The 56,421-nt window shown below is 64.1% G+C and carries 54 protein-coding genes (1 of these 54 only partly in view); 36 read left to right on the forward strand and 18 right to left on the reverse strand.

Features of this window, described 5'->3' with window-relative positions; all coding sequences use genetic code 11:
• Positions 1–403 (forward strand): transposase (locus J2X53_RS17860; RefSeq protein ID WP_349038859.1); only part of this gene is annotated, 403 nt, incomplete at its 5' end.
• Positions 404–456: 53 nt separating this feature from the next.
• On the opposite strand, the gene J2X53_RS17865 is transcribed toward J2X53_RS17860, so the two are convergent.
• From J2X53_RS17865 to J2X53_RS17905, 9 genes are all read right to left on the reverse strand, one after another.
• Positions 457–657 carry a DUF2783 domain-containing protein gene (locus J2X53_RS17865; protein ID WP_349038860.1) on the reverse strand — a complete coding sequence of 67 codons (201 nt, stop codon included), beginning with the start codon at positions 655–657 and terminating at the stop codon, positions 457–459.
• Positions 658–660: 3 nt separating this feature from the next.
• A complete protein-coding gene (locus J2X53_RS17870) occupies positions 661–2,277 on the reverse strand; it encodes an FAD-dependent oxidoreductase (protein ID WP_349038861.1) in 1,617 nt (538 codons plus the stop codon).
• 21 nt (positions 2,278–2,298) lie between these two features.
• The gene (locus J2X53_RS17875; RefSeq protein WP_349038862.1) at positions 2,299–3,249 is read right to left on the reverse strand and encodes an MBL fold metallo-hydrolase; all 951 of its coding nucleotides are present in this window, start codon (positions 3,247–3,249) and stop codon (positions 2,299–2,301) included.
• A 12-nt stretch (positions 3,250–3,261) separates the two neighbouring features.
• Positions 3,262–4,515: a fumarylacetoacetase gene (fahA, locus tag J2X53_RS17880; protein WP_349038863.1), complete on the reverse strand. Its 1,254-nt coding sequence runs from the start codon at positions 4,513–4,515 to the stop codon at positions 3,262–3,264.
• Entirely contained in the window at positions 4,515–5,876 is a 1,362-nt protein-coding gene (gene hmgA / locus J2X53_RS17885) for a homogentisate 1,2-dioxygenase (RefSeq protein ID WP_349038864.1), read from the reverse strand. The genes fahA and hmgA overlap by 1 nt, the downstream gene beginning before the upstream one ends.
• A 220-nt stretch (positions 5,877–6,096) precedes the next feature.
• Positions 6,097–7,449, reverse strand: a complete 1,353-nt coding sequence (locus tag J2X53_RS17890) for an aminotransferase class III-fold pyridoxal phosphate-dependent enzyme (protein ID WP_349038865.1) — start codon at positions 7,447–7,449, stop codon at positions 6,097–6,099.
• A gap of 4 nt (positions 7,450–7,453) precedes the next feature.
• Entirely contained in the window at positions 7,454–8,104 is a 651-nt protein-coding gene (locus J2X53_RS17895; protein ID WP_349038866.1) for an HAD-IA family hydrolase, read from the reverse strand.
• Positions 8,101–9,582, reverse strand: a complete 1,482-nt coding sequence (locus tag J2X53_RS17900) for an aldehyde dehydrogenase family protein (RefSeq protein ID WP_349038867.1) — start codon at positions 9,580–9,582, stop codon at positions 8,101–8,103. Before J2X53_RS17900 ends, J2X53_RS17895 begins: the two co-directional genes overlap by 4 nt.
• Before the next feature lie 127 nt (positions 9,583–9,709).
• Complete coding sequence (locus tag J2X53_RS17905; protein ID WP_349038868.1) at positions 9,710–10,501, reverse strand: IclR family transcriptional regulator; 792 nt, start codon at positions 10,499–10,501, stop codon at positions 9,710–9,712.
• Positions 10,502–10,620: 119 nt separating this feature from the next.
• On the opposite strand from J2X53_RS17905, the gene J2X53_RS17910 reads away from it, so the two are divergent.
• From J2X53_RS17910 to J2X53_RS17935, 6 genes are all read left to right on the forward strand, one after another.
• Positions 10,621–11,556 (forward strand): tripartite tricarboxylate transporter substrate-binding protein, encoded by a 936-nt coding sequence (locus J2X53_RS17910; protein WP_349038869.1) that lies wholly within the window; start codon positions 10,621–10,623, stop codon positions 11,554–11,556.
• Positions 11,557–11,647: 91 nt separating this feature from the next.
• Positions 11,648–12,187, forward strand: coding sequence for a tripartite tricarboxylate transporter TctB family protein (locus J2X53_RS17915; protein ID WP_349038870.1), 540 nt, complete (start codon positions 11,648–11,650; stop codon positions 12,185–12,187).
• Between the two features lie 7 nt (positions 12,188–12,194).
• A complete protein-coding gene (locus J2X53_RS17920; RefSeq protein ID WP_349038871.1) occupies positions 12,195–13,694 on the forward strand; it encodes a tripartite tricarboxylate transporter permease in 1,500 nt (499 codons plus the stop codon).
• The gene (locus J2X53_RS17925) at positions 13,687–14,964 is read left to right on the forward strand and encodes an aminotransferase class III-fold pyridoxal phosphate-dependent enzyme (protein ID WP_349038872.1); all 1,278 of its coding nucleotides are present in this window, start codon (positions 13,687–13,689) and stop codon (positions 14,962–14,964) included. Before J2X53_RS17920 ends, J2X53_RS17925 begins: the two co-directional genes overlap by 8 nt.
• Entirely contained in the window at positions 14,961–15,971 is a 1,011-nt protein-coding gene (locus tag J2X53_RS17930) for a phosphotransferase (RefSeq protein WP_349038873.1), read from the forward strand. Before J2X53_RS17925 ends, J2X53_RS17930 begins: the two co-directional genes overlap by 4 nt.
• A complete protein-coding gene (locus J2X53_RS17935) occupies positions 15,922–17,166 on the forward strand; it encodes a Tm-1-like ATP-binding domain-containing protein (RefSeq protein WP_349038874.1) in 1,245 nt (414 codons plus the stop codon). The genes J2X53_RS17930 and J2X53_RS17935 overlap by 50 nt, the downstream gene beginning before the upstream one ends.
• 78 nt (positions 17,167–17,244) lie before the next feature.
• Here the strand turns inward: J2X53_RS17935 and J2X53_RS17940 are convergent, their stop codons facing one another.
• The gene (locus J2X53_RS17940) at positions 17,245–18,681 is read right to left on the reverse strand and encodes a YfcC family protein (protein WP_349038875.1); all 1,437 of its coding nucleotides are present in this window, start codon (positions 18,679–18,681) and stop codon (positions 17,245–17,247) included.
• A 174-nt stretch (positions 18,682–18,855) separates the two neighbouring features.
• Here J2X53_RS17940 and J2X53_RS17945 point away from each other — a divergent pair, with 174 nt between their 5' ends.
• A complete protein-coding gene (locus tag J2X53_RS17945) occupies positions 18,856–19,512 on the forward strand; it encodes an FCD domain-containing protein (RefSeq protein WP_349038876.1) in 657 nt (218 codons plus the stop codon).
• A gap of 189 nt (positions 19,513–19,701) precedes the next feature.
• Here the strand turns inward: J2X53_RS17945 and J2X53_RS17950 are convergent, their stop codons facing one another.
• On the reverse strand, positions 19,702–20,058 hold the full coding sequence (locus J2X53_RS17950) for a PhnD/SsuA/transferrin family substrate-binding protein (protein WP_349038877.1): 357 nt from the start codon (positions 20,056–20,058) through the stop codon (positions 19,702–19,704).
• Between the two features lie 56 nt (positions 20,059–20,114).
• On the opposite strand from J2X53_RS17950, the gene J2X53_RS17955 reads away from it, so the two are divergent.
• The 10 genes from J2X53_RS17955 to J2X53_RS18000 all read left to right on the forward strand — a co-directional run bounded on the left by J2X53_RS17955 (position 20,115) and on the right by J2X53_RS18000 (position 27,044).
• The gene (locus tag J2X53_RS17955) at positions 20,115–20,435 is read left to right on the forward strand and encodes a metalloregulator ArsR/SmtB family transcription factor (RefSeq protein ID WP_349038878.1); all 321 of its coding nucleotides are present in this window, start codon (positions 20,115–20,117) and stop codon (positions 20,433–20,435) included.
• Positions 20,432–21,451, forward strand: coding sequence for an ACR3 family arsenite efflux transporter (arsB, locus tag J2X53_RS17960; RefSeq protein WP_349038879.1), 1,020 nt, complete (start codon positions 20,432–20,434; stop codon positions 21,449–21,451). The genes J2X53_RS17955 and arsB overlap by 4 nt, the downstream gene beginning before the upstream one ends.
• Positions 21,448–21,876, forward strand: a complete 429-nt coding sequence (gene arsC, locus J2X53_RS17965; protein ID WP_349038880.1) for an arsenate reductase (glutaredoxin) — start codon at positions 21,448–21,450, stop codon at positions 21,874–21,876. Before arsB ends, arsC begins: the two co-directional genes overlap by 4 nt.
• A 10-nt stretch (positions 21,877–21,886) precedes the next feature.
• Complete coding sequence (gene arsH, locus J2X53_RS17970) at positions 21,887–22,585, forward strand: arsenical resistance protein ArsH (protein ID WP_349038968.1); 699 nt, start codon at positions 21,887–21,889, stop codon at positions 22,583–22,585.
• Positions 22,586–22,829: 244 nt separating this feature from the next.
• Positions 22,830–23,777 (forward strand): phosphate/phosphite/phosphonate ABC transporter substrate-binding protein, encoded by a 948-nt coding sequence (phnD, locus tag J2X53_RS17975; RefSeq protein ID WP_349038881.1) that lies wholly within the window; start codon positions 22,830–22,832, stop codon positions 23,775–23,777.
• A gap of 68 nt (positions 23,778–23,845) precedes the next feature.
• Positions 23,846–24,667 carry a phosphonate ABC transporter ATP-binding protein gene (gene phnC / locus J2X53_RS17980; protein ID WP_349038969.1) on the forward strand — a complete coding sequence of 274 codons (822 nt, stop codon included), beginning with the start codon at positions 23,846–23,848 and terminating at the stop codon, positions 24,665–24,667.
• On the forward strand, positions 24,664–25,464 hold the full coding sequence (gene phnE, locus J2X53_RS17985; RefSeq protein ID WP_349038882.1) for a phosphonate ABC transporter, permease protein PhnE: 801 nt from the start codon (positions 24,664–24,666) through the stop codon (positions 25,462–25,464). The genes phnC and phnE (J2X53_RS17985) overlap by 4 nt, the downstream gene beginning before the upstream one ends.
• Positions 25,461–26,264 (forward strand): phosphonate ABC transporter, permease protein PhnE, encoded by an 804-nt coding sequence (gene phnE, locus J2X53_RS17990; RefSeq protein WP_349038883.1) that lies wholly within the window; start codon positions 25,461–25,463, stop codon positions 26,262–26,264. The genes phnE (J2X53_RS17985) and phnE (J2X53_RS17990) overlap by 4 nt, the downstream gene beginning before the upstream one ends.
• A 22-nt stretch (positions 26,265–26,286) precedes the next feature.
• Positions 26,287–26,811, forward strand: a complete 525-nt coding sequence (locus J2X53_RS17995; protein WP_349038970.1) for an extracellular solute-binding protein — start codon at positions 26,287–26,289, stop codon at positions 26,809–26,811.
• A gap of 14 nt (positions 26,812–26,825) precedes the next feature.
• On the forward strand, positions 26,826–27,044 hold the full coding sequence (locus tag J2X53_RS18000; RefSeq protein WP_349038884.1) for a hypothetical protein: 219 nt from the start codon (positions 26,826–26,828) through the stop codon (positions 27,042–27,044).
• On the opposite strand, the gene J2X53_RS18005 is transcribed toward J2X53_RS18000, so the two are convergent.
• The 5 genes from J2X53_RS18005 to J2X53_RS18025 are packed head-to-tail and all read right to left on the reverse strand — an operon-like array spanning position 27,011 to position 34,279.
• Entirely contained in the window at positions 27,011–29,443 is a 2,433-nt protein-coding gene (locus J2X53_RS18005) for an FAD-dependent oxidoreductase (RefSeq protein ID WP_349038885.1), read from the reverse strand. The two genes, J2X53_RS18000 and J2X53_RS18005, sit on opposite strands and share 34 nt — an antisense overlap.
• Position 29,444: 1 nt before the next feature.
• Entirely contained in the window at positions 29,445–30,326 is an 882-nt protein-coding gene (locus J2X53_RS18010; protein WP_349038886.1) for a choline kinase family protein, read from the reverse strand.
• Positions 30,323–32,320: an ABC transporter permease subunit gene (locus J2X53_RS18015; RefSeq protein WP_349038887.1), complete on the reverse strand. Its 1,998-nt coding sequence runs from the start codon at positions 32,318–32,320 to the stop codon at positions 30,323–30,325. The genes J2X53_RS18010 and J2X53_RS18015 overlap by 4 nt, the downstream gene beginning before the upstream one ends.
• Positions 32,317–33,333, reverse strand: coding sequence for a glycine betaine/L-proline ABC transporter ATP-binding protein (locus J2X53_RS18020; RefSeq protein WP_349038888.1), 1,017 nt, complete (start codon positions 33,331–33,333; stop codon positions 32,317–32,319). Before J2X53_RS18020 ends, J2X53_RS18015 begins: the two co-directional genes overlap by 4 nt.
• Positions 33,334–33,343: 10 nt before the next feature.
• Positions 33,344–34,279: an ABC transporter substrate-binding protein gene (locus J2X53_RS18025; protein WP_349038889.1), complete on the reverse strand. Its 936-nt coding sequence runs from the start codon at positions 34,277–34,279 to the stop codon at positions 33,344–33,346.
• A 243-nt stretch (positions 34,280–34,522) separates the two neighbouring features.
• Here J2X53_RS18025 and J2X53_RS18030 point away from each other — a divergent pair, with 243 nt between their 5' ends.
• On the forward strand, positions 34,523–35,296 hold the full coding sequence (locus J2X53_RS18030; RefSeq protein WP_349038890.1) for a DeoR/GlpR family DNA-binding transcription regulator: 774 nt from the start codon (positions 34,523–34,525) through the stop codon (positions 35,294–35,296).
• On the opposite strand, the gene J2X53_RS18035 is transcribed toward J2X53_RS18030, so the two are convergent.
• Positions 35,267–35,890, reverse strand: coding sequence for a class I SAM-dependent methyltransferase (locus J2X53_RS18035; RefSeq protein ID WP_349038891.1), 624 nt, complete (start codon positions 35,888–35,890; stop codon positions 35,267–35,269). The genes J2X53_RS18030 and J2X53_RS18035 overlap by 30 nt on opposite strands.
• 68 nt (positions 35,891–35,958) lie before the next feature.
• On the opposite strand from J2X53_RS18035, the gene J2X53_RS18040 reads away from it, so the two are divergent.
• The 11 genes from J2X53_RS18040 to J2X53_RS18090 all read left to right on the forward strand — a co-directional run bounded on the left by J2X53_RS18040 (position 35,959) and on the right by J2X53_RS18090 (position 48,945).
• Entirely contained in the window at positions 35,959–36,858 is a 900-nt protein-coding gene (locus tag J2X53_RS18040; protein ID WP_349038892.1) for a phosphotransferase family protein, read from the forward strand.
• A gap of 120 nt (positions 36,859–36,978) precedes the next feature.
• The gene (locus J2X53_RS18045) at positions 36,979–38,250 is read left to right on the forward strand and encodes an imelysin family protein (RefSeq protein ID WP_349038893.1); all 1,272 of its coding nucleotides are present in this window, start codon (positions 36,979–36,981) and stop codon (positions 38,248–38,250) included.
• Positions 38,251–38,327: 77 nt separating this feature from the next.
• Positions 38,328–39,836 carry a di-heme oxidoredictase family protein gene (locus J2X53_RS18050; protein WP_349038894.1) on the forward strand — a complete coding sequence of 503 codons (1,509 nt, stop codon included), beginning with the start codon at positions 38,328–38,330 and terminating at the stop codon, positions 39,834–39,836.
• Positions 39,836–40,807, forward strand: coding sequence for an imelysin family protein (locus tag J2X53_RS18055; RefSeq protein WP_349038895.1), 972 nt, complete (start codon positions 39,836–39,838; stop codon positions 40,805–40,807). Before J2X53_RS18050 ends, J2X53_RS18055 begins: the two co-directional genes overlap by 1 nt.
• On the forward strand, positions 40,807–41,865 hold the full coding sequence (locus J2X53_RS18060; RefSeq protein WP_349038896.1) for a DUF1513 domain-containing protein: 1,059 nt from the start codon (positions 40,807–40,809) through the stop codon (positions 41,863–41,865). Before J2X53_RS18055 ends, J2X53_RS18060 begins: the two co-directional genes overlap by 1 nt.
• 114 nt (positions 41,866–41,979) lie before the next feature.
• Positions 41,980–43,035, forward strand: coding sequence for an ABC transporter ATP-binding protein (locus tag J2X53_RS18065; protein WP_349038897.1), 1,056 nt, complete (start codon positions 41,980–41,982; stop codon positions 43,033–43,035).
• 4 nt (positions 43,036–43,039) lie between these two features.
• Positions 43,040–43,951 (forward strand): ABC transporter permease, encoded by a 912-nt coding sequence (locus tag J2X53_RS18070; protein WP_349038898.1) that lies wholly within the window; start codon positions 43,040–43,042, stop codon positions 43,949–43,951.
• The gene (locus J2X53_RS18075) at positions 43,944–44,747 is read left to right on the forward strand and encodes an ABC transporter permease (RefSeq protein ID WP_349038899.1); all 804 of its coding nucleotides are present in this window, start codon (positions 43,944–43,946) and stop codon (positions 44,745–44,747) included. The genes J2X53_RS18070 and J2X53_RS18075 overlap by 8 nt, the downstream gene beginning before the upstream one ends.
• Before the next feature lie 18 nt (positions 44,748–44,765).
• Positions 44,766–45,791 carry an extracellular solute-binding protein gene (locus J2X53_RS18080; RefSeq protein WP_349038900.1) on the forward strand — a complete coding sequence of 342 codons (1,026 nt, stop codon included), beginning with the start codon at positions 44,766–44,768 and terminating at the stop codon, positions 45,789–45,791.
• 78 nt (positions 45,792–45,869) lie between these two features.
• Positions 45,870–47,288, forward strand: a complete 1,419-nt coding sequence (locus tag J2X53_RS18085; protein ID WP_349038901.1) for an amidase — start codon at positions 45,870–45,872, stop codon at positions 47,286–47,288.
• Position 47,289: 1 nt separating this feature from the next.
• Positions 47,290–48,945, forward strand: a complete 1,656-nt coding sequence (locus J2X53_RS18090; RefSeq protein WP_349038902.1) for an amidohydrolase — start codon at positions 47,290–47,292, stop codon at positions 48,943–48,945.
• Here the strand turns inward: J2X53_RS18090 and J2X53_RS18095 are convergent.
• Positions 48,933–49,745, reverse strand: a complete 813-nt coding sequence (locus J2X53_RS18095) for a helix-turn-helix transcriptional regulator (RefSeq protein ID WP_349038903.1) — start codon at positions 49,743–49,745, stop codon at positions 48,933–48,935. The genes J2X53_RS18090 and J2X53_RS18095 overlap by 13 nt on opposite strands.
• Positions 49,746–49,834: 89 nt before the next feature.
• Here J2X53_RS18095 and J2X53_RS18100 point away from each other — a divergent pair, with 89 nt between their 5' ends.
• The 6 genes from J2X53_RS18100 to J2X53_RS18125 all read left to right on the forward strand — a co-directional run.
• Complete coding sequence (locus J2X53_RS18100) at positions 49,835–50,893, forward strand: ABC transporter ATP-binding protein (RefSeq protein ID WP_349038904.1); 1,059 nt, start codon at positions 49,835–49,837, stop codon at positions 50,891–50,893.
• On the forward strand, positions 50,893–51,828 hold the full coding sequence (locus tag J2X53_RS18105; RefSeq protein ID WP_349038905.1) for an ABC transporter permease: 936 nt from the start codon (positions 50,893–50,895) through the stop codon (positions 51,826–51,828). The genes J2X53_RS18100 and J2X53_RS18105 overlap by 1 nt, the downstream gene beginning before the upstream one ends.
• Positions 51,828–52,634, forward strand: coding sequence for an ABC transporter permease (locus J2X53_RS18110; RefSeq protein WP_349038906.1), 807 nt, complete (start codon positions 51,828–51,830; stop codon positions 52,632–52,634). The genes J2X53_RS18105 and J2X53_RS18110 overlap by 1 nt, the downstream gene beginning before the upstream one ends.
• Positions 52,635–52,675: 41 nt before the next feature.
• Positions 52,676–53,704 carry an extracellular solute-binding protein gene (locus J2X53_RS18115; protein ID WP_349038907.1) on the forward strand — a complete coding sequence of 343 codons (1,029 nt, stop codon included), beginning with the start codon at positions 52,676–52,678 and terminating at the stop codon, positions 53,702–53,704.
• A gap of 94 nt (positions 53,705–53,798) precedes the next feature.
• Positions 53,799–54,548 (forward strand): nitrilase-related carbon-nitrogen hydrolase, encoded by a 750-nt coding sequence (locus J2X53_RS18120; RefSeq protein ID WP_349038908.1) that lies wholly within the window; start codon positions 53,799–53,801, stop codon positions 54,546–54,548.
• A 2-nt stretch (positions 54,549–54,550) separates the two neighbouring features.
• On the forward strand, positions 54,551–56,421 hold the 5' portion of the coding sequence (locus J2X53_RS18125; protein WP_349038909.1) for an FAD-dependent oxidoreductase. Its footprint extends 232 nt past the window's final position; only the first 1,871 of its 2,103 coding nucleotides appear in the window; the start codon lies at positions 54,551–54,553; its stop codon lies beyond the right edge, outside the window.

The following is a 56,421-nucleotide window of genomic DNA, read 5'->3' on the forward strand; positions in this document are numbered from 1 at the left end:
CCGCATTATGAAGGCCTCACAGAAGTTCGCACTCGATTACACGCCAATACGGTCGAAAACTCCTTGCACTACGGGCGGCAACCACAGAAGCGACTGCACCGGCTCTGCAGCTCTGCTGGGCAGTCTGCCCTCTGCCGAATGGAGGCTTGCTGACAGAGGCTATGACGCCGACTGGTTCCGGGATGCGTTGAAAGACAAAGGAATACGCCTCTGCATCCCCGGGTGGCAGGGGCGCGGAAGGGCCGTCCGTTACGACAAACGACGTTACCGGCGCCGCAACGGGATCGAGATCATGTTCGGCCGATTGAAAGGCTGGCGCAGGGTTGCAACCCGCTACGACCGATGCGCCAAGCCCGTCCTCTCAGCAGTCGCACTCGCTGCTATCGTCATGTTCTGGCTTTGACGATCAATGAGTCTGGACCCTAAACACAGTTGCCAGGCTGAAGGCCGCAGGGATCAGTCTGGCACGTGGGACGAATCGCGGGCCAGTCTGACGGCCCGGTCCAGCACCTGATGATCGCCGATATGGTTCATCAGGATCAGCACCAACCGCGCGTTCAGGGCGTGACTTTCATCCTCGGTCAGCCCGTCATGGATGGCGATCAGGCGCGCATAGGTTTCATCGGGTCGGGTCAGGTTCGGGTGGGTGATCAGCATGGGTCAGACCTTTCCGATGGCACGGGCAAGCGCGGCGGCAACGGCACTTTCGTCGAATTCCGCCCAACGTGCGGCGACGTGCTGGTCGGGGCGGATCAGGTAGACCGCGCCTCCGGCAGCGCCCAGATACCGGGCCATGACTTCTGGCGTTGCTTCGAGGGCAAGGCGCGGCACGGTCAGGCCATGGGCGGACAGGCTGTCGGGGGCAGTCCGATTGATCGTCAGCAGCGTGAAGCCCCGCCCAAGATGGTTCAGCAACCATCCCTCGGCCAGCGGCGCATCCGGGCAGGGGCTGCCGGGGCGGGTGCGCGCGGGCATGTCCGGTTGGTCAGGGCCATTCAAGGCCGAACCGTCATAGGTGCAGGGCAATGACAACCGACCCGAGTTGACCATCGTGCGCGCGAATGGCAGCGTTTCGGCCAGTTCCAGCACCGCGTTGCGGAACAGCCTGGATACCGGGGTCTTGGGCGTGATGAAATCTGTGGCGCGGGTAGAGTTCAGAATATTCTCGTCGGCACCGTGAACCCGTTCCGCATCATAGCTGTCGAGCAGGCTCTCCGGTGCCGTCCCGTCCACGACCAGCGCCAGTTTCCAGGCGAGGTTGTCCACGTCCTGAACGCCCGAGTTCGCCCCCCGTGCGCCGAACGGGCTGACCTGATGGGCCGAGTCACCGGCGAACAGCACGCGGCCATGGCGGAACTTGTCCATCCGGCGGCACTGGAAGGTGTAGATCGAGCACCAGTCCAGCTCGTATTCGACCTTCGGCCCAAGCATCGCATCGACGCGGGCGCGGATACTGGCCGGCTCCAGCTCTTTCGTGCGGTCGATGTTCCAGCCCAGTTGAAAGTCGATGCGCCAGATATCGTCGGGCTGCTTGTGCAACAGCGCAGAATCCCCTGATTTGAAATGCGGCTCAAACCAGAACCAGCGTTCGGTCGGGAAATCGGCCTTCATCTTGACGTCGGCGATCAGGAAGTTGTCCTCAAACACCCGCCCGTTGAAGGACAAGCCCAGCATGCCGCGCAAGGGGCTGCGGGCACCGTCGCAAGCGATCAGCCACTCGGCCTCCAGCTTGTAAGGGCCATCCGGTGTCATGATTCCCAGGGTCACATGGTTCGCAGAAGGGATGATGGTATCGACGCGATTCCTGCCCCGCACCTCGATCGGCGCACCTTCCGCCTGCGCAGCGACGATGGCGTCATGCAGGAACTTTTCGAACCAGGGTTGTTGCAGGTTGATGAAGGCCGGGAAGGCGTGGCCGCTTTCGGGCGACAGGTTGAATTCGTAAAGCAGCCGGTCATCGTGGAAGACCTTGCCGACGTTCCATTGCACGCCCTTGGCCAGCATCGGCCCGGCCGCGCCCAGACGGTCGCAGATTTCCAGTGTGCGCTTGGCAAAGCACAGCGCACGACTGCCAAGGCCCGCACCCTCGTGATCGTCCAGAAGCACGACCGGCACCCCGCGGCGACCGAGGTCAAGCGCCGTAGCCAGGCCGATGGGTCCGCCGCCCGCAACGATGACCTTGTGCCGGACGGGGGCAGGCGCTTCCTGATCCGTTGACCGGGCATAGGGATAAAGGCGGAACGCCAGCGGGTAGCGTTCGGCAACAAGGTCAGTCATGTGCTTCTCCCTAAGCTTCGGTCAGCTCTGCAGTGCCGCCCACATCTCCAGATCGCGCGCGGCGGTCCAGATCCGGGGGTGGCTGATCCCGCGGGCCTCGTCATAGGCGCGGGCGACGTTGAAGGGCAGGCAATGCTCGTAGATCGCATAGTCCTTGAACTTGGGGTCACACTCGGCGCGGGCAGCGTCCCAGGCTTCCTTGAGGCTGCCGTTGCGCGCGGCGATCCGGGCGACCGGGCGGTAGGTGCTGTCCACAAAGTCCTTGGTGCGGTCAAGCGCTGCATTGACCGCTGTGCGTCCCACCACGGCATCCCCGCGACCGGGGGCGATGGCGTCCAGATCATAAGCGCGGATCGCCTCGAGCGTGGCGCCCCAGTCGGCAAAGTGGCCGTCGCCGCAATAGCATGCGGAATGGGCCTCGACGATGTCGCCGGTGAACATCACGTTCGCGTCGGGAACGTGGATCACCGCGTCCCCCGCGGTGTGGGCACGGCCCAGTTGCAGAATATCAACCCGCCGCTTTCCCAGCCAGACGGACATGCGACCGTTGAAGGTTGTGGTGGGCCAGGTCAGGCCGGAGATCGATTCATGCCCCTGAAACAGGCGCGGAAAGCGCTGAAACTCGCTGTCCCAATCTTCCTGCCCGCGCTCGGCCACCATGTTGCGGGCGGCTTCCGACATGATGACCTGCGGTGCGCTGAAGGCGCTGGCCCCCAGCACACGGACCGCGTGGTAGTGTGTCAGCACGACATGGCTGATCGGTTTGTCGGTGACGCCCCGGATGCAGTCAATCACCTTTTGCGCCAGGCGCGGGGTGGCCTGAGCCTCGACCACCATCACCGAGTCATCGCCGATGATGACGCCCGAGTTCGGGTCACCCTCGGCGGTGAAAGCATAAAGCCCCTCGCCGATTTCGGTAAAGCTGATGTTCTTTTCCGCGAGGTCGCTTTGCGACGCGAATGCCTTGGCCATGGTTCTTGTTCCTTACCGTGCGTAGGGGGCGGCGAGTGCGGGGATTACCTTGCCCACGCAGTCGCCGAAGCCGATCGTGTAGCCATCGCCCTTGCACTGGCCGCGCAGGGTGAGGGTGTCGTGGTCCTGAATGAAGCTGCGGCTGCCGCCGTTGATCGGGAAGGGTTCCTTGCCGCCCCAGCTGAGTTCCAGCAGGCTGCCACGGCTGCCTTTTTCCGGCCCGGAAATCGTGCCAGACCCCAGAAGATCACCCACATTCATCGGGCAGCCGCTGGTGGTGTGATGCGCAAGTTGCTGGGCGGCCGAGTAATACATCTCGGCATAATTGGTGCGCGCGATGATGGTTTCTCGGCCACCCTCCGGGGTCAGTCCGACCTCGAGCGCGATGTCGTAGAGCATCGGCCCCGGCTCCTGAAGGTGCGGAAGCAGCGGCACCTCGCGTGGCGGGGTCGGGGTGCGGAACGGCTCCAGCGCGGCACGGGTCACGATCCAGGGGCTGATCGTCGTCGCCGTCGCCTTGGCCTGAAACGGCCCCAGCGGCTGGTATTCCCAGGCCTGGATGTCGCGCGCCGACCAGTCGTTGAGGAGCACATAGCCGAAGATCATCGCATCGGCCTCGGCCACGGTCACCGGCCCCTCGGACGGGGTGCCGACGATGGCCCCCATCTCCAGCTCGATGTCAAACCGGGCCGAGGGCGCAAAGCGCGGCGCGTCATCGTTCGGCCCCTTCACCTGCCCCCAAGGACGACGGACATCAGTGCCGCTGACGATGACCGAGGAGGCCCGGCCATTGTAGCCTATGGGGATATGCAGCCAGTTCGGCGGCAGGGCGTTTTCCGGCCCTCGGAACATGGTGCCGACGTTGAAGGCATGGTGCCGCCCTGCGTAGAAATCGGTGTATTCGCTGACCAGAAAGGGCATGTGCAGCGTCACATCGGCAGCCGGGACAAGGAACGGGTCAACCGCTTTCCGCTCGGCCGAGCCTTCCGCCAGAAGCGCCGTCAATCGGTCGCGCAGGTACGTCCAGACCGCAGGCCCGGCCTCCATCACATCGTTCCAGAAGGGCACGTCCAGCAGAGGGCCGTCCGGCAGGGTAAGCAGCCCCGCCGCTTCCAGCGCTGCCACATCCAGAACGAAATCGCCGATGGCCACACCGCAGCGCGGTGCGTCGGCACCGGTGGAAAACACCCCGCAAGGCAGGTTGTTCAGCGGAAACGGGCAATCCGGCACGTTGGCCCTGTCGACCCAGGATCTGTGCAATCCCATCACTTCACACCCGGCGTGCCGTCGAACTTCTTCTCGAGCGACCCCCAGCAATCAATGTAGTCTTCCTGAAGGTGACCCGCCTGCGCGGCAAAGGGCGTCAGGTGCTGCGGAAAGCGGGTTTCGAACATGAACGACATGGTATCGTCCAGCTTTTCGGCCCCGAGGGCCGCGTTCGAAGCGCCTTCGAATGCATTCTTGTCCGGTCCGTGCGGCAGCATGCAGTTGTGCAGCGACAAGCCGCCGGGAACAAAGCCCTTTGGCTTGGCGTCATAGATGCCGTAGATGTTGCCCATCATTTCAGACATGACGTTCTTGTGGTACCACGGCGGGCGGAAGGTGTTCTCAGCGACCATCCAGCGTTCGCGGAACAGTACAAAGTCGATGTTCGCAGTTCCCTCGATCCCACTCGGGGCGGTCAGGACAGTAAAGATCGACGGGTCGGGGTGGTCGAACAGAATCGCGCCAATGGGGCAATAGGTGCGCAGATCGTATTTTACCGGGGCGTAGTTGCCATGCCATGCCACCACGTCCAGCGGGCTGTGGCCGATCCGGGTCTCATGGAACTGACCGCACCATTTTACGGTGACGGTCGAGGGCACCTCGCGGTCCTCGAACGCTGCCACCGGCGTCTTGAAATCGCGCCGGTTCGCCATGCAGTTTGCCCCGATCGGGCCCCGACCGGGCAATTCGAACTTCTGGCCGTAGTTTTCGCAGACAAAACCGCGCGCCGGGCCTTCCAGAACCTCTACCCGGTAGACGAGGCCACGCGGCAGGATGGCGATTTCCTTTGGCTCCAGATCAATGACGCCCAGCTCGGTGCAGAACCGCAGACGGCCTTCCTGGGGGACGACCAGCAATTCGCCATCGGCCGAGAAGAAATAGGACTCCTTCATCGACTCTGTCACCAGATAGACATGCGTTGCCATGCCGGTCTGCGTGTTCACATCGCCTGCCGTGGTCATTGTGCGCATGCCGGTGATCCACGTCAGCGGTTCTTGCGGAACCGGCAGCGGATCCCAGCGGTACTGGCCAAGGCTGATCACATCAGGATCAATGCAGGGCGCCGATTTCCACTGCGGGACATCAATCTTGCGAAAGCGGTGCGTATGCTTGACCGAAGGACGGATGCGATAGCACCACGTCCGTTCGTTCTGATGGCTCGGTGCCGTAAAGGCGGTGCCGGACAGCTGTTCGCCATACAGCCCGTAATTGCATTTCTGCGGACTGTTCATTCCCTGCGGCAGTGCACCCGGCAAGGCTTCGGTTTCAAAATCATTGCCGAAGCCGGGCATGTAGCCCTGATGCGGACCGGCAACCGATGCGGCACGGATCATGCCCTGAGGCAGAGAATGGCTGGTCATGGGCGTCTCCAGAATGGTGAAGCAGGTCAGGCCCGCAGCGGACTGGGCTGGCTTGATCCGATTTATAGTTGCGAATGCTACCAAGTCAAGATAAAGTTGCAAACGTTACGATCTGGAGGGCGGGATGCCCGAGACCGTCCTTTACGACTACTGGCGGTCCTCGGCGGCCTGCCGGGTGCGGATCAAGCTGCCCGAACTCTGCCCTCTGGCCGGTGCTGGATCAGAGTGACGAGAAGCCGGCCTCCAATGCGGACAGGATCTTCGCCACGTCCGTCTCGCTGACGACCAGCGGCGGCGACAGGATGATGTTGTTGCCCGATACCCGGATCATCACCCCCGCCTCATAGGTCGCGCGATGCACCTTGCCGATGGCTTTCTTGTCGATCGGGGTCTTGCTGGCACGGTCCGACACCAGTTCCAGCGCGCACATCAGCCCGTGCCCGCCACGCACATCGCCGATCACCTGATGCCGCGCCATCAGCGCCTGAAGCCCGGCGAAAAGCTGGCTGCCGCGTGCGGCTGCGTTGAGGTGGACCTGCTGGCGTTCTGTTTCCTTGAGGCAGGCGATGGCGGCGGCGGCGCCGACCGGGTGACCGGAATAGGTATACCCAGACCCGATAGCCCCCTTGCCGGTGGTGTCCTTTTCGAACACCTCGGCCACGGCATCGGCGACCATGACCACGCCGAAGGGGAAATAGCCGTTGGTGATCGCCTTGGCCGACACCAGCAGGTCCGGCTGCACCCCCCAATGACGCGACCCCGACCAGCTGCCGGTGCGTCCGAAGGCGGTGATGACCTCATCCGCTATCAGCAGTATCCCGTATTTCGAACACAGGGCCCGCACCCCAGGCATGAAACATGCATGCGGCGGAATCACCCCGCCCGCACCCAGCACCGGCTCCATGATGAAGGCCGCGATGGTCGAGGCATCCTGAAACCTGATCTCATCCTCGATGGCGGCAAGGCAGAGCTGCGCCAGCCGCTCGGGGTCGGTCTCGTTGAAGGGGTTGCGATAGGTATAGGGTGCTGGCGTATGAAAACAGCCCGGCATCAGCGGTTCATACTGGGTGCGGAAATTGGCGTTGCCGTTGACAGACGCGCCCAGCGTGTGTGTGCCGTGATAGCCCTTCTTCAGGCTGAGGAACTTGACCCGTCCGCCCTCACCCCGGATCTTGTGATACTGCCGCGCCAGCCGCAGCGCGACCTCCACCCCGTCCGATCCGCCCGAGGTAAAGAAAGCGCGGCTCAGCCCGTCGGGGGCGAAGAAGGCGGCCAGCATCTCGGCAAGTTCGATCACGTTGTCATTGGTCGTGCCACGGAAGATCGAATAGTAGGGCAATCGGTCAAGCTGTGCTGCGATGGCATCCTTCACCGGCTGGCAGGAATAGCCCAGGTTCACGTTCCAAAGGCCCCCCACCGCATCGACGCTGCGATGGCCGTCGATGTCGATGATCTCGACCCCTTCGGCCTCGACGATGATGTCGGGCGGGTTTGCCAGGCTTTCGGCGGGGTGGGACATCGGATGCCACAAGCGCCGTGCATTGTTTTCCTTGAGGAAATTGGAGTCTTTCATGGGATCAATCTCCTTGGCAAAGCAGTCCAAGCGCGCGGGCATAGCTTTCGCCGGGCTGCGTGACGTCAAAGTGGACAAAGGGCATGCCGGTTTCAGCGGCCCCGCGCAGGTTTTTCGCCTGATCATCGACAAAGACGCAGGCATCGGCGGGCAGCCCCAGACCTTCGGTTACCAGATGGAAGGCGCGCGGGTCCGGTTTCAGAATGCCGGTATAGGTGGCGTCCACGATCAGGTCGACATCGGCCAGGAAGGGCAGCTTGCTGCGGAAATCCTTGCCGTAGAACAGGTCCAGCTCGTTCGACAGGATCGCCAGCCTGCAACCCGCCGATTTGGTGATGACCATCGCCGCCAGCGCCTCGGGCCGGATCACTGCCGCCGGATCGGCGCCGCGCAAGCGCCCGACGAACTGGGGAAACTCAGTCCAGACCTCGCCAACCAGGGCGCCGGTTTCCTGCATCCGCAGCGCCCAGTAGTCGCGTTCGGTCATCTCGCCCGCCTGCATCGCGCGCCAGGGGGCATCCTGGTCGGGATCAAAAGGCCCGCGCCAGGTCAGGGTGCCCGTGGCAAGGCCAAGCGCGGCTTCGGACAGGGCGTGCGTTTCGAACAGGGTTTTCGAGATTACCCCCCCGAAATCCAGCACCAGCGCCCGGGTCACAGCTTCACCCAGGCGGTCTTGAGGTCAAGAAACTTATCAAAGGCGTGCAGCGACTTGTCATGCCCGTTGCCCGATTGCTTGACCCCGCCCAGGGGGACAGTCAGGTCGGACCCGCCATAGGTGTTTACATGCACAATCCCCGCGCGGATTTTGCGCACCATCCGATGCGCCCGCGACAGGTTCGTGGTCCAGACCGCTGCGGCAAGGCCGTAGCTGGTATCATTGGCCAAGGCCACCGCCTCGGCCTCGGTGTCGAAGGCGGTGACGGCGACGACTGGGCCAAAGACCTCCTCGCGGAAAAGGCGGTCTTCGGGCTTGGCATCGGCCACGATGGCGGGAGACATATAGAAGCCACCGGTTTCCTGCAGGATGCGGGTCCCGCCGATGACATTGCGACCCAGCGCCCGCGCCTCGTCAACGAAGGCGAGGTTCTGCAGCAACTGGCGTTCGGAATTCACCGCACCCGCTTGCGTCGCCGTGTCCAGCGGATCGCCGACCTTGATGGCGGCGGCATGGGCGGCCAATTTTTCCACAAATGCCGCGTGGATGCTGCGTTCGACCAGGATCCGCGACCCGGCAATGCAGACCTGTCCCGAGTTGCGGAAGATGCCGTGGGCCGCTACCTTCGCTGCCTCATCCAGATCGGGCGCATCGGCAAAGACGATGTTCGGCGACTTGCCCCCAAGCTCCAGATAGACGCGCTTGAGGTTCGACCGCGCCGCCGCCTCCAGAAGCCGCCGTCCGGTGCCGCCTGATCCGGTAAAGACCAGCACATCGACATCCATGGAGTCCGCAATCCGCGCGCCAACGACGGCGCCTTCGCCGGTGACAACATTGAACACGCCGGGGGGCAGGCCCGCCTCCAGCGCAAGCTCCGCCACCCGCAACAGCGTCAGAGACGCGGTCTCGGCCGGCTTCAACACCATGGTACAACCCGCGGCCAGAGCCGGGCCGAATTTCCAGGCACCGATCATCAGCGGAAAGTTCCACGGCACGATGGCACCGACGACGCCTACAGGCTCGCGGTGGACGAGGCCAAGAAAAGCCGGATCGGTGGCCGCGATTTCGCCGTGCAGCTTGTCGATCGCCTCGGCATAATAGCGGATGGTCGCTGCGGCAGACAGCGGCTCGGCCTTCAGCGCCATGCCGATCTCGGTGCCGTTCTCGCGCACTCCAAGAACGGCGATTTCCAGCGCGTTGGCCTCGATCAGTTCGGCCCATTTCAACAAGGTCTTCTTGCGTGCGGCAGGGGGCAGGTCGGACCAGCGGCCATCGTCAAACGCCCGGCGTGCCGCGGTGATCGCAGCATCGGTATCGGCCACAGTGCCGCGTGCGCAGGTGGTCAACACACTGCCGTCGATTGGCGACACGACCGCCATGGTTCCCCCGTCCGAGGCCGAGACCTGACGGCCATCCACGATGTGCTGGAACGCGGGCAACGGCGCTGCGCGCAGGGATTCGATCTGGTTCTGGCTCATGTCGGTTCTATATTTACACCATTGGTGGTTATCATGCACCGATAGCGGTGACGGGTCAACCGGACAATCGCCGCACCGGGACCGACCAAAGCGGCAAGGCCCTGACGCAAGACCACGCGCGCAAGGATCAGGTTTGCGAAAACCTGGCGGCGGCAGCTCGGAATTCGGCGGGCGGACGGCCCCCGGTGCCGAAGTTCAGCTTGTCGGCCTCGGGGAAAAGCGCGGCAATCGTCTGGCGGCGCAAGTCATTTGTCATCCGGTGTGCGGGCATCGCCACAGCGATGGCGCCGGCCGGCGTGCCATCGGTGTCGAAGACGGGCATGGCTATGCCATAGACGTCATCTTCATTGGTCTGGTCCGCTTCGGCATATCCGGTGAGCCGGACTTCCTGCAAGCGCGCCCTGATAATATTGGGGTCAGTGATCGTTCGCGAGGTCTTCGCAAAAAGGGGCTCGCTGAGCACACGGTCGACAAAGTCCGGGCGCGAGAACGCCAGGACCACTAGCCCGGACGCGGTGCTGTGCATCGGAAGGATCTCGCCCGCGACCAATGAGACCCTGCTGCCCCGGTTGCTTTCACTGACGCCGATGGTTGCAAGCGCGCGACCCGATATCAACGAGGCATGGGCGGTTTCCCCGATTGCCGCAGAAAGGGTTTCCAGCGAGTGCTGAAAGATGGAAGATACCGGAAAGGCGGTCTCACGCACCCGGGCAAGGCGCAGAACGCCCGCGCCCAGCCGGTATAGCCGCGCATCGCCGCGCTTTTCCAGAAGCCCGTGATCGCACATCACAACCAGCATCCGATGCACCGTCGCCTTGTCCACTCCGGACCGGCGGGCCAAGTCCGACAGACCGATCTCTGGTTCGGATTCCGAGAAATAGTCAAGTAATAACAAGGCTTTGGCAACGGTGCTGGACATATCCGACTTTTTTCTTTCCTGGCCGGTCCGGCCACTCATGTCAAAATCATTGACGGAACCAGACGCGGCGACTAACATTGAACCACTGGTGATAATAATAAACCACAGAGAGGTCGTCAATGCTTAACTCGAAACTCGCCGTATTGGCTGTGGCTGCCGCCGGCCTTGCTGCACCGGTTGCCGCAGAATACCCTGACCGCCCCGTCAGCTTCGTCGTCCCCTTCCCGCCGGGTGATCTTGAAGACGTCCTGACGCGCATGATCGCCGAGGATTTCCAGGCCAAGTACGGCGTTGCGGCGGCCGTGGTGAACAAGCCCTCTGAAGGTGGTCCGTTTCCGGGTGCCGCCGAAGTCGCCGCTGCCGCGCCGGATGGGTACACCATCGGATCATTTGTCGTCGATATTCCAGTCGTCGGCCCCGAGGTCGGCGTTCCCGGCCTGAACCCCGACCCGTTCGAGCCGCTGGGAATCTTCCTGACCTATCCCTTCGTCATCGCGACCGCCACCGACAAGCCGTACGCGTCCATGGCCGAGCTTGCGGCGTATTCGCAATCTGAGCCGCAGCTTCTGGGTCATTTCGGTGCATTCTTGCTGCCCACGCAGGCAAGTTTTGCCGCCGCCAAGGAGCTGGGTTTCGAATGGGGCGGTGAGGCCTCGTCGGGGTCGCTGGATTGCAATTCGCTGGCCTCGGGCGATTTTGACGTGATCAACACCACGATCCAGCAGCTTCTGCCCTGCCTGGACAGCGTGAAGATCCTTGCCACCGTCACCGAAGGGCCGATTTCCGTGGTGCCGGACGCGCCAACCCTGGCTTCGGTCACCCCCGATCTGAACATCTCGCTGTGGAACGGGCTGTTCGTCCACAAAGACACGCCGGCCGAGGTGCGCGAAAAGATCATTGCCTCTGCCAAGGAAACCATGGCGTCAGACCGCGCGCAGGGGCTTGCCGCGCAGACCGGGGCGATCGTCTACTGGATGGACGCCGAAGCTGCCGCCGCCCGTATCGCCTCGGATATCGAGGTGTCGGGTCGCATTGCAACGATGATTGCCGAGTAAGCCTGCAATCCGCACGGGCCGCTGTTTGCCTAGCGCGCCAAGGGCCTGCGACGCATTCCCCAAAAGCAAGCCAGATAGGGAGGTTGGCCCGATGAGCCGACAAGAGGACGATCATCCGCATGTCTTCCCCGAAGGCCGAAAGCCGGGCGAGATCCTGTTCGTGACCATCACCATGATGATCGCGCTGGCGCTGCTTGCGGCGATCCCATGGCAGACGACCTGGCTTCCGGGCAAGGGATTTGCGGCACAGCCGCGTTTCTGGCCCGCCCTCTCGCTTGGCGGGGTTGTCCTGTTCGGGCTGATCAACGCCCTGTCGCGGGTGCGGGTCGCCCGCACACCCGGCCGCTGGCAAGAGGCGGCGCTCTGGCTGCGGTCATTGGAGTTCATCGGCTGGTACATGCTTTATGTGCTGGCGATCCCGGTGATCGGCTACCTTGCCGCAACGATGGTCTTCTGCACCGGTCTGGCGCTGCGGATGGGCTATCGCGGCAGGACCGTCTGGATCGCGGCGGCCTTTGGCCTGTTCGTCGTCCTGTTTTTCAAGACGGCGATGAACGTGAAGATCCCTTCGGGTGCGGCCTACGACCTCGCGCCGGAGCCGCTTCGCTACATCCTGATGCGTTATTTCTGAGGGCCACATGGATTCGTTTTTTTCCGGCATCGAACTGCTTGCACGTTGGGATGTGATTGCTGCCCTGCTGATCGGGTCGATTGGCGGCGTTCTGGTGGGCGCGATGCCCGGTGTGGGTGCGGCCGTGGCCATTGCCATCGCGTTGCCGGTGACCTTTTCGCTTGAGCCGATTGTCGGTCTGACCCTGCTTCTGGGCATTTATGGCTCGTCCATGTTCGGCGGCGCGATCCCGGCAATTCTAGTCAACACCCCCGGCACCCCTGTCAACGCGCTGACCACCTATGATGGCTATCCGATGACAAAGCGGGGGGAATCGCGGCGGGCGCTGAGCCTTGCCTATTCCTCGTCGTTTTATGGCGCGGTTCTTTCCATCGCGGCGCTGATGCTGCTAGCGCCGATACTGGCCAAGGTGGCGCCGATGTTCGGCGCGCGCGAGATCTTTCTGGCGGCCCTTCTGGGGATAGTGCTGGTCGTGGTCACCCATCGCGGGCAAGTTCTGACCGCTGCCATTCTGGCCTGTCTGGGGATTTTCCTGTCGACCATCGGGATCGAGCCAAGCGCCTACACGCAACGGTTCACCTTCGGCCAGCCTTGGTTGCAATCGGGGATTGACCTGATCGTCGTGGTACTGGGCCTCTTTGCCGTCAGTCAGGCGCTGGTGCTGCTGATGAGCAAGGACAAACCCATTATCCTGCCTAAGGTCGACAAGATCGGCTTCTTCACCCAGATGCGTGAATTGTGGGTCTACCGGCGGATTGCCACGGTCGCATCCTCTTTCGGCGTGATCTGCGGGATGATCCCCGGTGTGGGCGAGTTCATGTCGCAATTCATGTCCTACAGCTACGCTCAGAAGACATCCAAGACGCCCGAGCTGTTCGGCAAGGGTAACCCGGAGGGAATCGTCGCATCAGAGGCCGCGAACAATTCGGTGCCGGCCGCAGCGATGATCCCGCTGCTGGCGCTTGGCATCCCGGGCGAAGAACTGACAGCCATGATGCTGGCGGTGTTCTACGTCCACAATGTTGTCCCCGGACCCCGCCTCTTTGCCGAGCAGATGGATTTCATCTACGCGCTCTACATCAGCCTGTTCCTGCTCAATGTGATCGTCGTCGCGTTTCTGTTCTTTGCGACCCGGACGATGATGAAGGTGATGCTGATCCCCAATCGCTTTCTGGGGATCATGATCCTGACCTTCAGCCTGATCGGGGTCTACACGCTGCGCAACTCGCTGACCGATGTCGCCATCGCTTCAGCTTTCGGGTTCTTCGGGTTCATCCTCAAGCGGCTGGAACTGCCGACCTCGCCCATCATCCTTGGCATCGTGCTCGGCAAGCTGATGGAAGACCGGCTACGCACCGCGATGGCACGGGTGCGTGAGCCTTTGGATTTCATCGACCGCCCGATCGCCTTTGTCCTGTTCCTGATGATCCTTGTCGCCATACTCGGGCAGGGCTGGACGGCGATAAAGGCGCGGCGCGCAACAAAAAAGGGTGTCAGAAATGGCTGATCTGATGGAGAGGCGCAGGACGCTGCTGGGGCCGAAAGTCTCAACCTTCTACGACGATCCTGTTCACATCGTGCGCGGCGAAGGCGTCTGGCTGTGGGACGCCAAGGGCCGCAAGTACCTGGATTGCTACAACAACGTGCCACATGTCGGCCACTGCAACGCGCGGGTGGTCGAGGCGATCTGCAAGCAGGCGGCCACGCTGAACACCCATACGCGCTACCTGCACGAAGGCATCCTCGACTATGTCGAACGCCTGACCGCAACCTTTGGCGATCCGCTGAAGACCGCTATCCTGACGTGCACCGGGTCTGAGGCGAATGACATCGCGCTCCGCATGGCCGAGGGCATGACCGGCAAGCGCGGGATCATCGCAACCGATGCCACCTATCACGGCAATACGACGCTGGTCAGCCATCTGTCACGGTCGAACGTGCCCGAGGTGGGCTTTGGCCTTGGCCAATATCTGCGCCATGTCGAGGCGCCGGACAGCTATCGCATCCCCGACCCGGACGGTCAGCGCTTTGCGGGCAAGGTGCAGGCGGCGATCGACGATCTGGAACGCGCGGGCACCGGCTTTGCCGCGCTGATCGTCTGCCCTCTGTTCCTGAACGAGGGCTTTCCGACCCAGGCGGAAGGATGGCTGCGTCCCGCGGCAGATGCCGTGCGCCGCGCCGGTGGCCTGTTGATCTGCGACGAGGTGCAGTCGGGGTTCGGCCGCTCGGGCAGCCATTTCTGGGGCCATCAGAAGCAGGGCATCGTCCCCGATGTGGTGACGATGGGCAAGCCGATGGGCAATGGCCACCCGGTTGCGGGGCTGGTGACGCGGCCCGACATCATGGCACGGTTTCGCGGGTCGTTCCGGTACTTCAACACCTTCGGCGGCAACCCGGTGTCCTGCGCGGCGGCCATGGCGGTGCTGGAGGAATTGCAGGTCAGGGACCTGCAAGCCAATGCCGCGCGGATTGGCAGGCTGGCGCACCAGCGGCTGACCGACCTGGCCCGGAAATACCCGGTGATCGGCGATGTCCGGCAGTCTGGCATGGTGTTTGGTGCCGAATTCGTCCTGGACCGCGAAACGAAAGCTCCCGCCGCCGCCTATGCCGATCTGGTGGTCAACCGGATGCGCGAGCGTGGGATCATCCTGTCCAGGCTTGGTCGGGACAAGAACACGCTGAAGATCCGCCCGCCGATGCCGTTCGGCGAGGAGCATCTCGACCTTCTGATGACGACGCTGGACGTGGTTCTGGCGGAAACTCCGGTAGCGGCATGAGCGATCCGGTCAGGCAGGCACTGGCACTTTGGGGCCTTGAGGCGGCTGAGTGCAGCTTTGTCGCGGGTCGCGAGAACCGGGTTTACCGGGTCAGGGCATCAACCGGCGACCTCGCACTGCGGATCAAGCGGCCCGGCTACCGGCAAGAGGATGAGCTGTTGTCCGAGCTTGCCTGGCTTGAAGCAATGGACAGGGCCGGGCTGCATGTGCCACGACCGCTGCCGTCGCGGGGGGGCAAGCTGCTTGAACGCCTTGAGACGGGCTTTGCTGATGTGGTCGAGTGGCTGCCGGGCAAGCCCATGGGCAAAAGCCGCGCTCCCTTGGCGCTGGAGAACCGGGAAGCGGTGTTTTACGCGCTTGGCCGGGAAATGGCGCGGTTGCATGCCGCCTGCGATGCGTGGCAACGGCCCGCCGGGTTTCGGCGCTGTCACTGGGACATTGATGGGCTTCTGGGAGAGGCTCCGGTCTGGGGCCGGTTCTGGGACAACCCGACGCTGGCGCCTCTGACGAAAGAGCTTTTCCTCCGATTTCGCGACGCGGCCCGCGACCGCCTTGTCAGGGCCGGGACCGCATTGGATACGGGTCTGATCCATGCCGACCTGGTGCGCGAAAACGTGCTTCTGGATGGGCCGGTCATCCAGATGATCGACTTTGACGATGGTGGCTTCGGCTTCCGGCAATTCGACATGGCGACCGTCCTGCTGAAAACCATCGTAGAGCCGGATTACCGGTCGTTGAAGGGCGCCCTGATCAAGGGCTATCACAGCCAGAGACCGCTGGACCTGTCGCATCTGGACCTGTTCATCGCCATCCGGGCGCTGACCTATGTCGGCTGGATCGTGCCGCGCATTCAGGAAGAGGGCGGGGCCGACAGGAACGCGCGCTTTGTCGCCCAGGCAAAAGACCTGTGCGCGGCCTGCTTTCAGGACAACATGGCGTTTCAAGGGGACAGGACAGATGACGAAAACGATTCTGGTCATCGGCACATTCGACACCAAGGCGGATGAGCTGGCCTATCTGATCGGTCGGATCGAGGCACAGGGTGGGGCCGTGTTGGCGATGGACGTCAGCGTTCTGGGCGAGGCAAAGATCCCGGTCGAGGTCAGCAAGCACCACGTCGCGGCAGCCGTCGGCGAAACCATAGACGGACTGATCGCACTGGGCGAGGAAGGCGAGGCCTTTGCCAAGATGAGCGCGGGCGCCGCCCTGCTGACCCGCCGCCTGCACGAGGCGGGCCGGGTCCACGGCATGATCGCACTGGGGGGCACCATGGGGACTGACCTTGCGTTGGATTGCGCCCAGGCCCTGCCGCTGGGTGTGCCGAAATACATTGTCTCGACCGTTGCCGGATCGCCCCTGATCGCCGCGGAACGGATGGCGGCGGATGTGCAGTTCATCCTCTGGGCCGGGGGGCTTTACGGGCTGAACCCGCTGTGCAAATCCTCGCTCAGTCAGGCCGCGGGCGCGGTGCTGGGGGCGGCACAGGCGGTCGAGCCACCACGTTTCGACCGACCGATGATCGGGATGACCTCGCTTGGATCATCCTGCCTGAAATACATGAAACGCCTGCACCCCGAATTGACGCGGCGCGGCTATGACATCGCGGTGTTCCACACCACCGGCATGGGCGGCATGGCCTTCGAGCGGCTGGCGGTCGAGGGGGTGTTCGCCTGTGTGATGGATTTCTCGCTGCAGGAATTCGTCAATGTCCAGCACGGTTCGCTGGTCAGCGCCGGGGCAGACCGGTTGACCGGAGCGGGCCGGAGCGGCACGCCGCAGCTGGTGGCGCCGGGTGCGGCGGATATCCTTGATCTCGCCGGCTGGCAGGAAATCCCGCCGCGGTTTCATGATCGCCCGTTCCACCAGCACAACCGGCTGATCAAGAATGTGGCCTTTAACGCCGAGGAACGCCGCGCCTTGGCCCGTGCCATGGCCGAGAGGCTGGCCGGGGCAAAGGGCCCGACGCATTTCTTTCTGCCGAAAGGCGGGATCGAGGAATGGGACCGCCCCGGTGAGGCAGCGCATGATCCCGAAGGGCTTGCCGCCTTTGCCGACGAGGCCGAACGCGCCCTGACCGGACGGGTTGGGCTGACGACGCTTGAGTGTCATATCAACGATGCCCAGTTCTGCCAGGCAGTGCTGGCAAAGCTGGACGAATGGGTTGCGGAGGGCATCGTCGCTGCGGGGAGGGTGTCGGCATGAGCGGTCGGTTCAGCGGAAAGGTCGCGCCGATCTCGGGCGGCGGCACCGGGATCGGCGCGGCGATTGCGCGCTGGCCCCTCAGCCGATCCAGTCCACCATCTGCGCGTAGATCAGGAACGCAGAGGCAATGGCGATCCAGATCCCGAACAATGGCAGGAAAAACCGCACCCACTTGTCCCAGCTGACCCCGGCCAGCGCCAGCGTCGCCATGAAATAACCCGAGGTCGGGTAGAGGATATTCGACAGCCCGTCGCCCAGCTGATAGGCCAGAACCGCATTCTGCCGGGTCACGCCGATCAGATCCGACAGCGGCGCCATGATCGGCATTGTCACCAGCGCCTGACCACTGCCCGACGGCACAACAAAGTTGAAGCACAGTTGCGCCGCAAACATGCCAAGCGCAGAGAAGGTTGCAGGCATGCTGCCCACCAGGTTGCCCAGGGCATGCACCAGCGTATCCATCACCTGGCCCTGTTCCAGCATGATGGCGACAGCGCGTGCAAGGCCCACGATGATGGCGCCCACCAGCACATCCTGAAAGCCCTTGTTGAACGCAGCACAGATCCGGCCGGTGTTCAGCCCGGCAATCAGCCCGACGCTGATGCCCATGATCACGAACAGCCCCGCCATCTCGGTCATGAACCAGCCCCGGGTCAGAACGCCCCAGACCATCAGCGCAAAGAACCCGATGGTCGCAAATCCGCCCCACATCTGCCGCTGGGTGAATCGCTTGGCCGGGGTGTCAAGGTCATGCACAAACGCCTGACGCTTTTCGGCTTCGACCGCATCATCCGCCATCAGGCTGGCGGCGGGATTGGCGCGGACTTTCAGCGCATAGCGCATCAGATAGGCGATGGCGGCCCCAAGCAGGCACAAAAGCAGCAGCGACCGCAGCCCGAAACCGGAATACAGCGGCAGCTCGGCGATGGTCTGCCCCAGCCCGGTGTTGATAGGGTTCAGCACACCTGCGGTAAACCCGGCGGTCGTCGCCAGCAGCGCCGTAGCCACGGCGGTCACGGAATCAAAGCGCAGGGCAATCATCAGCGGCAGAATGACCGGCACATAAACCAGCGCCAGTTCCTGCGTGCCGATCAGTGTGGCAATGACCGCGAACGCGGCCATCAACACCGGAATCATCAGCACGCTGCGACCGGCAAAACGGCGGGTCAGTTTGTCTACCGCCACGTCAATAATGCCGGTGTGCCGGATCACCATGAACATGCCGCCAATGATCAGCGTGAAGAACACCACCTGAGCCGCCCCCATCAGCCCCAGCGGCACGGCCATCATGAAGCCTTCCAGACCCACCGGGGTGGAGTCGACATAGCGGAACGTCGCGGCATCGACCGCCACCCGCCCGTTGGGCAGCGTGATCCGGTCATACAGCCCTGCCGGAATGATATGCGTCAGCAGCGCCGCGATTGCCGTAAAGACAAACAGGATGACATAGATATGCGGCATGCGGGACCGCTGCGCGGCATCGTCCCCGGTTTGATCGGTGGATGTGTCAGACATTGTATTCTCCCGGTTGGGCGCCGTGCGCCAGCTTTGCAATGTGCCCTTCACAGACATCTTAGTTGCCATCTCTTGTAAAATGTTACATGATGAATCAGAGTGTAACTATTTGTAAATTCCGAAAGGTCTGTTGCGGAATTTTTGAAAAAGGCCCGCGCGCCATGAGAACATGCCATGCAGACATCCTGTGACCTCCAGTCAGATCAGGCATTTGCCGCCCTGCTGGTGGCCCTGAAAACCGGAAGATTGCGCAGCGGTGAGTTTCACACCATGCCCGCGCTTGCCGGAGTTCTGGGTTTTCCGGTTGCCGCGACGCGTGAGGCAATCAAGCGCGCGGAAGTTCAGGCGCTGGTCACGGTTCTTCCGAAACGCGGCTTCGTTGTCATGGAAACCGGCCCCGATACCACCCGCGCCTGCATGGACATGCGCGCCACGCTGGAAGCTGATGGCGTGCGCCGGATGCTGGCTGCCGGAAGGCCCGCACTGGCCCATCTGCGCGCCACACACACAGCCCTGCTGAACGAGGCGCGGAACCACCCCGGTGCCGATCTGTCGCGCAGGGCCCTTGCGACCGACCTGTCGCTGCACGATTTCATGGCTGGCGGTCTCGACAATATCTTCCTCCGGCAGGCGTATGAGGCGAACCGCAACCGGATCACCGTTATCCAGAATGCCCGGGTCTTCCTGCCCGACCGGGTGATCCCGGCAATGGAAGAGCATCTGGCGATCATGGACGCCATCGACAGCGGCAGCGCCGGGGCGGCGGTGGCCGAGATTGAGCGTCACCTGATCCAGACCCTGCGCTGGTGGGGGATTTCAGCCACCAGCTGAGAGGGGCAGGGCAGCCCATGCCGACCCGCCCACAAAACTTTTCCCGTCCTTCGTGTCATGAAAGCGCCGGTCCCGGGGCGGGGCAAAGCGCTTTGCCCTGGCCACTCACAATACAACCGACATCGTCAGCGCAATCATCGTCCCGGACACCGCATCAACCGGGGGCAGCCATCCTTCGTCCGATCATGCTCACATTAAGATTTCACCGGCCCTCGCGACGCAGCCGTGAACAGCCGGATCATCTGCCGCGGCAATCAGGTAAGACTGATACAGCGGCTTGCCGTGCCACACCGGCACGCCGATCAGCGACAGGTGTGCCCTGTGTTGCAAAAACGGATAGCCGCAGGTCCAGGCCGCATCGACCGAGCCGTCCAGCCATGCCCCGGTGATTTCCTGATAAGTGCGCCGCTGCACCAGTTCGATATCCTGCCCCATCGCCGCCATCAGCGCATCCCGCAGCGAAGAGATTACGGCGGTGTCATTGTCCAGAAAGACCGGGTCAGCGCAAAGCGGAAGGGGGCAATTGGCTCTTGCAGATGCTGCCATAATATCGTAAATCGACGATAGTCGAACAAATGTTCTTTTTGCGACCCGGGGCCACGATGTCTGACGATAAAACGCTTGCTGCCCTCGCCAAGGCTTTGGCCCATCCGGCGCGGATCCGCATTCTGCGTCTGCTGCTGGCCACGCCCGGCTGTATCGGCGGAACGATTGTCGAGGCAGTGGGCCTTGCGCAATCCACTGTGTCCGAGCACTTGCGCATCCTCAAGGCGGCGGGTGTGATCACCGGCGAAATCGACGGCCCGCGCGTGTGCTATGCCCTGAACCCAAAGGCGTTGTCGCTGCTCGCCGACTTTGCAGCGTCGCTGCAATCCCCTGCCTCAGATGCCTGCTGCATCCCCGAGCCGAAAGCCGCGCCATGAGCTTGTTTGAACGCTATCTGACCCTTTGGGTCGCGCTGTGCATCCTTGCCGGGCTGGCGCTGGGCTCCCTGATGCCCGGTGTCTTTGCCACGCTGGCCAGTCTGGAATATGCCTCGGTCAACCTGATCGTTGCGGTACTGATCTGGGCGATGGTCTATCCGATGATGGTCGCGGTCGATCTTGGGTCGCTCAAATCGGTCGGGCAGCGGCCAAAGGGGCTGATCATCACACTGGTGATCAACTGGTTGATCAAGCCGTTTACCATGGCGGCGCTGGGCGTGCTGTTCTTTCAGCACCTGTTTGCCGGGCTGATCGACGGCAGCAAGGCCCCGGAATACATCGCCGGGCTGATCCTGCTGGGCGCTGCCCCCTGCACCGCGATGGTGTTTGTCTGGTCGCAGATGACAAAGGGCGATCCGAATTACACGCTGGTTCAGGTATCGCTGAACGATCTGATCATGGTGGTGGCCTTTGCCCCGATTGTCGCCTTTTTGCTTGGTGTCACCGATATTGCGGTGCCGTGGGAAACGCTGATCCTGTCCACCGTGCTTTATGTCGTGATCCCGCTGCTGGCGGGGCTCATCACCCGCACCGCTCTGCTGCGTCAGGGGGGCGAGGTCGCCGTCAACGCCTTTACCGCCCTTATCAAACCCGGCTCAATGCTCGGTCTGCTGCTGACGGTGGTGTTGCTGTTTGGCTTTCAGGGTCCGGTCATTCTGGCGCAGCCGGGCCTGATCGCCCTGCTTGCCGTGCCGATCATCATCCAGTCGTACGGCATTTTCGCGCTGGGCTACGGTTGGGCTTACCTTTGGCGGCTGCCACACAAGATTGCCGCCCCCTGCGCGCTGATCGGCACCTCAAACTTCTTCGAACTGGCGGTCGCAGTGGCCATCGGCCTGTTCGGATTGAACTCTGGCGCAGCCTTGGTGACCGTCGTGGGTGTGCTGGTCGAAGTGCCGGTGATGCTGTCATTGGTGGCATTTGCCAACCGCACGCGGGAAAGGTTTCCGGGATGAGCTTTCCGATTTTCATCCATCACAACCCAGACTGCGGCACCTCGCGCAATGTGCTGAGGATCATCCAGGCGGCGGGCTACCAGCCGACGGTGATCGACTATCTGGCCGAAGGCTGGACGCGGCCGCAGCTTCTGGCGCTCTTTGCTGCCGCCGGTATCACCCCGAGGCAGGCATTGCGCATTGCGAGATCTCCGGCCGCGGCGATGGGGCTAACGGCACCGGCCGTCGGCGATGACCAACTGCTGGAAGCGATGATCACCCATCCCATCCTTGTGAACCGCCCCATCGTCTGCACCCCGAAGGGCGTGCGCCTGTGCCGCCCGTCCGAGGTGGTGCTGGACCTGCTTGGCCAAATGCCGGCCGGCCCTTTGGCCAAAGATGACGGCCAGCTGATCATCGACGCGGAAGGAAATCGTCTTGTCTGACACGCCCAATATTGACGACGCCCTGTTCCCCGCACTGGACGAGGCTGCCCTGCTGATCCCGCCGCACAAAACCCATGCCCCGCGGATCCTGATCCTTTACGGCTCACTCCGCCCGCGCAGTTTTAGCCGTCTTTCGGGCGAAGAGGCCGGGCGCATCCTGACCAGGCTGGGAGCCGAGGTGCGGTTCTTCAACCCATCCGGCCTGCCGCTGGTCGATGATGGCGTGGATGCGACGCACCCCAAGGTGCGCGAATTGCGCGATCTGGTGGCGTGGTGCGAGGGGATGGTCTGGTCCTCGCCCGAACGGCACGGCGCGATGACCGGCCTGATGAAAACCCAGATCGACTGGATTCCGCTGTCCGAGGGTGCCGTTCGGCCAACCCAAGGCAAGACGCTGGCCGTGATGCAGGTGTCGGGCGGGTCACAGAGCTTCAACGCCGTGAACCAGATGCGGCTGCTGGGGCGCTGGATGCGGCTGATCACCATTCCCAACCAATCCTCGATCCCGAAGGCGTTTCAGGAATTTGACGCCGAGGGCCGGATGCGCCCATCGCCGCTTTACGACCGGATCGTGGATGTGATGGAGGAGTTGATGAAATTCACCCTGCTGACCCGCGACCGCGCCGAATATCTTGTGGACCGATATTCTGAACGCAAGGAAACGGCCCAGGCGTTGATGAAGCGGGTGAACCTGTCGGCGGCGACCTGATGCGGGCAGGGTCAGGCGCGCTGCATTAGCCTCACCTGCACGTCCGGGCCTTGCTCACCAGTTGCCCGGCACTGACGGTGTAGCTGGTCCGCGACGGGGCCGGTGCTTTTGTAGTCCAGGCGCGTGCATGTCCCCGCATGACCCAGTGTCAGGGGCTTTGGTGCGACGGATGGTCGTGTGCTTGTCGCGCACCTGTCACAGAGTGTGGGTATCCGGTCGCCAGTCTTAATTGAAGGAGGACGACATGCTGCGTCACGTTCTGACCGCGACAGCCCTTGTTTGCCTGGCGGCCCCGGCCATGGCAGAATTTGCGCTCGATGCCCGCTATATCGACTCGGACGGTGACATGGTCGCCGATATCCCGACCGACCCGGCGGCGCTGGTCGATCCCGATACCCTGATCTTCGCCTATACCCCTGTCGAGGACCCGGCGGTCTATGCTGAGGTCTGGACCGATTTCCTTGCCCATATGGAAAGCGTCACCGGCAAGAAGGTGCAATTCTTCCCGATCGACAGCAACGCCGCCCAGATTGAAGCGATGCGGGCGGGACGGCTGCACATCTCGGGCTTCAACACCGGGTCGAATCCGCTGGCAATCGCCTGCGCCGGGTTCCGCCCCTTTGCGATGATGGCCGCCAAGGATGGCAGCTATGGCTATGAGATGGAAATTGTCACCTATCCCGGCTCTGGCATCGAAAAGATCGAGGACATCAAGGGTCGCACGCTGGCGTTCAGCGCGGAAACCTCAAACTCGGGCTACAAGGCGCCGTCGGCCCTGCTGGCTGCCAACTATGGCATGATCGCGGGCACCGACTTTACCCCGGCGTTCTCCGGCAAGCACGACAACACCATCCTTGGTGTGGCCAACAAGGACTATGACGCCGGCGCGATCGCCAATTCCATCATGGTCCGGATGATCGAGCGCGATGTGATCAAGGCCGATCAGCTGGTCAGCATTTACAAATCGGAAACTTTCCCGACCACCGGCTACGGCACCGCACACAATCTGGTGCCTGAGCTGCAGGCGAAGATTCAGGAGGCGTTCTTCAGCTTCCCTTGGGAAGGTTCGTCACTGGCCGCCGAATTCAACAAATCCGGCGAAGAGCAGTTTATTCCGATCACCTTCAAAGACAACTGGACTGTGGTGCGCGAGATCGATGCCGCCATGGGCGTCCAATACACCTGCCAGTGAAATGTTGAAATCAGACACATGCGGGCGGACCTTCCGCCCGCATGTGGTTGTTGAAGGCGGACTGCGTGATGCTGGAACTTGCTGCACTGACCAAAACCTACAAGACCGGAGACAAGGCATTGTCCGAGGTCAGCCTGACCGTGCCGAAAGGGCAGGTTGTGGGCCTGATCGGGCCATCGGGGGCGGGCAAGTCAACGCTGATCCGCTGCATCAACCGGCTGGTGGAGCCCAGCAGCGGCAAGATCATCTTGTCGGGAACCGAGCTTTCCGGTCTGGGCACGCGCGCCCTGCGGCGTGAACGACGGAGGATCGGCATGATCTTTCAGGAATACGCGCTGGTCGAGCGGCTGACCGTGATGGAGAACGTACTGTCGGGGCGACTGGGCTATGTGTCGTTCTGGCAAAGCTTCACGCGCCGGTTTCCGCCAGCGGATATTGAACGCGCATACCGTCTGCTGGACCGGGTTGGCCTGATGGAACATGCCGACAAGCGCGCCGATGCGCTGTCGGGTGGGCAACGGCAGCGCGTGGGCATCGCGCGCGCCCTGTCACAGGAACCCGAACTCTTGCTGGTTGATGAACCGACGGCCAGCCTCGACCCCAAGACCAGCCGCCAGATCATGCGGCTCTTGATCGAGATCTGTGCCGAACGCGGCTTGCCTGCGATTGTGAACATCCATGACGTGCCGCTTGCGCAGCAGTTCATGCAGCGCATCATCGGGTTGCGCGCGGGCCGTGTGGTGTTTGACGGTCCGCCGGAACAGCTGACCGAAAGCGTGCTGACCACGATCTACGGGGCCGAAGACTGGACCGCGATGCGCAAGGATGGCGAGGCCGACCGCATGGCCGAGGCCGAGGCTGTCGCCCGTCTGGCGATGATCAGCGCATGACCGGCTATCCCACCACATGGCGGCGTCCGCCGCAGATCGTGACCGAGCGGCGCTGGCGCATTGTGCTGACCGTGGCCATCATCGCCTATCTGCTGATCGGCATGGGCAGCGTCGAGGTGAACTGGGCCCGGATGATGGAGGGCGGCGAACGTGGCCTGCGCTTCATCAACGGCTTCCTGCAACCCGATTTCACCTCGCGCTGGAAAGACATCTCCAACGGTCTGATCGAAAGCCTGACGATGACGCTGACCTCTACCGTTGTCGGCGTCGCCATTTCGATCCCCATCGGCATCGGCGCGGCCCGCAATCTGGCCCCGCCATGGGTCTATTACACCTGCCGCAGCATCATCGCGATCAGCCGGTCGCTGCAGGAAATCATCGTCGCGATCTTTCTGGTGGCGATGTTCGGTTTTGGCCCCTTTGCCGGGTTCCTGACGCTCAGCTTTGCGACCATCGGTTTTATCGCCAAGCTGCTGGCCGAAGACATCGAGGACATCGACGAGGCGCAGGCCGAGGCGATCCGGGCGACCGGTGCCAGCTGGCTGCAGCTGGTGCATTACGCAGTGCAGCCGCAGGTGATGCCACGGCTGATCGGGCTGTCGCTGTACCGGCTCGACATCAATTTCCGCGAAAGCGCGGTGATCGGGATTGTCGGCGCGGGCGGAATCGGGGCCACGCTGAACACCGCCATCGACCGCTATGAATATGACAGCGCGGGTGCGATCCTGCTGGTCATCATCGCCATCGTGATGGTGGCGGAATACGCCTCCTCTTACCTGCGGAAGTTCCTGCAATGACCGATTTTCCGGAAACATGGGCCTTTCGCAGCCCGCGTGCCCGGCTGGCACTGTGGTTTGGCTGGCTGTGTCTGGTGGCGCTGTTCGTGTACTGCTGGCAGGTGATGACGGGAAATACGATCTGGGCCTTCATCTGGGATGCACCGCGTCAGGCGGCGGATATTGGCGGGCGGATGATGCCGCCGCGCCTGTCCTATCTGCCGGAACTTCTGGTGCCCTTGTGGGATACGCTGAACATGGCCACTCTGGGCACGCTGCTGGGGGTGATCCTTGCCGTGCCGGTTGCGTTTCTGGCGGCGCGCAACACTTCGCCTTCGCTGCTGATCCTGCGCCCCGCTGCTCTGTTCATCATCGTGGCGTCTCGGTCGATCAATTCGCTGATCTGGGCGCTTTTGCTGGTGGCGATCCTTGGACCGGGTTTGCTGGCCGGGATCATCGCCATCGGCCTGCGGTCGATCGGGTTCATCGGCAAGCTGCTGTATGAGGCGATCGAGGAAACTGACATCCGCCAGATCGAGGCGGTCACCGCCACCGGGGCCAGCCCGGCGCAGGTTCTGAATTACGCCATCGTGCCTCAGATCTTGCCGGCGTTCTGGGGCATCACGGTGTTTCGCTGGGATATCAACATCCGCGAAAGCGCCATCCTCGGGCTGGTCGGCGCGGGCGGGCTGGGGCTGAAGCTGCAAGCCTCGCTCAACACGCTGGCCTGGCCGCAGGTGACGATGATCCTCGTCGTCATTCTGGGAACCGTGGTCGTCTCGGAATGGGTCTCGGCCCGCGTGCGCAGCGCAATAATCTGATTTCAATGCCCAGCGCGCGGGGCTGGAATGGGGCACCACACCTTCGGACTTCATGGAAGGCCGCCTTGCCATGGTCTGGCACACCACTGGCAACCTTGGCAACATCCGCACAAATGCCGGTTTCGATTTCGGCGTCGCACCTTATCCGGGCAATCCCGATCCGGCATCGGTGCTGGGGGGCGGCAACCTTTATATCATCGAGGGCGCTTCCGACGAGCAGAAGGCTGCCGCCTTTGAATTCGTCAAGTTCCTGACCTCGGATGAGATTCTGGCCGACTGGGGCATCCAGACCGGCTATGTCGCCCCGCGCGACGGATCCTGGGAAACGCAGGTGATGAAGGACTATGTTGCAGAAGTGCCGCAGGCAGAGGTGGCGCGCCGCCAGATCGCGGTTTCGGTTCCCGAAATCTCGACCTTTGAAGGTCAGCGCATCAATGAGGTGCTGAACGCGGCCATCCAGTCGGCCCTGACGGGGCAGGCCACGCCCGAAGCGGCGCTGCAAGGCGCGCAGGCCGAGGCAGAGTGCATTCTGTCTGCCTATCGCTAAGCCAAGCCAAAACCGTGGGAGACCCGTGGGATTGTCTGGCCGGCGCGTTGATGATCACCGAGGCCGGGGGCCGCGCGCTGCCTATCGGCACCGATCCGGGCGGCGTTCTGGTTCTGGCCGCAGGACCCTGTGTGTTCAATGATCTGTGCGCCGTGATCGCCAGGGCGCCGCCGGACCAGATCAATCCTGACCAGACCTATCACGCGCGGATGCGCGCCCCCTCCGGGTCATAAAGCGGGCGCAGGCACAGCGTTGCGGGCAGCGTCTCGCCCGCGACCACCAGCGCATAGCGCCCTGCAGTCAGCCAGTCATCTGCAACGCCCTTCGCATGGCGGACATAGCCGTAGCCGATGCTCTGGCCCAGCGTATAGCCATAGCCGCCCGAGGTCAGGTAGCCGACCGCGACCCCATCGCGCAGAATGGTTTCCCGCCCCACCAGTACCGCATCAGGGTCCGCCACGGTAAACCCCACCAGCCGCTTTTTCAGCGGCTGCCCGGCGACGGCCTCCAGCGCGGCGCGGCCAAGGAACGGCGCATTCCCTTTCATCTTCACCGCCCAGCCCAGACCCGCTTCGAACGGGGTGTCGTTGGGGGTGATGTCCGACGACCAGGCACGATAGCCTTTCTCCAGCCGCAGCGACTCCAGCGCGCGGTATCCCACCGGGCGCAGGTCCGGGTCCGCCGCCATCAGCGCATCAAACACCGCGCCCATCTGCGCCAGCGGAATGTGCAGCTCCCACCCAAGCTCGCCCACGTAAGTTACCCGCAGCGCCCGTACCTTTGCCCCGGCGATGCTGATCTCGCGCGCATGGCCAAAGGGAAAAGCCGCGTTGCTCACATCCTCCGCCGTCACCCGCGCCAGAATATCGCGCGCGCGCGGCCCCATCAGCGACAGCGTGCCCCAGTCTTCGGTCACATCGGCAAAGCTGACCCCTTCGGCGGGCAGATGGTCGGCGATCCAGCCAAAATCATGGGTGCGAAAGCCGGTGCCGGTGACGATGTAGAACAGATCCGCCGCCAGCCGCGCCACGGTCAGATCGGCCTCGATCCCGCCGCGTGTGTTCAACGCTTGCGTATAGGTCAGCCGCCCCACATCGCGCGCCACCCGGTTGGCACAGATCGCCTCCAACGCCTCGGCGGCCTTGGGGCCGGACAGTTCATACTTGGCAAAGCTGGACTGGTCGAACAGCCCGGCATGGCTGCGGACATGGGCATGCTCCTCCCCCACCGGACCAAACCAGTTCTGCCGGCCCATCGAATAAACGTCTTTCGCCTCCATCCCGTCCGGCGCAAACCAGTTCGGCCGCTCCCACCCCAGTTTCGAGCCGAACACGGCGCGACGGGCCTTCAGCCGGTCATAAAGCGGCGAGACGATCAGCGGGCGGCCGGAGTCGTATTCCTCATGTGGGAACGCCACGGTGTAATGCTTGCCGTAAGCCTCCAGCGTGCGCGTTGCCACCCAGTCGCGGTCGCGGTGCATCGCGGAAAAGCGCCGGATATCCACGGCCCACAGGTCCAGCGGCGCCTCGCCCCGCATCACCCACTCCGCCAGCACCCAACCCGCCCCGCCACCGCTCGCGATGCCAAAGGCGTTGAAACCCGCGCCGACGAACATGTTCGGGCATTCAGGTGCCGCGCCAAGAATGAAATTGCCATCCGGCGTAAAGCTTTCCGCGCCGTTGATCATCTGCTTGACCCCGGTGCTCTCCAGCGCCGGAATCCGGGCCATCGCCTGTTCCAGATGCTGGCTGAAATGCTCGAAATCATCGTCAAACAGCCGGAACTCCCAGTTGGGCGGAATATCCCCGGTGACCCAGCCCTGCGGGTTGGGCTCATAACCGCCCATCACCAGCCCGCCGACCTCTTCCTTGAAATAGGTGCGCCGGTCGGGGTCGCGCAGCGTGGGCGCATCGGGTGACAGCCCGTCAATCGCTTCCGTGATGATATACTGATGCTTGACCGGGTGCAGCGGCACCGCCACCCCCGCCATCGCCCCGATCTGCCGCGCCCACATGCCGCCGCAGTTCACCACGGTATCGCAGGCGATGACGCCCTGATCGGTCTCGACATGGGTGATGCGGCCCCGGTCCATGGTAAAGCCGGTCACCGTCAAGCCTTCGACAATCCGCGCGCCATGCATGCGCGCGCCTTTGGCAAGGCTCTGGGTGATGTCTGACGGGCTGGCCTGCCCGTCGGTCGGCAACCAGCTGGCCCCGATCAGGTCTGAGGTGTCCATCAAGGGCCACATCCGTTTGACCTCTTCGGGTGAGATCAGGTGCATCTCCATCCCGAAACTGCCTGCGGTGGTGGCAAGGCGGCGATATTCGGTCCAGCGGTCGGGCGTGGTGGCCAGCCGCAGACAGCCGGTCATTTTCCAGCCGGTATCAAGACCGGTTTCCGCCGCCAGCCCCTTGTACAGATCGACCGAGTATTTCAGCACCCGGGTGATGCTGGCCGAAGACCGCAGCTGCCCCACTAGCCCCGCCGCATGCCAGGTGCTGCCGCTGGTGATCCTGCCCTGTTCCAGCAGCAGCACATCGGCCTTGTGATCGCGCGCCAGATGATAGGCGGTGGAACAGCCGATGATGCCGCCGCCAATGACGATGATCTGGGCCTGCGCAGGAAGGGTCATGTCAAAGCGTCCCGTGTGTTTGGGTGAACTGGTCCAGCGCCGCATCAAGCCGCGTCAGGTTTTCCTGCGCGTAGGCGCGGTAATCCGCGCCGGGGGCGGCAAGGTGAATGTCCGACACCATGGCCCACATCGCCTCGCGCAGCAGGCTGGCACATTGCATCGCGTCAAACGCGCGCTGAAACGCAGGCTCGGGGGCGTGGCCAAGATAGCTGTGCAGCAGCGCGGCGGTTTCGTCCGGGGTCATCCCGGCATTGGAAGCCACCCCGGCAAGGTCGAACATCGCGGTGCCAAAGCCTGCATATTCATAGTCGATCAGCCAAAGCCGGTCGCCGTCATCCAGAATGTTGGCGGGCAACAGGTCGTGGTGGCCAAAGATCACCGGCAGCGCGATCTGCGCCGCCTCCAGCCGCTCGGCCAGGGCCAGCCAGCGCGGCAGACCCTCCGCAAACGGGCTGCCCCCCACCGCGATGGTCCGGGCATAGTCGCGGATCACATGGAACGGCCAGAAGATATAGGGCGTGCCAGAGATGTGCCGCGCCATGCCATCATGAAACCGGCGCAGCAGCGCGCCGATCCGGTCGGGGGCGGCCCGCACATCATCCGCCGTCCATGTCCGTGACGCAATGAACTGCACCACGCTGACACCGGGGGCCGCATACTCCACCGCCGGGCCAAAGCCTGTGGCATGGGCGGCGCGCGCGGTCGCCACTTCGCGCGCGCGGTCCACGTGGTGAAACGGAAAGTCCCGGCCAAAGCGCGCGACATGCTGGCCTGCCGCGTCGGTCACCCGCCAGCTCTCATTCGACAAGCCGCCCTCCAGCGGCACCGCGACGGGCGTGCCGGTCCAGCAGGGCAGCGACAGGATCTGTGGGGGTGCCGTCATGCCGAACCCTCCAGCCCCAGCCGGGCGCGGGCATTGCGGGCCGCAGCCGACAGCAGGCGGTCGGCGATGATGGCGATAAAGGCGATGGCCAGTCCTGCCACCAACCCATTGCCGGGATTGGCCTTGGTCAGCGCGATATAAACATCTTGCCCCAGATCGCGGGTGCCCACCAAAGCGGTGATCACCAGCATCGACAGCGCAAACATGATGGTCTGGTTCAGGCCCAGCAAAATCTCGGGCAGCGCCAGCCGCAGCCGGATGCGGGTCAGGATCTGCCACGGCGTACATCCCATCGCCCGCCCCGCCTCGATCAGCCGGGGGTCCACCGATTGCAGGCCCAGCACGGTGTAGCGGATGGCAGGCGCGATGGCATAGGCGACAACCGCTATCATCGCGGTGAAATCACCCACCCGGAACAGCATGACAATCGGCATCAGATACACGAAACTCGGCAGCGTCTGCGCGGTGTCGATCACCGCGCGCGTGACGCCCCACAGCCGGTCGCGCATCGCCACCGCAATGCCGATGGGCACACCGATAGCCATGGCGATCAGGGTGGAGATGCCGCACAGATAGACCGTGATCATCGCCTTTTCCCACTGTCCGGTCGCGGCAATCAGGAACGACAGGCCAGAGGTCAGCAGCGCCAGCCGCCACCCGCCCAGGCGCCAGCCCGCGACCCCCAGCAGCAGCACCACCGCCAGCCACGGCAGCCCCAGCATGAACCGCTTGACCGGCACCAGCAGCCAGACGAGGAAGAACGTCTTCACCGCCTCCAGCGTGTCGAAAAAGGTCACGTTGATCCACTGCACCGCCGCTGCCCAGAACGGGCTGGTCGAAAGCCGCGCCGCATCGGGATAGGTCTGCACCGCCGGGATCAGCAACCCGAAGACAAAGCCTGCTGCAATCATCGCCAGCGCACCTATCAGATAGGGATGCCGCCGGATCACCCCGCCTGGCACCGCCGGAACCGTGCCACGATGCGCCACCGCCTGACTGAAGCGGTCCAGCGCAATGGCCAGCGCCACAATCGCCAGCCCCGCCTCCAGCCCGGCCCCGAAATCGAGCCGGCGCAAGGCGTTCAGCACATCAAACCCCAGCCCCCCCGCGCCGATCATCGAGGCGATGATCACCATGTTCAAGGACAGCATGATCACCTGATTGACCCCCACCATCAGCGGCTCGCGGGCCGAGGGGATCAGCACCCGCCACAGCGTCTGGTGCGGGGTGCAGCCCACCATGCGGGCCAGATCATGCGCCTCCTCCGGCACCCGCGACAGCGCCAGCGTGGTGATCCGGGTCATCGGCGGCGTGGCATAGATCAGCGTGGCAATCACCGCCGCCGTGGGGCCAAAGCCGAACAGGATCAGGATCGGCACCAGATAGGCAAACACCGGCATGGTCTGCATCAGGTCCAGCACGGGGCGCAAGGCGCGTTCGAACCACGGATGCCGCCACGCCAGAATGCCGAACACCAGACCCCCGGCCACCCCCAAAGGCACCGCCACGAGGATCGAGGCGAGCGTGACCATGGCGCTGTGCCACTGGCCAAACACCGCGACAAAGCCAAAACACGCCGCCATCAGCAGCGCCAGCCGCAGGCCCCCGGCCCAATGCCCCAGCGCGGCCATCATGCCGATGACCGCAATCCAGGACACCGGCGGCACATGCTGCACCATCACCCCACCGGTCTGCTGCTGCACCCCGTTTGCCAGCAGCCCAAGCGCTAGTTGATACGGCTGATCGACCAGCGCCGCGATGGCGCGCGTCAGGTCGGAAAATCCGACAAGGCCAAGGCTTGCGTCCTTTACCAGCCAATTGATCGCCGCCCCGATCCATGCTGCTGCGGGGATCTGCCAGCCCTTCGGATAGTCAAAGGCCATCGGCAACAGCGCCTGCCCCCAGACCCACAGCGCCAGCGTCAGGGCCAGAGCCACAGCCCAGACCGTCCGGCCACTCAACGGGTAAGCGGGGGCGAGCGCCAATGCCGTCATGCCTCACCCCCCAGCAACAGGCGGATGACATCCTCGCGCCGTACCGTGCCGATGGCGCGCCCGTCTTCGGTCACGCCCACCTGCGCCGCGCCCGACAGAAACGACGGCCCGGCCTCAGCCACGGTGGCGCGGGCGGGCAGGCGCGGCAGGTCGCCCGGCACCGGGCCGGGGGTCATCAGTGAGGCCAGCCGCACCACCTTGGCCCGTGGCACGGCGCGGGTGAATTCGCGCACATAGTCGGTGACCGGATGCAGCACCAGATCTTCGGGCGTGCCGATCTGCACCACCGCGCCATCCTTCATGATGGCGATGCGGTCGGCCAGCCGGATGGCCTCGTCAAAGTCATGGGTGATAAAGACAATCGTCTTGTGCAGCCGTGACTGCAGCCGCATGAACTCGCCCTGCAACTCGCGCCGGATCAGCGGGTCCAGTGCCGAAAACGGCTCGTCCAGAAACCACAGCTCCGGCTCTGCCGCGAGCGACCGCGCAATGCCGACACGCTGCTGCTGGCCGCCCGACAGCTGCCGGGGATACGACGCCTCACGCCCGGTCAGCCCGACCAGCGTGATCATCTCCAGCGCCCGCGCCTCCCGCGCGGATTGCGCCATGCCCTGCACCTCCAGCGGAAAGGCCACGTTGTCGAGCACCGTCATATGCGGCAGCAGCGCGAAATGCTGAAACACCATCCCCATCTTGTGCCGCCTGATCCGGGTCATCTCGGCCTCGGTCGCGGTCAGCAGGTTCTGGCCGTTGAACAGGATCTCGCCCGCCGTCGGCTCGATCAACCGCGACAGGCAGCGCACCAGCGTCGACTTGCCAGACCCCGACAGCCCCATGATCACAAAGATCTCGCCCCGCCGTACCGACAGATCGACCGCGCGCACCGCAGGCACCAGCCCAAGCGCGGCCAGCTTGGCAGCGTCGTGCCCCGCCGCTGTCAGGTGTTCAGCGGCACGCGCGCCAAACACCTTCCAGACATTGCGACAGATCAGCGTGTCGGGACCCGTGGTCATGGCTGCACGGCTACTTGGCGACCCAGCCGCTCCACGTGGTCTCATTGGCGGCGATCCAGTCGGCGACCACGGCCTCGACCGTTTTGCCGTTCAGATCCACCTCGGTGATCATCGCGCCCATCTGGTCGTTGTCGATGCTGAAGGCGGAAATCGCCTTGTGCGCGCCGGGCCACTTGTCCTTGACGCCTGACCAGCCGACTTTCCAGATATCGCCGAACGGCTTGCCGCAATCATAGGCGGCATCCGGGTTGCCGCCCCAGGCGGGATCGGTGTAGCAGGCGGCGTCATAGGTCGGGAATTCGACCCATTCCCCCTCATACTTGGCTGGGGCCCAATGCGGGGCGTAGATCCACAACAGGACCGGAGCCTGCCGTTGATAGGCCGATTCCAGCTCGGCAAACAGTGCGGCATCGGTGCCGGCGTGGATCACCTCGAACGGCAGATCCAGCGCCTCGATCCGCTCTTCGTCAAACCCGCCCCATGTCACCGGCCCACCCAGATAGCGGCCCTTTGGCGCGGTCTCGGGCGTGGAAAACGCCTCGGCACAGGCGGGGTCTTTCAGCGCTTCCCAGTTCGGCAGACCGGGGCACTTTTCCTTCATGTAGATCGGATACCACCATTCTTCTTTCGCCTGCATCCCGGTCGGGCCCAGCACCTCGACGCCGCCGGTCGCCACGGCGGCATCCATCGCCTCGCGTCCGGTGGTTTCCCAGATCTCCATCGCCACATGCAGATCTCCGGTTTCCAGCCCGGCAAACTGGGCCAGATAATCGGCCTGCACATATTCGACATTATACCCGCCCTTGCGCAGCACCTCGCCCATCAGCTGGGTGGTGATCAGCTGGCCGGTCCAGTCGTGCAGGGTCAGTTTGATCGGGTCAGTTGAGTCCTGCGCCATGGCGGTGGTGGCGCAGAGCATGGCGGCAAGGCTGAGGGTCAGGCGCATCGGTCACTCCCTGTTGTGGAACGGGGCCGCGTGGGGTGCGGCCTGTGGGTCTGGTTCCGGGCGCTTGGGGCGCGAAAGCGGGCCTGCGCCTTCTGATCGTCACCCGATTACCGCGCGTCACCGGGGCAGCTGTCAACGAAAACTTGGGAAATTTGTGGTTTTGATGACCGTTTGTTTGTCTTTTGTTAAATAAACGGTCAAGCTTACCCCCAATCTTGCATGCCAACCACAGGACACCGCCCCATGCTGACCCCACGACACGGCGCGATTCTGAAGCTGCTGGAGGAGAGGGGCCCGCTGTCGGTGGCCGCCCTTGCCGACACGTTGGAGGTGTCGAGCGAAACCCTGCGCCGCGATGTGCGGGCGCTGGCCGATGCCGGGGCGGTGGTGCGGGTGCATGGTGCGGTCGGACTGGCGGGGCAGGTGGGCGAGGCGCCGTTTCACCGCCGGATGCGCGAAAATGCCGGGCCAAAGCAGGCCATCGCGCGGGCCATGGCCGCGCAGATCGCCGATGGCGACTCGCTGATGCTGGATACCGGCACCACCACCAGCTTCCTCGCGCGTGAGCTGTTGGGGCACCGACGGCTGACGGTGGTGACCAATTCATCCGACATCGCCCGCACGCTGGCCACGGTCAACGGCAACCGGGTGTTCATGGCCGGGGGCGAGTTGCGCGGCGATTCCGGGGCGTCGCTGGGGGCCTCGGCGCTGGCGTTCATCCGCGCCTTTGCGGTGGAACACGCCATCATCTCGGCGGGTGCGGTTGATGCCAGCGGCGTGATGGATTTCGACCTGCAAGAGGCGGAATTTGCCCGCGCCGTGCTGGCCTGCGGCGCGCGCCGGGTGGTGGTGACCGATGCCAGCAAATTCGGGCGGCGCGGCTTTATCCGCGTCTCCGGTTTTGATGTGGTGGATGAGATCGTCACCGACTCTGCCCCGCCACCGGATCTGGCAGCGGCCCTCGCCCTCGCCGGAACACGGGTGCTCTTAGCTGCGGCGGATCACAACGGCCAGTGACGGAATGGTGCCCGCCTCGCCGGGCATCGAGACGTAAGGCGCGGTGGTTTCCACCACGCTCACCCCCGCCATGCTGTTCAGGGCCGTTGCAAACCCACCCTCCCACAGCGTGGTTTTCACGGTCAGCACCAGCGGCCCGCCGCTGCGGGTGATGCGGATCAGCTCTGGCAGCGCCTCGGCCCCGACATGGCCCGTGGTGAACACGCCGGTCGAGATCACCGCCGCAAACGCCCCATCGGCAAAAGGCAGCGGCTGACCCAGCGCCAGTTGATGCAGCCGGGCATAGCTGCCCTTGGCGCGGGCGACGGCGAGCATGCCTGCCGACAGATCCAAGCCTTCGACCGGGGCAAAGCCCAGGATCCCCAGCCAATCGCCCAACAGCCCGGTGCCGCAGCCGGCATCCAGCACCGGCCCGGCGCCGCGCGGGGCATGGCGGGCCAGCAGCGCGCAGCCGATCGACGGGTGGCGATAGCCTGCCGCCGCCATCTCGGCATCATAGCTGGCCGCCCATGCGTCATAGGCAGCCGCCACCTGTTCCGGGGCTCGCGCCTCATAGACCTTGCCCAGATGGCCGTCGTGGTGACCCGTGCTCATGGTGGACTCTCCCGTATTCCGGCGGCTAGCTTGGTCCAGACCGCAGGGCAAGGCAACGGGAGAACAGGATGCAGGATGACATCGCAGGCTTGATCGCAGACATCCCGGTGCTGGCCGGGTGGACCGGGCCGGCGCAGCGCCTGGGCGGGTTGACCAACCGGGTCTATCGTCTGGGCGAGGCGATCCTGCGGGTGCCGGGGGAGGGCACGGCGGATTACATCGACCGCACCGCCGAGGCGGTGGCTGCCGAGGCGGCAGCGCAGGCCGGGGTCAGCCCTGCGGTGATGTACAATGATCCGGCCAGCGGCCTCATGGTCACCCGCTATGTCGCAGACACGGTCACCATGACGCCCGACGCCTTTCGCACCCGCCCCGGTGCCCCCGCCCGGGCCGCTCTGGCGTTGCGGCAGCTGCATCAGTCGGGACAGGTCTTTGCCACCCGGTTCGAGCTGTTCGCCATGATCGACGACTACCTGCGCCTGCTGTCGGGCAAGGATGTGGCCCTGCCAGACGGCTACCATGCGGTTGTGCGCGAGGCCGAGGCGGTGCGCACAGCCCTTGCCCGCGCGCCGGTGCCGCTGGTGCCCTGCCATTGCGATCCGTTGTGCGAGAACTTTCTGGATACCGGGTCGCGGATGTGGATCGTCGATTGGGAATATGCCGGCATGAACGATCCGATGTGGGATCTGGGCGATCTGTCGGTCGAAGCGGGTTTTGATGCGGCGCAGGATGAGGCGATGCTGACCGCCTATTTCAACGGCCCTGCGCCCGCGCAGGACGTGGCGCGGATGGTGATCTGCAAGGCGATGTGTGATCTGTTGTGGACCCTGTGGGGCCTGATCCAGCTGGCCAACGCCAACCCTGCCGATGATTTTCAGGCCTATGCCGAGGACCGGTTTGCCCGCTGCCGGGCCTTGATGGCCACGCCCGGTTTTGCCCGGCATCTGGCCGTGCTGCAGGCGACTTGAGGTCATAGTCTTTAAAAGCCTACTTAAATAATAAACTTTACGGGAAGTATTTTACTCAGGTATATCCTTGCCATCAGCCCGCCGCATTGACGGGGCCATCCCTGATCAAAGGATTTCCAGATGAGAAAATTGCTTGCGGCCACAGCGCTGGGCACCGCGCTTGCCACTTCATTCACGGCAACTTCTGCTCTTGCTGCCGATCCGTCCGCCGTTGTGACGCATTATGCCGATCTGGCCGCCGCCAAATATGCCGACAGTCTGACAGCCGCCCAAAGCCTGCGCGTTGCCGTCGATGCGCTGGTCGCAGCACCCTCGCCCGAGACGCTGGCCGCCGCGCGAGCCGCCTGGATCGACGCCCGCGTGCCCTATCAGCAGACCGAAGTGTTCCGCTTTGGCAATGCCATCGTCGATGACTGGGAAGGCAAGGTGAACGCCTGGCCGCTGGATGAGGGCCTGATCGACTATGTCGATGCCGGGTCAGCGCAGAATGAGGAAAACAGCCTCGCCGTGCTCAACATCATCGCGACGCCGAAATTCACCCTGTCGGGCACCGAGATCGACGCGACCGCGATCACGCCAGCGCTGATTTCAGAAACCCTGCACGAAGCAGACGGGATCGAGGCCAATGTCGCCTCGGGCTATCACGCGATCGAATTCCTGCTCTGGGGGCAGGATCTGAACGGCACCGCCCCCGGCGCGGGCGACCGGCCCTATACCGATTTCGTGCAGGGCGATGCCTGCACCGGCGGCAATTGTGACCGCCGCGTGGCGTACCTCAAGGCCGCGACCGATCTGCTGATCTCGGATCTTGAATTCATGGCCGCCGCCTGGGGTCAGGGCGGCGAGGGGCGGGCAACCGTGACCGCCGATCCGCAGGCCGGTCTTCTGGCGATGCTGACCGGCATGGGCAGCCTGTCCTATGGCGAGCAGGCGGGCGAGCGGATGAAGCTGGGCCTGATGCTGAACGACCCCGAAGAAGAGCATGACTGCTTTTCCGACAACACCCACAACAGCCACTATTACGATGGTCTGGGCATCCGCAACGTCTACCTTGGCAGCTACACCCGGCTCGACGGCACCGAACTGACCGGCCCGTCGCTGTCCGATCTTGTGGCGGAAAAGGATGCGGCGGTGGACACCCAGCTCAAGGCCGAACTTGATGCTTCGGTCGCGGCGCTGATGGCACTCAAGCAAGCCGCCGAAGGTGGGTTTGCCTATGATCAGATGCTCGAAGCCGGCAACAAAGACGGCGAGGCGCTGATCATGGGCGCGGTCGATGCGTTGGTGACGCAAACCGTCTCGATTGAGCGGGCGGTCACGACACTGGGTCTGACCGAGATTGATTTCGAGGGTTCCGACAGTCTCGACAATCCGTCCGCCGTCTTTCAGTGAGACAGGGTGTCGCAGATCAAATAACTGATTGAATCGGTCAGGTTTAGAGCAGTAGATGGGGGCCAGAGGTATTGACCATGCTGCGCCCCCTTTTTCTGTTGCCGTTCCTGGCATTTCCCGGCTTTGCCCAGACATTGGATGACCGCCATCTGCCGGTCATCCCCAGAACCGCCGAAGACGCCGCAAAGGTCGCCTCCATCCTGCGCCCGGTTCAGGATTTCTCGCAGCCAGAGCCGTTCGAGGCCAAGCCTGCGGGCGCCGCAACCGTGCGTGCGAGCGACTCGTCTGACGCGTTCAGCCAGTTTTCCGGCAACATGCCCTTTGCGCATGAGATGGATTTCAAGCTGGGCAACGCGCTGTTTCGCAAGACCTGGGTGGCCTCGCCCGCCTCGACCCTGGCATCAGACGGGCTGGGCCCGCTCTACAACGCCCGCGCCTGTCAGGACTGCCACCTGAAAGACGGGCGCGGCCATACCCCCGCCGACGCGCAGGATGCGCGCGTGTCGATGTTCCTGCGCCTGTCGGTGCCCGGAGGCATCACGCCCGACGCGATCAGCGACTGGCTCGCCACCAGCCCCGACCCGGTCTATGGCGGCCAGTTGCAGGATTTTGCCACCCCCGGCCGCGCCGCCGAAGGGAGGATGGATATTTCCTATGCAGAGATCCCGGTCACGCTGGCCGATGGCACTGTGGTCAAGCTGCGCGATCCGGCCTATGCCATTTCCAACCCCGGCTACGGGCCGCTGCACCCCGATCTGATGATCTCGCCGCGCGTGGCACCGCAAATGATCGGCCTTGGCCTGCTGGAGGCGATTCCCGCCGCCGACATCCTGTCCCGGGCCGACCCTCAGGATGCGAATGGCGATGGTATCTCGGGCCGCGCGCAGATTGTGATGTCGATTGAGCATGGCGTGCCGATGCTGGGGCGGTTTGGCCTCAAGGCGGGCAAACCGACGGTCAGGGAACAATCTGCCGGGGCTTTTGCGGGCGATATGGGGCTGTCCAACCCGCTGCATCCGCAACCATTTGGCGATTGCACCCCCGGGCAACCGGCCTGCGTGACGGCGGTACATGGTCAGGAAGACGGCATCCGCGACGGGCTGGAGGTTGATGCGCAAAGCCTCGATCTGGTGACTTTCTACGCGCAGAACCTCGGCGTGCCAGAGCGGCGCGCGGTCAGTGATCCGCAGGTGCTGCGCGGCAAAGAGATGTTTTACAGCCTGCAATGTGCGGCCTGCCACACCCCCAAACACGTCACCCACCGGCTAAAAGACCAACCCGAACAAAGCTTTCAGCTGATCTGGCCCTATACCGATCTGTTGCTGCACGACATGGGCGAAGGGCTCGCTGACAACCGCCCCGAAGGCCGCGCCAGCGGGCAGGAATGGAAAACCCCGCCGCTCTGGGGCATCGGACTGACGCAAGGTGTCAGCGGTCATACCGAATTTCTGCACGACGGCCGCGCCCGCAGCCTGCTGGAGGCGATCCTCTGGCACGGCGGCGAGGCGCAGACCGCCCGCGACGGCGTGATCGCGCTGCCAACCACCGACCGCGATGCGCTCATCGCCTTTCTGGAAAGCCTGTGATGCTCAAACGTCTGACCCTGATGCTCGCGCTGCTCACCTCTCCGGTGCATGCCGATGTGGCCGATGTCGTGGCAGACCATATCCTGCCCGGCTACGCGGCTTTTGCCCAAGCGACGGCGGATCTTGACCTGCAGGCAGCGGCGTCCTGCGATCCGGACACCTTGCGCCCGGCGTTTCAGACCGCCTTTGACGCGTGGATGGCGGTGCAACACCTGCACCTTGGCCCGGTCGAAGAGGCGGGTCGGGGTCTGGCCATTGTGTTCTGGCCCGACCCCAAGGGGCTGGGCCGCAAGGCGCAGCTTGCGCTGGTGCAGGGCGATCCGGCAAAGCTGACCCCAGAGGCGTTTGCCGATCAGTCGGTCGCCGCGCGTGGCCTGACCGGGCTGGAGCGGTTGCTCTACCCGACGGGTCCATGGCCCGCCGACACCTGCCCCCTGATCCGCGCCACCGCTGCCGATCTGGCCCGGCTGGCCGCCGAGGTGCAGGGTGGCTGGACCAGCGGTTTCGCCGATCAGCTGCTGACCGCCGGCGCGCCGGGCAACACCCGCTATCTCTCCGAAGCCGAGGCCCGGCAGGCGCTGTTCACCGTGCTGGTCACCGGCTTGGCGCAGTTGCACGATCAGCGGCTGGGGCGTCCGATGGGCACGTTTGACCGCCCGACCCCGGAACGGGCCGAGGCGGTCGCCTCGGGCCGCAGCCTGCGCAATGTGCGCCTGTCCCTGCAGGCCCTCCGCGCGCTGACCGAAAGCCTGACAGAGGCCGCGCCGCTGACACAGGCGGCGCTGGACCATGCTGTGACGTTGACGGAAACCCTCAACGACCCGGTGTTCGCGGGCACCGCCACGCCCTCTGGCCGGCTGAAGGTCGAGGTGCTGCAACAGGCAGTGGAGCAGGCCCGGCTGGCCGTGCTGGCCGAAATCGGTCCGGCGCTGGGCGTCGGCCTTGGCTTCAACGCATTGGATGGGGACTGATGGCCACCCGGCGCGCCTTTCTGTCCGGCCTTGCGGCATTGGCGCTGCCAAAACCGGGCTGGGCCGCCGTGGGCAGCCCGCATTGCCTAGCCGCAGGCAAGACCGCAGAGCGCTATGTGCTGCACGGTCTGTCGGCGGACGGGCAAAGCCTGTTTGCCGTTGATCTGCCCGGGCGCGGCCACGCCGCCGCAGCCCATCCGCACCGCCCGTTGGCCGTGGCCTTTGCCCGCCGCCCCGGCACCTTTGCCATTGTGCTCGATTGCCTGACCGGCGCAGAACAACATCATCTGACCCCACCCGCTGGCCGCCAGTTCAACGGCCATGGCGTGTTTTCCGCTGACGGCAGCCTGCTTTACACATCGGAAGTGATCGCCGAAACCTCTCAAGGCCGCATCGGGATTTGGGAGACGGCAGGCTTTCAGCGCATCGGCGAATGGTCCTCTGGAGGCATCGGGCCGCATGACCTGAAGCGGCAGTCCGATGGCGGGCTGATCGTCGCCAATGGCGGCATTGCCACCGACCCCGCGGATCGCAGCAAGCTGAACATCGCCACGATGCGCCCCAACCTGACCCGCCTGTCACCCGAAGGTGACATTACGGCACAGGCGGAACTGCCGCCCGCGCTGTGGCAGAACTCCATCCGCCACCTGGCGCTTGCGCCGGATGGCACCGTCGCCTTTGCCATGCAATGGGAGGGCGATCCGGCAGAGCCGGTGCCGCTGCTGGGGCTGTGGCAGGTGGGTGCCCCGCCGCAGCTGTGCCCGCCGCCAGAGGCGGAGGCGTTTCGCATGCAGGGCTATGCCGGATCGGTTGCCATCAGCGCCTCGGGCCGGATCGCGCTGACCTCGCCCCGTGGCGGCGTTGTGACGATTCATGCTCAGGACGGCACCCATCTGGCCACCCATGCCCGCGCCGATGTCTGTGGCGTCACGGCGCTGGGTGCGGGCTTTCTGCTCAGCGATGGCTCTGGCGCGCTGTGGTCTTTGGACGATCGGCAGCTTAGCCCGCTGACGCGGGGCGATACCGCGTGGGACAATCATATCGTCCCACTGACCTGACCGACTGCCTGATCTGTCAGCGCTTTTGAACAATACTGCGCCCTGACAAAGGTTTTGCTTGCCCGATGGCAAAAGCCTCGCCCAATATGATCAAAATATGAGGGAGCGAGTCACTTGACCCAAAAGGTGGCCATCACCGCGCAGAATGTCGTCAAAGCCTTTGGCCAGGGTGCCGCCGCCGTCCGGGCGCTGGATGATGTATCGGTCGACATTGCAACGGGAGAGTTCTTTACTCTGCTTGGCCCCTCTGGCTGTGGCAAGACCACGCTCTTGCGGCTGATCGCCGGGTTCGAGATGCCGACCGCAGGCAAGATCCTGATCGACGGCGCCGATGTGACCGACAAGCCGCCCAACCGCCGCCCGGTGAACACGGTGTTCCAGTCCTATGCGCTGTTCCCGCATCTGACCGTGGCCGAAAACATCGGCTTTGGCCTGAAAATGCAGGGCAGACCCAAGGCCGAGGTCGCGGCAACGACGACCGAGATGCTGGCCTTGGTCAAGCTCGACGCGATGGCCGACCGCAAGACCAGCCAGCTTTCCGGCGGGCAGCAACAGCGCGTGGCGCTCGCCCGTGCGCTGGCCCCCCGGCCAAAGGTGCTGCTGCTGGACGAGCCGCTGTCGGCGCTGGACCTCAAGCTGCGCAAGGAAATGCAGGTGGAGCTGAAACGGTTGCAGACCGAGACCGGCATCACCTTTATCTTTGTCACCCATGATCAGGAAGAGGCTCTGACCATGTCAGACCGCATCGCGGTGATGAGCGCAGGGCGCATCCAGCAGATCGGCGCGCCGCGCGACATCTACACCCGCCCGGTCAACCGTTTTGTCGCCAGCTTTATCGGCGAGACCAACTTTCTGCCCGTCACCGCCACGCCACAAGGCGCGCGGCTGAGCACGGGCGATGTGATCGCAGCCGAGGGTGAGGGCAGCGTGCTGATCGTGCGGCCCGAACAGTTGCGGCTTGGTCCGCCCGGATTGGGCGCGGGGTTGGCGGCAAAGGTGACCAATGTGGTCTATTTCGGCACCGATATTCACGTAAACCTGTCGCTGGCCGATGACACACTCCTCACCGCGCGGGTGCCCAGCCCGGTCGATGGCGGCGCGGATTTTGCCACCGGGCAGGCCGTTGCCGTGACCTTCCAGCCGGGCGCTGCCCGCCTGATCCGGGAATAGCGCCATGAGCCCCGCCGAACAAAGCCAGCGAAAGCGATCAACCCGCAACGGCTGGCTCTTGTCGGCCCCTGCGCTGACCCTGCTGTTCCTCGCCGCCTCTGGCCCGCTCTTGATCGTGCTGGTCTATTCGTTCCTGACCCCCGGTCAATACGGCAATGTCATCTGGGATTTCAGCTTTGATGGCTGGATCGGCATCCTCTACACCCGCGACATCTTTGACGGCACGATGAACCTTGCCGACGCGCATCTCACGATCTTCTGGCGCTCGGTCAAACTGTCGCTGATGACGACCGCGCTGACCTTTGCGCTGGGCTTTCCCACCGCATGGTTCATCGCCACCCGCCCACCGGCGCAGCGCGCGATGTGGCTGTTCCTGATCACCATTCCGTTCTGGACCAACCTGTTGATCCGCACCTTTGCGATTAACGAGGTGATCCGCAACGAAGGCCTGATGAACACCGTTCTGACCGGCATCGGCCTGATTTCCGAACCGATCCGGCTGATCAACACCGATACCGCCGTGTTCATCGGCATGGCCTATGTCTATCTGCCGCTGATGGTGCTGCCGCTGTTTGCCGCCATTGACCGTTTCGACATGAAACTGCTGGAGGCGGGCTATGATCTGTACGCCAGCCGCCTGCAGGTCTTGCGCCATGTGATCATGCCGATTGTGAAACCCGGCATCGTGGCGGGGTCGATCCTCGTGTTCGTGCCCTCGCTCGGGGCCTATGTCACGCCACGCGTGCTGGGCGGCGGCAAGAACATGATGATCGGCAATTTCATCGAGCTGCAATTCGGGCAGGGCCGCAACTGGCCGCTCGGTGCGGCGCTGTCGATGGCGCTCTTGCTCATCGTGATGGCGGCGCTGCTGGTCTATGTCCGCGCCAGCACAAAGGGGAGCAATCCACATGGCTGACCGCTCGTTCGAGGTGTCGCGTCTGCCCGGCTTTGCCACCGTCGCCATCGCCGTATTCGTGCTGCTCTATCTGCCGATCCTGACGCTCGTGATCTTTTCCTTCAACTCCGGCCCCTCCATCGCCGTGTGGCAGGGCTGGTCGCTGCATTGGTATACCGATGCCTGGAACAACGAGGCGGTGAAGGGTGCGACCATCCGGTCGCTGATCATCGCCACCTGTGCCAGTGCGATTGCCACCAGCGTGGCCACCATGGCAGCCCTGGGCACCACCCGGCGCGCGGCCTTTGGCGGGCAGACCTTTATCTATGTGGTGATCAACCAGCCGCTGATGGTGCCCGAAATCGTGACGGCGGTGGCGCTGCTGATCCTGTTCGGCGTGGTCAAGCAGGCCACCGGCTATCAGGGGTTGGGCTACCTGATCCTCGCCCATGCCGCATTCTGCACGCCCTTTGCCTATCTGCCGATCCGCGCCCGGCTGGAGGGGATGGACCTTTCCCTCGAAACCGCCGCCTGCGATCTCTACGCCAACCCGTGGCAGACCTTCCGCCATGTCACGCTGCCGCTGCTGGCCCCCGGCATTGCCGCCGGGGCGATGCTGGCCTTTGTCATCTCACTGGATGACGTGGTGATCACCGAATTCGTGAAGTCGGGCGGGCAGGATACCCTGCCCACCTATATGCTGGGCCAGATGCGACGCGCCATCACGCCCGAGGTCAACGCCATCTCGACCGCCCTACTGGGGCTGACGGTGGTGTTGCTGACCTTGTTCTTCATCCTGACGCGCAAAAAAAACTGACCAACCGGGAGACGACACATGAAAACCACGCTGAGCGCTTTGGCCATTCTGGCCGCAACCACCTCACTGGCGCAGGCCGAAGGGGTGCTGAACCTGTACAACTGGGGCAATTACACCGGCCCCGATCTGCTGGCGAAATTCGAGGCTGAAACCGGCATCAAGGTCACCGTCACCGATTACGACAGCAATGACACGGCACTGGCCAAGATCGAGGCCGGCGGCCATGGCTTTGATCTGGTGGTGCCCTCCACAAACTACGTGCCGATCTTTGTCGAAAAGGGGCTGGCGGTTGAACTGGACCTGACCAAGCTGCCCAACCACGGCAACATTGCCCCCGAATGGGTGGATGTACACTGGGATCCGAAACGCACCCATTCCATTCCGTGGCAGTGGGGGTCGATCGGGATTTCGGTCAACACCTCGGTCTATGGCGGCGATATCAATACCTCGGCGGTGTTTCTGGATGTCCCCGATGAGTTGAAGGGCAAGATCAACGTCGTCCCCGAGATGACCGATGTGGTCAATCTGGCCGTGATGTATGTCGGCGGCGAACCCTGTACCGAAGACACCGAGGTGCTGAAAAAGGCCCGCGATGTGCTGATTGCGGCCAAGCCGCACTGGATCAGCATGGATTACGGCGCCACCGAAAAACTGGCTAACAACGATTGGGCGGCATCGGTGAACTGGAACGGGTCCAGCATGCGGGCGCGTCTGTCCAATCCTGCGGTTGCACATGGCTACCCGAAAGAAGGCTATCCGATCTTTATGGATTCGGTGATGCTGCTGGCCGATGCCCGCAACGTCGACGAAGCCTATACCTTCATGAACTTCGTCATGGAGCCGGAGAATGCCGCGATGATCTCGGCCTTTGCCCGCTATAACAACGGCATCACCGGCTCTGAGGCGTTCATGCCCGAAGATATGAAAGCCGCCCCCGAAGTGGTGACGCCCGAAGAGCACAAGGCGGCGGGCAAATTCCTGCCCACCTGCTCGCCCACCGCACAGCAGTATATGGCGGCGATCTGGACCGAACTGCTGAAGTAAGCGCCCTTCGCCAAACCGTGGGGGGGCTGTCTGCCCCCCCACACCCCCCCGAGAGTATTTTTCCAAGGTGAATGCAGGATGGAGCTTTGGAACCAGTCGGCCAGCGATTTGTCACGGCTGATTGCGGGCCGGCAGGTGGCCCCGTCCGAGGTGATGGCGGCCTGTCTGAAGCGAATTGCTACGGTGAACCCGCAGGTCAACGCCGTGGTGTCGCTGCGCGATGACGATGTGCTGATGGCCGAGGCGCGGGCGGCAGATGATGCGCCGCCGCAGGGCTGGCTGCACGGCCTGCCGCTGGCGGTCAAGGATCTGTGCGCGACCAAGGGCCTGCGAACGACATGGGGCAGCCCGCTGTTTGCGGGCCATGTGCCGCAGGCCGATGACCTGCTGGCGGCGCGGATGCGGGCGGCCGGGGCGATCTTTATCGGCAAGACCAATACGCCGGAATGGGGCCATGGCAGCCATTCGTTCAACCCGGTGTTCGGTGCCACCCGCAACCCCTATGACCTGACGCGCACGGCGGGCGGCTCGTCGGGCGGCGCGGCGGCAGCCCTCGCCACCCGCATGGTGCCGGTGGCCGATGGCAGCGACATGATGGGGTCGTTGCGCAATCCGGCCGGGTTCTGCAACGTTTATGGCTTCCGTCCCAGCTGGGGGCTGGTGCCCGGTGATGCCGAGGGCGACACTTTCCTCGCCACGCTGGCGACCGAAGGCCCGATGGGCCGCACGGTCGAAGATGTGGCGCGGCTGTTGCAGGTGCAGGCCGGGCCGAACCCCGAGGTGCCGTTTGCCGTGCCGGTGCAGGACTACGCCGCCGCGCTGGACCGCGCGACCCTGAAAGGCAAGCGCATCGCATGGCTGGCCGATTGGGGCGGAGCCTATGCGATGGAGCCGGGGATCCTGCTGCTGTGTGAAGCCGCCCTCAAGGTCTTCACCGACCAAGGTGCCGAGGTCGAGGCGATTGCCCCGCCGTTCCCCGCCGAAAAGCTGTGGCACGCCTGGACCACCCTGCGCGCCATGCTGAACGCGGGCCGGATGAAGCCACTGTACGACGACCCCGCCAAACGTGCCCAGCTCAAACCGGAAACCCTGTGGGAGATCGAGCAGGGCCAGAACCTCACCGCCCAGGCGGTGTATGACGCCTCCACGATCCGCAGCCGCTATTACGCCCATATGGCGCGGCTGTTCACCCGCTTTGATGCGATCATCCTGCCCACAGCACAGGTCTGGCCCTTCCCGGTCGGCTGGCGCTGGCCGCAAGAGATCAACGGCCATGCGATGGATACCTATCACCGCTGGATGGAGGTGGTGATCCCGGTCAGCCTGATCGGCCTGCCCGCGCTGTCGGTGCCGGTGGGTTTTGGCACAAACGGCATGCCGATGGGAATGCAGATTGCCGGGGCCACCGGCACCGATGCCGCCATTCTGGCCATGGGACACGCCTATCACCTTGCCACCGACTGGCCGGGCCGTCGCCCGCCCCTGAATGAGGACTGAGATGACCGCCGACCTGATCCTGACCAACGCCCGCGTCCTGACTATGGACGCATCCAACCCCCGCGCCGAAGCCGTGGCCATCGCCGCAGGCCGCATCCTCGCCACAGGCTCTGCCGCGCAGGTCGGGGCGCTGGCGGGGCCAGAGACGCAGGTGATCGACGCGAACCGCCGCACCGTGCTGCCCGGCTTTGTCGAAAGCCATCTGCATCTGGTGCTTGGCGGGGCGGAACTCGGCCATCTGCATGTCTCGGGCCTGCATGGGATCGACGCCCTGCGCGACGCCTTTCGCCGCTTTGGTGCGGCGCACCCCGACCGCCCGCTCCTGATGGCGCAGGGTGCGGATTACGCCATGCTGGACCATCCCGTCACCCGGCAGGATCTGGATGCCATCCTGCCCGACCGCCCCATCGCCATGACAGCGCATGATCACCACACCGTCTGGGCCAACACGGCGGCGTTGCAGGCGGCGGGCATCCTGCACGGGATGCAGACCCCGCACGGGCATCAGGTGGTCATGGCCCCGAATGGCACCGCCACCGGCGAGTTGCGCGAGTTTGAGGCCTTCGCCCCGGTGATCGCGCTGGGCGGCGAGGCGCGGCTGAACCTTGGCATTGCCACCGGAGAGGAGCCCTCCCCTTGGCCCGACGCGGCGGAGCGTGCCATCGACAAGGCCAAGATCGAGGCTGGCCTGAAGCATTGCGCCGCCCATGGCATCACCAGCATGGTGAACATGGATGGCAACCGCTACACGCTGGAGCTCTTGCGCGAGATGCAGGCAGAGGGCCGCCTGACCGCACGCGTCAAGGTGCCGTTCCACTTCAAACCGCATATGGACCTGTCCGCGCTGGACCGGGCCGAGGAAATGACCCGCGATTTCAACGACGACTGGCTGCAATCCGGTTTCGTCAAGATGTTCATGGATGGCGTGGTCGACAGCCGCACCGCCTCTATGGTCAACGATTACCCCGATCAGCCCGGCCACCGCTCTGACCCCTTGTTCGCGCCCGACCGCTTCAACGAAATCGCAACCGAGATCGACCGCAGGGGCCTTCAGATCGCGGTGCATGCCATCGGCGATGGCGCGGTGCGCACCACGATTGATGGCTACGAGGCGGCGCAAAAGGCCAATGGCCGCCGCGACAGCCGCCACCGGATCGAGCATATCGAGCTGATCGACCCGTCAGACATCCCCCGCCTTGGCGCGCTGGGCATCACCGCCAGCCTGCAACCGCCGCACCCGCCGGGCGCAATGGATTTCCCGCTGATGCCGACGCTGGACCGGATCGGCCGGGCCCGCTGGAAAGACGCCTATCTGTGGAAAACCCTCGCCGATCAGGGCGCTGCACTGGCCTTTGCCAGCGACTGGCCGGTGACTGATGTTTCCGTCATGCGCGGGATGCAGGCCGCGCTGACGCGGCAGCCCTATGACGGCTGCGCCGATGAACGCGTCGGGCTGATGGCAACCTTGCAGGCCTACACCGCAGGTGGCGCTTGGGCCGCGCATTGCGACCACCTGACAGGAAAGCTGATCCCCGGCATGGCGGCAGATGTGGTGATGATCGACGGCGATGTGGAAACCTTGGCCCCCGACGCCCTCGGCGCCACCGCCATCGCCCTCACGATCTGCGGCGGGCGCATCACGCATCAGGCGCTGTGACCCGGCTCTGCCCGGTCTTTCAGCAAGGGCAGCATCAGCGCAAACAGCTCTGCCTGTGACGAGATCCGGCAGCGGGCATAAAGCTGTTTGCGGAACACCTTGACCGTCTGCGCCGACAGGCCCAGCCGCAGCCCGATCGACACGGTCGAATGGCCGCGCAAGATCAGCAGCGCCACCTCGGCCTGACGCGGCGACAGGTGAATGCCATGCCCCGTCCGCGCGGCATCGGCCAGCAGGGCAGGGGTATCTTCGGCGGGGCCGGTAGAGCGCGCGATATTGGCCCAATGCGCCTCGACCAGCGCCAGCACAATCGGCGCAATCCGGCTGCACGTCTCGACCTCGCGCATCGCAAACACCCGCCCCGACGACGCATCGCGCCCGACACAGATGTTCAGCGTGACCCAGGGCGAGGGATAGGCGACAAAGGTGATCTCGTCGATCAGCGTGGTCTGGTCGTAATATTCAATGAAATAGCGGCTGCGCTGAAACGCATCCGGCGCAATATCGGCAATCCGGTACGCGCCCCCCGGCGCACGCCGCAGGTGCAGGTCGTAAAACGGGTCCAGCCGGTAGGCCCCGGCCAGATAGGTGCCCTCCAGCGCAGCAAACACCTGCGGATGGTCGGTCTGCCGGTACAGCACCAGCGGCGGCCCCGCGCTGCGATAGGCCAGAATGATCAGGTTATCCGGCGCACAGACCGCACGAAAGAACGAGGCCAGCGCCTGCTCAAACCCCGGCAGCCCGCGCAGGCGGATGGCCTCGGCCAGTTGCGCTTCGGCCAGATTGGGCAGCGCCTGCATCGCGGTGTCATACCTCGTTAGGGGTATATACCCCGGAAAATCCCGTGATTAGCGTTTGATGGCATATTCCGGGGGTATGGACCAGCTGCATGCAGACCGCCATCGACATCCGCACCGTGACCAAGACCTATGGCACCTTCACCGCGCTCAAGGCTGTGTCGCTGTCGATCATGGACAATGAGTTCTTCACCCTGCTCGGCCCTTCCGGCTGTGGCAAGACCACGCTTCTGCGCATGATCGCGGGTTTTGAGGATGTGACCAAAGGCGACATCCTGCTGTTTGGCCAGAACATCGCCGCGCTCGACCCCAACCTGCGCCCGGTCAACACGGTGTTCCAGCAATACGCCCTGTTCCCGCATATGTCGGTGATCGACAACGTGGCCTTCGGGCTGAAGATGAAGGGCTTTGACCTGCCCACACGGCGCAAGCGCGCGGGCGAGATGCTGGAAATGGTGCACCTCTCCAGCTTTGCCGACCGTCTGCCCGCCCAGCTGTCGGGCGGCCAGCAGCAGCGCGTGGCGCTTGCCCGCGCCTTGGCCCCGCAGCCAAAGGTGCTGCTGCTGGATGAGCCTCTGTCAGCACTCGACCTCAAGCTGCGGCAGGCGATGCGGATGGAGCTGAAACAACTGCAACAGGACACCGGCATCACCTTTATCTTCGTGACCCACGACCAGGAAGAGGCGCTGACCATGTCCAACCGCATCGCGGTGATGAGCGCGGGCCATGTCCAGCAGATCGGCACCCCGCGCGACATCTACGAATCCCCGGTCAACCGTTTCGTCGCCGATTTCATCGGCGAGACCAACCTGCTGGAGGTGGATGTCGCCCGCATCACCGGCGATCAGGCACAGGTGATCCTGCCCGGCGGTCATACGATCACCTGCTCCACCGCGACCCACGATCCCGGCCGCCACCAGCTGTCAATCCGGCCCGAACGGCTGACGCTGGGCCCGGTGGGCACGGGGCTGGAGGCGGTGGTGGATCAGGTGATCTATCTGGGCACCGATCTGCAAATCCACGTCCGGCTTGATGGCGGCACGCCGCTGCAGATCCGCATCCAGAACGCCGCCCGGACCGAAGTTCCCGCACCCGGCACCCGCATCGGCCTGCAGCTGGAGGAGGGCGCGGCGCGCCTTCTGGCCGACTGATGGCCGGCGCAGCCCCAACCACGGCCCCCGACACCGGCACCAGTGCCGAGACAACCTATCGCAGCGCCCGCGTGCCGCTGTTGCTGCCGACATGGCTGGTGATCGGGTTTTTCCTGATCCTGCCCGTGGCCCTGATGGCGGTGTATTCCTTCCTGACCAAGGAAATGCGCGGCGGCGTGATCTGGGAGTTTTCCCTTGCTGCCTATGACCAGTTCTTCATCAACCGCGGCCTGTTCGGCGACGAGCCTCCCTCCCTCGAATGGACCTATATCAGCGTCTTTGGCCGCTCCATCGTGCAGGCCGCCACCGCCACCACCCTGTGCCTGTTGATCGGCTTTCCCACCGCATGGTTCATCGCCACCCGCGCGCCCGCCACCCGTGGCGTCTGGCTGTTCCTGATCACCGTGCCCTATTGGGTCAACCTGCTGATCCGCACCGTCAGTCTGCGCTTTCTGATCCGCGAAAACGGCCCCCTGAACGATGCGCTGCTGGCCACCGGCCTGATCACCGAACCCCTCGCCCTGATCAACACCAACTTCGCCGTGCAGCTTGGCCTGTTCTACAGCTACCTGCCCTTCATGGTCCTGCCGGTCTATGCGGCGGTCGAGCGCTATAATTTCACCCTGTCTGAGGCCGCCGCCGATCTCTATGCCAGCCGATGGGTCACCTTGCGCCACATCGTGCTGCCAATCGTCAAACCCGGCATCATCGCCGGCTGCCTGCTGGTCTTCATCCCGTCGCTGGGCGCGTTTCTGGCGCCCAACCTGTTGGGCGGGGCCAAGAATTTCATGATCGGATCGCTGATCGAGGAACAGTTCAAACGCTCGCTCGGCAACTGGCCATTTGGCGCGGCGGTGTCGATGATCCTGATGAGCCTCGTGCTGATCCTGCTCCTGCTTTACGCGCGCAGCACGGCCCGGGCGGAGGCACGCTGATGGCCCTGCGCTCGGTCCGCCACTACCCCGGATTTTTCAGCATCGCCATGCTGTGCCTGATCATCCTCTATGCGCCGCTGGTCGTGGTCACGGTCTATTCGTTCAACGACTCAGCCTCGATCACCAACTGGGGCGGCTTGTCGCTGCGCTGGTACCTTGATGTGTTCACCGGGCCAGAGGCCCCGCGCTTCCGCGCCGCCGCGTGGAACTCGCTGACCATCGCCGTGCTGGCGGCAACGATTGCCACCGCCATCGCCACCGCCGCCGCACTGGCGATGCTGCGCGCGGGCAAGTTCAAGGGCCGGTCGCTGACATTCGCCCTGATCAACATGCCGCTGATGGTGCCCGAAATCGTGATCGCCGTCGCCACGCTGATCTTTTTCACCATGATCGGCTTCACCACCGGCTATCTGACCATCCTGATCGCGCATATCACCTTCTGCATCCCGTTCGCCTACCTGCCCATTGCCGCCCGGCTGCAAGGCATCGACGGCAGTTATGAGGCCGCCGCCCGCGACCTCTACGCCACCCGGGCGCAGTCGTTCTGGCTGGTGTTGCTGCCGCTGATGGCCCCCGGGGTAATCTCGGGGTACCTCCTGGCCTTCATCATCAGCCTCGACGATTTCATCATCACCAACTTCGTCAAAGGGGCCGGAATGGAAACCCTGCCGACCGCGATCTTCGGCTCGGTCAAACAGGGGATCAAACCCAATATCATGGCGATTTCCACGCTGATGCTGGGCGTCTCCATCCTCTTCGTCACCCTGTCCTACCTGATCAACCGCAAGGGCCGCCAGAGTCCGTAAATCAGGCCCGTAAACCAAGCCCGTCCAACAAGGAGCCCGCCATGAACCGCCTGATTTCCACCACCTCTGCCCTGTGCCTGATCGCCGGGGCCGCCCATGCCGAAGGCACGCTGTCGGTCTATCACTGGTTTGAATACATCCCGCAGGAGCTGGTCGACAAGTTCACGGCGGAAACCGGCATCACCGTGACCATCGACACCTATGACAGCAACGAATCCATGCTCGCCAGCCTCAAGGCCGGCAAGCTGGGCCAGTATGATGTGGCGGTGCCCGGCGACTTCATGGTCAAGATCATGGCCGACAGCGGCATGCTCGACACCTTCACGGCCGAAGAGATGACAAACCTGCCCAACATCGCGCCGCAATGGCTGGATGTGCCGTTTGATCCGGGCCGCACATCCTCGATCCCCTATCAATGGGGCTCCACCTCCTTTGCGGTGAACCGCGATGTCTACGCAGGCGACATCTCCAGCCTCGGCATCCTCTTTGACCCGCCCGAGGAATTGCGCGGCAAGATCAACGTGCTCGACAGCCAGGCCGAAGTGCTGGTCCTCGGCTCGCTCTATCTCGGTATCCCGCAATGCTCCACCGACCGCACCCAGCTCAAGGCGCTGTCCGATATGCTGGTGGGCGCCAAGCAGCACTGGGCCAGCTTTGGCTCTGACACCGCCAAGGATGTGCTGGTCTCCGGCGATGCGGCGGCGGGCATGATCTACAACGGCTTTTCCGCCAAGGCCCGGGCCGAAGGCGCAAATGTCGAATACAGCTACCCGACCGAGGGCAATATGCTGTGGATGGACAATGTGGTGCTGCTCAAAGACGCGCCCAACCGCGCCAATGCGATCACCTTCATGAACTTCCTGCTGGAACCGGAAAACGCCGCCGCCGTCACCAATTACGCCGCCTACACCTCGGGCGTGTCCGGGGTGGAGCCATTCCTCGATGAAGCCATCCGCACCAGCCCGGAAAACAACCCGCCCGCAGACGCCGCCCCCGGCGTCTTTGCCGAAGTCTGCGACGAGGACACGCAGAAACTCTACGACGCGATCTGGATCAACCTGAAAAAATAGCCAACCCTGGCGCTCATCGCTCCCATGCGGGCCTCTTCGATGCGAAGAGCGCCCGACAGGGAGCGATGGGCCGCCGCAGAAAGGGGCCTTTCCCATGCGCCTTGCCGTCCTGCAATGCCCGTCGCCCGCTGGCGATGCGGGTGCCGCTCTGTCCGCCATCGGCTCCGCCCTGCGCGCCGCAGCGGCAGCGGGGGCCAGCATCCTGACCGTGCCCGAGGTGTTCGTGCCCGGCTACAATCACCCTGATGTGCCGGGCAGCCCCCCCGATCCGCACATGCTTGACCGGCTTGCAGCCACCGCCCGCGCCGCGCGCTGCGCGCTGGTGATCGGCTACGCCGAACGGGAGGGTGACCGCCTCTACAATTCCGCGCTCTGCATCGGCCCCGACGGCACCCCCCTCGCCAACTACCGCAAGATCCAGCTGTACGGCCCGCGCGAACAGGCGCTCTACACCCCCGGCACCGGCTATGTGACCTATGATCTGGCCGGGCAAAAACTTGCCCTGCTGATCTGCTACGACATCGAATTTGCCCCGCATATCAAGGCGCTGGCCGCGCAGGGCGTCAGCCTGATCCTGTGCCCCACCGCCAATATGCACCCCTTCATCCATGTCCCCCGCGTCACCGTGCCCGCCATGGCCGCCAGTCATGGCGTCTCCATCGCCTATGCCAATTACTGCGGCACCGAGGGCGATCTGACCTATACCGGCGGCAGCCAGATCATTGGCCCGCATGGCGAGACTCTTGCGCTGGCAGGCGAACACCCCGCCCTGCTGATCGCCGATCTGCCCCCGCGCGATCCCGCCCGCCTCTCCACCCAATCCGCCGATTTCAGGACGGTCTGACCATGCCGAAAGACACGCGTGACAGCCGTTATGACATCCTGTTCCAGCCGATGCAGATCGGCCCCAAAACCGCCAAAAACCGCTTCTATCAGGTGCCGCATTGCAATGGCGGCGGCTACCGCGACCCCTCTGCCGTGGCCGAGATGCGCCGCACCAAGGCCGAGGGCGGCTGGGGCGTGATCTTTACCGAACAGACCGAGATTCACCCGACCTCCGAAATCACCCCCTTCATCGAACAGCATCTGTGGGAGGATAAGGATATCCCCGCCCTCGCCGCGATGGCCGATGCGATGAAATCGCATGGCGCGCTGGCGGGCATCCAGCTGGCCTATTCCGGCATCAACGGCCCCAACCTCTATAGCCGTGAGGTGCCGCTGGCGGTCAGCGGCGGCCCGATCCTGACCTTCACCTCCGATCCGGTGCAGGCCCGCACCATGGACCGGACCGACATCCGCGATCTGCGCCGCTGGTTCCGCAACGCCTTCCGCCGCAGCCAGTCAGCGGGCTTTGACCTGATCTGCCTCTATGGCGCGCATGGCTTTGGCATCCTGCAACATTTCCTGTCCCGCGCCACCAACCACCGCACCGATGAATACGGCGGCAGCCTCCAGAACCGCGCCCGTTTCCTGCGTGAAATCGTCGACGAGGCCCGCGAGGAAACCAAGGGCGAGCTGGCAATCTCCCTGCGCCTGTCGCTGCACGAGGCCGGAACCTTCGGCTTTTCCAACGCCGAACTGCGCGATTTCATCGAAATGCACGGCGATCTGCCCGACATCTGGGATCTGGCCCACGGCACATGGGAAGCCTGCTCCGGCACCTCGCGCTTCAAACCCGAAGGGGCGCAGGAAGACCTCGTGCGCGGCATCAAGGCGCTGACCGCCAAGCCGGTGGTCGGGGTGGGGCGCTTCACCTCTGCCGACGCCATGGTCCGCCAGATCCGCTCTGGTATCCTCGATTTCATCGGCGCGGCGCGGCCCTCCATCGCCGATCCGTTCCTGCCGAACAAGATCGCCGAGGGCCGCTTCGACGACATCCGCGAATGCATCGGCTGCAACATCTGCGTCTCCGGCGACATGACCGGCGGCATTTCCCGCTGCACCCAGAACACCGCCTTCATGGAGGAATGGCGCAAGGGCTGGCACCCCGAACGCGCCCGGCCAAAGGGCCGTTCCGACACCGTGCTGATCGTCGGCGCCGGCCCCACCGGGCTGGAGGCCGCGCTGCAAGCGGCAAAGCGCGGCTACCATGTCACCCTGGCCGAGGCGACGACCACGCTTGGTGGTCGCGTCGCGCGCGAACGCATGCTGCCCGGTCTGTCGGCCTGGGGCAGGGTGGCCGACTTCCGCACCGGGCAACTGGCCCCGCTGACCAATGCCGAGATCTACCGTGACAGCCGCCTGACTGCCGATGATGTGCTGGCCATGGGCGCGCAACATGTGGCGATTGCAACGGGGTCAAGCTGGCGGCGCGATGCGGTGGCCCGCCTGCACCTGCACCCCATCCCCACCGATCCCGCCATGCCGGTGTTTTCCCCCGATGACATCATGGAGGGTGGCGGCCCCCCCGGCGGGCGGGTCACGCTCTATGATGACGATCATTTCTACATGGGGTCGGTCATCGCCGAGGTGCTGATGGCGCGCGGCTGCGCGGTCGATTTAGTAACCCCCGCCACGAAAGTGGCCGAATGGTCCGAAAACACGCTGGAACAGGCCATCATCATGCGCCGCCTGCTCGATCTGGGCGTGACCGTCCACACCAGCAAAGCGCCCGAGGCCATCACCGCCACCGGCGTCACACTGGGCTGCACATGGACCGGCGCGCACAGCACGCTGCCAGCCGACGCCGTGGTCATGGTCACCTCACGTCTTCCACA

This window comes from Pseudotabrizicola sp. 4114 (assembly GCF_031457365.1).
In the GTDB taxonomy this organism is placed as follows: domain Bacteria; phylum Pseudomonadota; class Alphaproteobacteria; order Rhodobacterales; family Rhodobacteraceae; genus Pseudotabrizicola.

What these genes read in the sequence shown, in the direction of transcription:
- J2X53_RS17865 (WP_349038860.1), bottom strand. Translation starts at nt 657, where the DNA reads ATGCTGATCACCCACCCGAACCTGACCCGACCCGATGAAACCTATGCG.
- J2X53_RS17870 (WP_349038861.1), bottom strand. Translation starts at nt 2,277, where the DNA reads ATGACTGACCTTGTTGCCGAACGCTACCCGCTGGCGTTCCGCCTTTAT.
- J2X53_RS17875 (WP_349038862.1), bottom strand. Translation starts at nt 3,249, where the DNA reads ATGGCCAAGGCATTCGCGTCGCAAAGCGACCTCGCGGAAAAGAACATC.
- fahA (WP_349038863.1), bottom strand. Translation starts at nt 4,515, where the DNA reads ATGGGATTGCACAGATCCTGGGTCGACAGGGCCAACGTGCCGGATTGC.
- hmgA (WP_349038864.1), bottom strand. Translation starts at nt 5,876, where the DNA reads ATGACCAGCCATTCTCTGCCTCAGGGCATGATCCGTGCCGCATCGGTT.
- J2X53_RS17890 (WP_349038865.1), bottom strand. Translation starts at nt 7,449, where the DNA reads ATGAAAGACTCCAATTTCCTCAAGGAAAACAATGCACGGCGCTTGTGG.
- J2X53_RS17900 (WP_349038867.1), bottom strand. Translation starts at nt 9,582, where the DNA reads ATGAGCCAGAACCAGATCGAATCCCTGCGCGCAGCGCCGTTGCCCGCG.
- J2X53_RS17905 (WP_349038868.1), bottom strand. Translation starts at nt 10,501, where the DNA reads ATGTCCAGCACCGTTGCCAAAGCCTTGTTATTACTTGACTATTTCTCG.
- J2X53_RS17910 (WP_349038869.1), top strand. Translation starts at nt 10,621, where the DNA reads ATGCTTAACTCGAAACTCGCCGTATTGGCTGTGGCTGCCGCCGGCCTT.
- J2X53_RS17915 (WP_349038870.1), top strand. Translation starts at nt 11,648, where the DNA reads ATGAGCCGACAAGAGGACGATCATCCGCATGTCTTCCCCGAAGGCCGA.
- J2X53_RS17920 (WP_349038871.1), top strand. Translation starts at nt 12,195, where the DNA reads ATGGATTCGTTTTTTTCCGGCATCGAACTGCTTGCACGTTGGGATGTG.
- J2X53_RS17925 (WP_349038872.1), top strand. Translation starts at nt 13,687, where the DNA reads ATGGCTGATCTGATGGAGAGGCGCAGGACGCTGCTGGGGCCGAAAGTC.
- J2X53_RS17930 (WP_349038873.1), top strand. Translation starts at nt 14,961, where the DNA reads ATGAGCGATCCGGTCAGGCAGGCACTGGCACTTTGGGGCCTTGAGGCG.
- J2X53_RS17935 (WP_349038874.1), top strand. Translation starts at nt 15,922, where the DNA reads ATGACGAAAACGATTCTGGTCATCGGCACATTCGACACCAAGGCGGAT.
- J2X53_RS17940 (WP_349038875.1), bottom strand. Translation starts at nt 18,681, where the DNA reads ATGTCTGACACATCCACCGATCAAACCGGGGACGATGCCGCGCAGCGG.
- J2X53_RS17945 (WP_349038876.1), top strand. Translation starts at nt 18,856, where the DNA reads ATGCAGACATCCTGTGACCTCCAGTCAGATCAGGCATTTGCCGCCCTG.
- J2X53_RS17950 (WP_349038877.1), bottom strand. Translation starts at nt 20,058, where the DNA reads ATGGCAGCATCTGCAAGAGCCAATTGCCCCCTTCCGCTTTGCGCTGAC.
- J2X53_RS17955 (WP_349038878.1), top strand. Translation starts at nt 20,115, where the DNA reads ATGTCTGACGATAAAACGCTTGCTGCCCTCGCCAAGGCTTTGGCCCAT.
- arsB (WP_349038879.1), top strand. Translation starts at nt 20,432, where the DNA reads ATGAGCTTGTTTGAACGCTATCTGACCCTTTGGGTCGCGCTGTGCATC.
- arsC (WP_349038880.1), top strand. Translation starts at nt 21,448, where the DNA reads ATGAGCTTTCCGATTTTCATCCATCACAACCCAGACTGCGGCACCTCG.
- phnD (WP_349038881.1), top strand. Translation starts at nt 22,830, where the DNA reads ATGCTGCGTCACGTTCTGACCGCGACAGCCCTTGTTTGCCTGGCGGCC.
- phnC (WP_349038969.1), top strand. Translation starts at nt 23,846, where the DNA reads ATGCTGGAACTTGCTGCACTGACCAAAACCTACAAGACCGGAGACAAG.
- phnE (WP_349038882.1), top strand. Translation starts at nt 24,664, where the DNA reads ATGACCGGCTATCCCACCACATGGCGGCGTCCGCCGCAGATCGTGACC.
- phnE (WP_349038883.1), top strand. Translation starts at nt 25,461, where the DNA reads ATGACCGATTTTCCGGAAACATGGGCCTTTCGCAGCCCGCGTGCCCGG.
- J2X53_RS18005 (WP_349038885.1), bottom strand. Translation starts at nt 29,443, where the DNA reads ATGACCCTTCCTGCGCAGGCCCAGATCATCGTCATTGGCGGCGGCATC.
- J2X53_RS18010 (WP_349038886.1), bottom strand. Translation starts at nt 30,326, where the DNA reads ATGACGGCACCCCCACAGATCCTGTCGCTGCCCTGCTGGACCGGCACG.
- J2X53_RS18015 (WP_349038887.1), bottom strand. Translation starts at nt 32,320, where the DNA reads ATGACGGCATTGGCGCTCGCCCCCGCTTACCCGTTGAGTGGCCGGACG.
- J2X53_RS18020 (WP_349038888.1), bottom strand. Translation starts at nt 33,333, where the DNA reads ATGACCACGGGTCCCGACACGCTGATCTGTCGCAATGTCTGGAAGGTG.
- J2X53_RS18025 (WP_349038889.1), bottom strand. Translation starts at nt 34,279, where the DNA reads ATGCGCCTGACCCTCAGCCTTGCCGCCATGCTCTGCGCCACCACCGCC.
- J2X53_RS18030 (WP_349038890.1), top strand. Translation starts at nt 34,523, where the DNA reads ATGCTGACCCCACGACACGGCGCGATTCTGAAGCTGCTGGAGGAGAGG.
- J2X53_RS18035 (WP_349038891.1), bottom strand. Translation starts at nt 35,890, where the DNA reads ATGAGCACGGGTCACCACGACGGCCATCTGGGCAAGGTCTATGAGGCG.
- J2X53_RS18040 (WP_349038892.1), top strand. Translation starts at nt 35,959, where the DNA reads ATGCAGGATGACATCGCAGGCTTGATCGCAGACATCCCGGTGCTGGCC.
- J2X53_RS18045 (WP_349038893.1), top strand. Translation starts at nt 36,979, where the DNA reads ATGAGAAAATTGCTTGCGGCCACAGCGCTGGGCACCGCGCTTGCCACT.
- J2X53_RS18050 (WP_349038894.1), top strand. Translation starts at nt 38,328, where the DNA reads ATGCTGCGCCCCCTTTTTCTGTTGCCGTTCCTGGCATTTCCCGGCTTT.
- J2X53_RS18055 (WP_349038895.1), top strand. Translation starts at nt 39,836, where the DNA reads ATGCTCAAACGTCTGACCCTGATGCTCGCGCTGCTCACCTCTCCGGTG.
- J2X53_RS18060 (WP_349038896.1), top strand. Translation starts at nt 40,807, where the DNA reads ATGGCCACCCGGCGCGCCTTTCTGTCCGGCCTTGCGGCATTGGCGCTG.
- J2X53_RS18070 (WP_349038898.1), top strand. Translation starts at nt 43,040, where the DNA reads ATGAGCCCCGCCGAACAAAGCCAGCGAAAGCGATCAACCCGCAACGGC.
- J2X53_RS18075 (WP_349038899.1), top strand. Translation starts at nt 43,944, where the DNA reads ATGGCTGACCGCTCGTTCGAGGTGTCGCGTCTGCCCGGCTTTGCCACC.
- J2X53_RS18080 (WP_349038900.1), top strand. Translation starts at nt 44,766, where the DNA reads ATGAAAACCACGCTGAGCGCTTTGGCCATTCTGGCCGCAACCACCTCA.
- J2X53_RS18085 (WP_349038901.1), top strand. Translation starts at nt 45,870, where the DNA reads ATGGAGCTTTGGAACCAGTCGGCCAGCGATTTGTCACGGCTGATTGCG.
- J2X53_RS18090 (WP_349038902.1), top strand. Translation starts at nt 47,290, where the DNA reads ATGACCGCCGACCTGATCCTGACCAACGCCCGCGTCCTGACTATGGAC.
- J2X53_RS18095 (WP_349038903.1), bottom strand. Translation starts at nt 49,745, where the DNA reads ATGCAGGCGCTGCCCAATCTGGCCGAAGCGCAACTGGCCGAGGCCATC.
- J2X53_RS18100 (WP_349038904.1), top strand. Translation starts at nt 49,835, where the DNA reads ATGCAGACCGCCATCGACATCCGCACCGTGACCAAGACCTATGGCACC.
- J2X53_RS18105 (WP_349038905.1), top strand. Translation starts at nt 50,893, where the DNA reads ATGGCCGGCGCAGCCCCAACCACGGCCCCCGACACCGGCACCAGTGCC.
- J2X53_RS18110 (WP_349038906.1), top strand. Translation starts at nt 51,828, where the DNA reads ATGGCCCTGCGCTCGGTCCGCCACTACCCCGGATTTTTCAGCATCGCC.
- J2X53_RS18115 (WP_349038907.1), top strand. Translation starts at nt 52,676, where the DNA reads ATGAACCGCCTGATTTCCACCACCTCTGCCCTGTGCCTGATCGCCGGG.
- J2X53_RS18120 (WP_349038908.1), top strand. Translation starts at nt 53,799, where the DNA reads ATGCGCCTTGCCGTCCTGCAATGCCCGTCGCCCGCTGGCGATGCGGGT.